The organism is Hanstruepera neustonica, assembly GCF_002895005.1.
Lineage (GTDB): Bacteria > Bacteroidota > Bacteroidia > Flavobacteriales > Flavobacteriaceae > Hanstruepera > Hanstruepera neustonica.
The window spans coordinates 1-57,671 of record NZ_POWF01000009.1; the positions used below are offsets into that span (position 1 = coordinate 1).

58 protein-coding genes and 1 other RNA gene (1 of these 59 running past the window's edge) are annotated in these 57,671 nt (G+C 35.7%); 30 read left to right on the forward strand and 29 right to left on the reverse strand.

The genetic code is table 11. The features are described 5' to 3' along the window. Positions 1-137 precede the first annotated feature (137 nt). From C1T31_RS12060 to rlmD, 9 genes are all read right to left on the reverse strand, one after another. Positions 138-1,820 (reverse strand): phospholipase D family protein, encoded by a 1,683-nt coding sequence (locus C1T31_RS12060; RefSeq protein ID WP_103052768.1) that lies wholly within the window; start codon positions 1,818-1,820, stop codon positions 138-140. 462 nt (positions 1,821-2,282) lie between these two features. Next, a complete protein-coding gene (locus C1T31_RS12065; RefSeq protein WP_103052769.1) occupies positions 2,283-3,542 on the reverse strand; it encodes a serine hydrolase domain-containing protein in 1,260 nt (419 codons plus the stop codon). Positions 3,543-3,981: 439 nt separating this feature from the next. Continuing rightward, on the reverse strand, positions 3,982-5,103 hold the full coding sequence (locus C1T31_RS12070) for a serine hydrolase domain-containing protein (RefSeq protein ID WP_103052770.1): 1,122 nt from the start codon (positions 5,101-5,103) through the stop codon (positions 3,982-3,984). A 53-nt stretch (positions 5,104-5,156) separates the two neighbouring features. After that, positions 5,157-5,735, reverse strand: a complete 579-nt coding sequence (locus C1T31_RS12075) for a Crp/Fnr family transcriptional regulator (protein ID WP_103052771.1) — start codon at positions 5,733-5,735, stop codon at positions 5,157-5,159. A 452-nt stretch (positions 5,736-6,187) separates the two neighbouring features. Then, a complete protein-coding gene (locus C1T31_RS12080; RefSeq protein ID WP_123912676.1) occupies positions 6,188-7,807 on the reverse strand; it encodes a T9SS type A sorting domain-containing protein in 1,620 nt (539 codons plus the stop codon). Between the two features lie 125 nt (positions 7,808-7,932). Then, a complete protein-coding gene (locus tag C1T31_RS12085; protein WP_243398942.1) occupies positions 7,933-8,664 on the reverse strand; it encodes a DUF6048 family protein in 732 nt (243 codons plus the stop codon). After that, positions 8,636-9,190 (reverse strand): DUF6452 family protein, encoded by a 555-nt coding sequence (locus C1T31_RS12090; RefSeq protein WP_103052774.1) that lies wholly within the window; start codon positions 9,188-9,190, stop codon positions 8,636-8,638. Before C1T31_RS12090 ends, C1T31_RS12085 begins: the two co-directional genes overlap by 29 nt. Before the next feature lie 19 nt (positions 9,191-9,209). Further along, entirely contained in the window at positions 9,210-9,572 is a 363-nt protein-coding gene (locus C1T31_RS12095) for a four helix bundle protein (RefSeq protein ID WP_103052775.1), read from the reverse strand. Positions 9,573-9,607: 35 nt separating this feature from the next. Beyond that, the gene (gene rlmD, locus C1T31_RS12100) at positions 9,608-11,017 is read right to left on the reverse strand and encodes a 23S rRNA (uracil(1939)-C(5))-methyltransferase RlmD (protein WP_103052776.1); all 1,410 of its coding nucleotides are present in this window, start codon (positions 11,015-11,017) and stop codon (positions 9,608-9,610) included. Positions 11,018-11,199: 182 nt separating this feature from the next. On the opposite strand from rlmD, the gene rocD reads away from it, so the two are divergent. Beyond that, positions 11,200-12,480 carry an ornithine--oxo-acid transaminase gene (gene rocD / locus C1T31_RS12105; protein WP_103052777.1) on the forward strand — a complete coding sequence of 427 codons (1,281 nt, stop codon included), beginning with the start codon at positions 11,200-11,202 and terminating at the stop codon, positions 12,478-12,480. A 64-nt stretch (positions 12,481-12,544) separates the two neighbouring features. On the opposite strand, the gene C1T31_RS12110 is transcribed toward rocD, so the two are convergent. Genes C1T31_RS12110 through C1T31_RS12120 form a run of 3 tightly spaced genes read right to left on the reverse strand, consistent with a single transcriptional unit; the run spans position 12,545 to position 15,026 of the window. Then, a complete protein-coding gene (locus tag C1T31_RS12110) occupies positions 12,545-12,880 on the reverse strand; it encodes a CCC motif membrane protein (RefSeq protein WP_103052778.1) in 336 nt (111 codons plus the stop codon). Between the two features lie 6 nt (positions 12,881-12,886). Continuing rightward, entirely contained in the window at positions 12,887-13,171 is a 285-nt protein-coding gene (locus C1T31_RS12115; RefSeq protein WP_103052779.1) for a DUF2752 domain-containing protein, read from the reverse strand. A 52-nt stretch (positions 13,172-13,223) separates the two neighbouring features. Continuing rightward, positions 13,224-15,026, reverse strand: coding sequence for a T9SS type A sorting domain-containing protein (locus tag C1T31_RS12120; protein WP_103052780.1), 1,803 nt, complete (start codon positions 15,024-15,026; stop codon positions 13,224-13,226). Positions 15,027-15,237: 211 nt separating this feature from the next. Between C1T31_RS12120 and C1T31_RS12125 the strand changes: the two genes are divergently transcribed. Then, on the forward strand, positions 15,238-15,432 hold the full coding sequence (locus tag C1T31_RS12125; RefSeq protein ID WP_103052781.1) for a hypothetical protein: 195 nt from the start codon (positions 15,238-15,240) through the stop codon (positions 15,430-15,432). Then, complete coding sequence (locus C1T31_RS12130) at positions 15,432-15,974, forward strand: Smr/MutS family protein (RefSeq protein ID WP_103052782.1); 543 nt, start codon at positions 15,432-15,434, stop codon at positions 15,972-15,974. Before C1T31_RS12125 ends, C1T31_RS12130 begins: the two co-directional genes overlap by 1 nt. A 2-nt stretch (positions 15,975-15,976) precedes the next feature. On the opposite strand, the gene C1T31_RS12135 is transcribed toward C1T31_RS12130, so the two are convergent. Further along, positions 15,977-16,894, reverse strand: coding sequence for a hypothetical protein (locus C1T31_RS12135; RefSeq protein ID WP_103052783.1), 918 nt, complete (start codon positions 16,892-16,894; stop codon positions 15,977-15,979). Between the two features lie 156 nt (positions 16,895-17,050). Between C1T31_RS12135 and C1T31_RS12140 the strand changes: the two genes are divergently transcribed. Next, positions 17,051-18,196: a cysteine desulfurase family protein gene (locus C1T31_RS12140; protein ID WP_103052784.1), complete on the forward strand. Its 1,146-nt coding sequence runs from the start codon at positions 17,051-17,053 to the stop codon at positions 18,194-18,196. Here the strand turns inward: C1T31_RS12140 and C1T31_RS12145 are convergent. Both C1T31_RS12145 and C1T31_RS12150 read right to left on the reverse strand, forming a co-directional pair. Then, positions 18,193-20,619, reverse strand: coding sequence for a TonB-dependent receptor (locus C1T31_RS12145; protein WP_243398948.1), 2,427 nt, complete (start codon positions 20,617-20,619; stop codon positions 18,193-18,195). The genes C1T31_RS12140 and C1T31_RS12145 overlap by 4 nt on opposite strands. A 43-nt stretch (positions 20,620-20,662) precedes the next feature. Then, entirely contained in the window at positions 20,663-22,354 is a 1,692-nt protein-coding gene (locus tag C1T31_RS12150) for a M23 family metallopeptidase (protein WP_103052786.1), read from the reverse strand. A 176-nt stretch (positions 22,355-22,530) separates the two neighbouring features. On the opposite strand from C1T31_RS12150, the gene C1T31_RS12155 reads away from it, so the two are divergent. The 5 genes from C1T31_RS12155 to C1T31_RS12175 all read left to right on the forward strand — a co-directional run bounded on the left by C1T31_RS12155 (position 22,531) and on the right by C1T31_RS12175 (position 26,553). Further along, positions 22,531-22,821, forward strand: coding sequence for a hypothetical protein (locus tag C1T31_RS12155; protein WP_103052787.1), 291 nt, complete (start codon positions 22,531-22,533; stop codon positions 22,819-22,821). A gap of 15 nt (positions 22,822-22,836) precedes the next feature. Beyond that, positions 22,837-23,130, forward strand: coding sequence for a cell division protein ZapA (locus C1T31_RS12160; protein ID WP_103052788.1), 294 nt, complete (start codon positions 22,837-22,839; stop codon positions 23,128-23,130). Positions 23,131-23,184: 54 nt separating this feature from the next. Continuing rightward, positions 23,185-23,291: non-coding RNA, 6S RNA (gene ssrS / locus C1T31_RS12165), on the forward strand. 52 nt (positions 23,292-23,343) lie between these two features. Beyond that, positions 23,344-24,918, forward strand: a complete 1,575-nt coding sequence (rny, locus tag C1T31_RS12170) for a ribonuclease Y (RefSeq protein ID WP_103052789.1) — start codon at positions 23,344-23,346, stop codon at positions 24,916-24,918. A 93-nt stretch (positions 24,919-25,011) separates the two neighbouring features. Then, positions 25,012-26,553 carry a hypothetical protein gene (locus C1T31_RS12175; RefSeq protein ID WP_103052790.1) on the forward strand — a complete coding sequence of 514 codons (1,542 nt, stop codon included), beginning with the start codon at positions 25,012-25,014 and terminating at the stop codon, positions 26,551-26,553. A gap of 6 nt (positions 26,554-26,559) precedes the next feature. Here C1T31_RS12175 and xerD read toward each other — a convergent pair whose 3' ends face one another. Beyond that, complete coding sequence (xerD, locus tag C1T31_RS12180) at positions 26,560-27,456, reverse strand: site-specific tyrosine recombinase XerD (protein ID WP_103052791.1); 897 nt, start codon at positions 27,454-27,456, stop codon at positions 26,560-26,562. A 210-nt stretch (positions 27,457-27,666) separates the two neighbouring features. Between xerD and C1T31_RS12185 the strand changes: the two genes are divergently transcribed. The 7 genes from C1T31_RS12185 (at position 27,667) to C1T31_RS12215 (ending at position 31,232) form a co-directional block, all read left to right on the forward strand. After that, positions 27,667-28,212, forward strand: a complete 546-nt coding sequence (locus C1T31_RS12185; protein ID WP_123912677.1) for a hypothetical protein — start codon at positions 27,667-27,669, stop codon at positions 28,210-28,212. A 79-nt stretch (positions 28,213-28,291) separates the two neighbouring features. Continuing rightward, the gene (aroQ, locus tag C1T31_RS12190) at positions 28,292-28,711 is read left to right on the forward strand and encodes a type II 3-dehydroquinate dehydratase (RefSeq protein ID WP_103052860.1); all 420 of its coding nucleotides are present in this window, start codon (positions 28,292-28,294) and stop codon (positions 28,709-28,711) included. Between the two features lie 165 nt (positions 28,712-28,876). Beyond that, on the forward strand, positions 28,877-29,380 hold the full coding sequence (locus C1T31_RS12195) for an RNA polymerase sigma factor (RefSeq protein ID WP_243398943.1): 504 nt from the start codon (positions 28,877-28,879) through the stop codon (positions 29,378-29,380). 2 nt (positions 29,381-29,382) lie between these two features. Then, on the forward strand, positions 29,383-29,571 hold the full coding sequence (locus C1T31_RS12200) for a hypothetical protein (RefSeq protein WP_103052793.1): 189 nt from the start codon (positions 29,383-29,385) through the stop codon (positions 29,569-29,571). An 11-nt stretch (positions 29,572-29,582) separates the two neighbouring features. Then, positions 29,583-30,392 (forward strand): mechanosensitive ion channel family protein, encoded by an 810-nt coding sequence (locus tag C1T31_RS12205; RefSeq protein WP_103052794.1) that lies wholly within the window; start codon positions 29,583-29,585, stop codon positions 30,390-30,392. 64 nt (positions 30,393-30,456) lie between these two features. Continuing rightward, on the forward strand, positions 30,457-30,636 hold the full coding sequence (locus C1T31_RS12210) for a hypothetical protein (protein ID WP_103052795.1): 180 nt from the start codon (positions 30,457-30,459) through the stop codon (positions 30,634-30,636). 113 nt (positions 30,637-30,749) lie between these two features. Further along, the gene (locus C1T31_RS12215) at positions 30,750-31,232 is read left to right on the forward strand and encodes an outer membrane beta-barrel protein (RefSeq protein WP_103052796.1); all 483 of its coding nucleotides are present in this window, start codon (positions 30,750-30,752) and stop codon (positions 31,230-31,232) included. Positions 31,233-31,235: 3 nt separating this feature from the next. Here the strand turns inward: C1T31_RS12215 and C1T31_RS12220 are convergent, their stop codons facing one another. Both C1T31_RS12220 and lpdA read right to left on the reverse strand, forming a co-directional pair. Next, a complete protein-coding gene (locus tag C1T31_RS12220; RefSeq protein WP_103052797.1) occupies positions 31,236-31,850 on the reverse strand; it encodes a hypothetical protein in 615 nt (204 codons plus the stop codon). Between the two features lie 64 nt (positions 31,851-31,914). Further along, positions 31,915-33,291 (reverse strand): dihydrolipoyl dehydrogenase, encoded by a 1,377-nt coding sequence (lpdA, locus tag C1T31_RS12225; protein ID WP_103052798.1) that lies wholly within the window; start codon positions 33,289-33,291, stop codon positions 31,915-31,917. Positions 33,292-33,424: 133 nt separating this feature from the next. On the opposite strand from lpdA, the gene C1T31_RS12230 reads away from it, so the two are divergent. After that, positions 33,425-34,720: a peroxiredoxin family protein gene (locus C1T31_RS12230; RefSeq protein ID WP_103052799.1), complete on the forward strand. Its 1,296-nt coding sequence runs from the start codon at positions 33,425-33,427 to the stop codon at positions 34,718-34,720. On the opposite strand, the gene C1T31_RS12235 is transcribed toward C1T31_RS12230, so the two are convergent. Further along, complete coding sequence (locus C1T31_RS12235) at positions 34,715-35,269, reverse strand: DUF1572 family protein (protein WP_103052800.1); 555 nt, start codon at positions 35,267-35,269, stop codon at positions 34,715-34,717. The genes C1T31_RS12230 and C1T31_RS12235 overlap by 6 nt on opposite strands. Positions 35,270-35,353: 84 nt before the next feature. Beyond that, entirely contained in the window at positions 35,354-35,836 is a 483-nt protein-coding gene (msrB, locus tag C1T31_RS12240; protein ID WP_103052801.1) for a peptide-methionine (R)-S-oxide reductase MsrB, read from the reverse strand. A gap of 174 nt (positions 35,837-36,010) precedes the next feature. On the opposite strand from msrB, the gene C1T31_RS12245 reads away from it, so the two are divergent. The 3 genes from C1T31_RS12245 to C1T31_RS12255 are packed head-to-tail and all read left to right on the forward strand — an operon-like array spanning position 36,011 to position 38,715. Continuing rightward, entirely contained in the window at positions 36,011-36,841 is an 831-nt protein-coding gene (locus C1T31_RS12245) for a M48 family metallopeptidase (protein ID WP_103052861.1), read from the forward strand. A 54-nt stretch (positions 36,842-36,895) separates the two neighbouring features. Next, positions 36,896-38,239 (forward strand): MFS transporter, encoded by a 1,344-nt coding sequence (locus tag C1T31_RS12250; RefSeq protein WP_103052802.1) that lies wholly within the window; start codon positions 36,896-36,898, stop codon positions 38,237-38,239. 41 nt (positions 38,240-38,280) lie between these two features. Next, a complete protein-coding gene (locus C1T31_RS12255) occupies positions 38,281-38,715 on the forward strand; it encodes a hypothetical protein (protein WP_103052803.1) in 435 nt (144 codons plus the stop codon). Positions 38,716-38,763: 48 nt separating this feature from the next. Here the strand turns inward: C1T31_RS12255 and C1T31_RS12260 are convergent, their stop codons facing one another. The 4 genes from C1T31_RS12260 to C1T31_RS12275 are packed head-to-tail and all read right to left on the reverse strand — an operon-like array spanning position 38,764 to position 41,716. Continuing rightward, complete coding sequence (locus C1T31_RS12260) at positions 38,764-39,489, reverse strand: head GIN domain-containing protein (protein WP_103052804.1); 726 nt, start codon at positions 39,487-39,489, stop codon at positions 38,764-38,766. 22 nt (positions 39,490-39,511) lie between these two features. Next, positions 39,512-40,606, reverse strand: a complete 1,095-nt coding sequence (locus C1T31_RS12265) for a hypothetical protein (protein WP_103052805.1) — start codon at positions 40,604-40,606, stop codon at positions 39,512-39,514. Beyond that, entirely contained in the window at positions 40,603-41,142 is a 540-nt protein-coding gene (locus C1T31_RS12270) for a hypothetical protein (RefSeq protein ID WP_243398944.1), read from the reverse strand. The genes C1T31_RS12265 and C1T31_RS12270 overlap by 4 nt, the downstream gene beginning before the upstream one ends. 10 nt (positions 41,143-41,152) lie before the next feature. Continuing rightward, the gene (locus C1T31_RS12275) at positions 41,153-41,716 is read right to left on the reverse strand and encodes an RNA polymerase sigma factor (protein ID WP_103052806.1); all 564 of its coding nucleotides are present in this window, start codon (positions 41,714-41,716) and stop codon (positions 41,153-41,155) included. Positions 41,717-41,956: 240 nt separating this feature from the next. On the opposite strand from C1T31_RS12275, the gene lon reads away from it, so the two are divergent. The 8 genes from lon (at position 41,957) to C1T31_RS12315 (ending at position 51,079) form a co-directional block, all read left to right on the forward strand. Continuing rightward, entirely contained in the window at positions 41,957-44,407 is a 2,451-nt protein-coding gene (gene lon, locus C1T31_RS12280) for an endopeptidase La (RefSeq protein ID WP_103052807.1), read from the forward strand. A gap of 108 nt (positions 44,408-44,515) precedes the next feature. Next, positions 44,516-45,535, forward strand: coding sequence for a type IX secretion system protein PorQ (gene porQ, locus C1T31_RS12285; RefSeq protein WP_103052808.1), 1,020 nt, complete (start codon positions 44,516-44,518; stop codon positions 45,533-45,535). Then, positions 45,536-46,231: a (d)CMP kinase gene (cmk, locus tag C1T31_RS12290; RefSeq protein WP_103052809.1), complete on the forward strand. Its 696-nt coding sequence runs from the start codon at positions 45,536-45,538 to the stop codon at positions 46,229-46,231. Positions 46,232-46,407: 176 nt separating this feature from the next. Continuing rightward, the gene (gene rpsA, locus C1T31_RS12295; protein ID WP_103052810.1) at positions 46,408-48,261 is read left to right on the forward strand and encodes a 30S ribosomal protein S1; all 1,854 of its coding nucleotides are present in this window, start codon (positions 46,408-46,410) and stop codon (positions 48,259-48,261) included. 100 nt (positions 48,262-48,361) lie between these two features. After that, positions 48,362-48,901, forward strand: coding sequence for a bifunctional pyr operon transcriptional regulator/uracil phosphoribosyltransferase PyrR (gene pyrR, locus C1T31_RS12300; RefSeq protein WP_103052811.1), 540 nt, complete (start codon positions 48,362-48,364; stop codon positions 48,899-48,901). A 4-nt stretch (positions 48,902-48,905) separates the two neighbouring features. Then, the gene (locus C1T31_RS12305; protein ID WP_103052812.1) at positions 48,906-49,835 is read left to right on the forward strand and encodes an aspartate carbamoyltransferase catalytic subunit; all 930 of its coding nucleotides are present in this window, start codon (positions 48,906-48,908) and stop codon (positions 49,833-49,835) included. 4 nt (positions 49,836-49,839) lie between these two features. Continuing rightward, on the forward strand, positions 49,840-50,172 hold the full coding sequence (locus C1T31_RS12310) for a ribonuclease Z (protein WP_103052813.1): 333 nt from the start codon (positions 49,840-49,842) through the stop codon (positions 50,170-50,172). Position 50,173: 1 nt separating this feature from the next. Then, positions 50,174-51,079, forward strand: a complete 906-nt coding sequence (locus C1T31_RS12315) for a ribonuclease Z (RefSeq protein ID WP_103052814.1) — start codon at positions 50,174-50,176, stop codon at positions 51,077-51,079. Here the strand turns inward: C1T31_RS12315 and C1T31_RS12320 are convergent. Further along, positions 51,069-51,485 (reverse strand): hypothetical protein, encoded by a 417-nt coding sequence (locus C1T31_RS12320; RefSeq protein WP_103052815.1) that lies wholly within the window; start codon positions 51,483-51,485, stop codon positions 51,069-51,071. The genes C1T31_RS12315 and C1T31_RS12320 overlap by 11 nt on opposite strands. Positions 51,486-51,577: 92 nt before the next feature. Between C1T31_RS12320 and pdxH the strand changes: the two genes are divergently transcribed. Next, positions 51,578-52,225, forward strand: a complete 648-nt coding sequence (pdxH, locus tag C1T31_RS12325; RefSeq protein ID WP_103052816.1) for a pyridoxamine 5'-phosphate oxidase — start codon at positions 51,578-51,580, stop codon at positions 52,223-52,225. 165 nt (positions 52,226-52,390) lie between these two features. Further along, positions 52,391-52,885 (forward strand): CAP domain-containing protein, encoded by a 495-nt coding sequence (locus C1T31_RS12330; protein ID WP_243398945.1) that lies wholly within the window; start codon positions 52,391-52,393, stop codon positions 52,883-52,885. 177 nt (positions 52,886-53,062) lie between these two features. On the opposite strand, the gene C1T31_RS12335 is transcribed toward C1T31_RS12330, so the two are convergent. From C1T31_RS12335 to C1T31_RS12350, 4 genes are all read right to left on the reverse strand, one after another. After that, entirely contained in the window at positions 53,063-53,683 is a 621-nt protein-coding gene (locus C1T31_RS12335) for a hypothetical protein (protein ID WP_103052817.1), read from the reverse strand. A 220-nt stretch (positions 53,684-53,903) separates the two neighbouring features. After that, complete coding sequence (locus tag C1T31_RS12340) at positions 53,904-55,817, reverse strand: OmpA family protein (protein ID WP_103052818.1); 1,914 nt, start codon at positions 55,815-55,817, stop codon at positions 53,904-53,906. A gap of 12 nt (positions 55,818-55,829) precedes the next feature. Then, positions 55,830-56,759: a PorP/SprF family type IX secretion system membrane protein gene (locus C1T31_RS12345; RefSeq protein WP_103052819.1), complete on the reverse strand. Its 930-nt coding sequence runs from the start codon at positions 56,757-56,759 to the stop codon at positions 55,830-55,832. Between the two features lie 11 nt (positions 56,760-56,770). Continuing rightward, on the reverse strand, positions 56,771-57,671 hold the 3' end of the coding sequence (locus C1T31_RS12350; protein WP_103052820.1) for an HYR-like domain-containing protein. The gene runs 6,623 nt beyond the window's last position; 901 of the gene's 7,524 nt are visible here — the last part of the coding sequence; its start codon lies off the right edge, out of view — the gene reads right to left on this strand; its stop codon occupies positions 56,771-56,773.

Below are 57,671 nucleotides of genomic sequence, written 5' to 3' on the forward strand. Positions count from 1 at the left end.
TGATAGCTGTAGCAAACAAGCTGTTGAAACAGGCATTTGCCATTGCAAAAAGCGAGTTGCCATACGACGAAAACTTTGTGTCAAGATTAGCTTAAAAAGATTTGTTTTTTAACTCAGTTCTTTGTTGTGTGCTGACTTTATTGTTTTTCATAAGGAAATCCAGCTTCATCAAGAAGTTCATATTTCCACCTGTTTTTGTCGTTATTCCATTTTTTACTTTGACTCCTTAACTGTGCGATATTATCTCTATGCTTTTTTAAAATCTTTGGCTTTTTATCTCTGAACTCCTTTGTTTGGTTCTTGCTTTTTAGTTCCTCAACAAATCTCCAACTTGCTATTTTATTTTCAATTCCCTCTCTATGTTTTTGTTTTTCCCACTCCCATTCAACTCCATTCTTTGCCAAAAGATTTCCTAACATTTCTTCTCTAATCTCACTCATTAAATCAGACCTGTTTTCTCTATCTTGTCTTAACTTAATCGTCATTTGGTCGTTAAGCCAGTGACCTATGTAAGTTTTTTGAGAAGGAACAGTTTTATAGTTTTTCTTTTTGCTATAATAATTCTCGAGTTCAACCAAACTGTCAGTCCATTCATCGTCTTTTGGTCTCTTGTACATTGTACTATCAAATTCCCAAATGAAATTTATAGATTGCATTTTCCTTTCCTCGTATTCGGTCAATTCTGGGCCGTAGTTTTTATTACCTTTCCTTCTTTGTTTTTGCCAAGCGCACCATCTGCCTACTTCGTAGTAAGGATTCGATTTATTTTTAAATTGTGGTACATAGGTGTATTCGCTATTTGGGTCAACTTTGTTTTTGTATTCAATAACTTTGTTAAAATCTTTATTCCACTTTATAAGCCTTTTCCTTTCTCTTCCAATTCCGCCAAATGGAAATTCAGCATCCAATAATCTTTCAAATATTTCGAATGGTAGTGAATCTCCTCCTTGATTGTATAGTTTATGCATTTTTTGATACCAATGAAAAAGTTCTCGGTCTTCCGTGTGCTTACTTACAATTCCAGATGGTCTTTTAGTTTTCTTATAAATTACATACCTCTCAATCAGAGTATCAAATTTCTCGTAGTCACTCTCACCGAAACTTTTTTTATTACTTCTGTTTTTTGTAGTATCCTTTTGTTCAAAACCTGATTTTAAATCAAAATCCTTTATTTCAATATTGTCTTGTTCCTTCTCGGTATTTTCGCCATCGTTATTTTTTGGTTCTTCAACTTTACCATTTTCCCTAAATTGATTGAATAGCAGGTTTTGTTTAATTAATTCATCTAATAATTGACTTGTTAATAATTGAAGTTTCGGTGAAGATAAATCCATTAAATCGGAATAGTAAGATTTAATTTCATTTAGTAATTTTTGTCCTTGTTTGTCTGTTTTAGTCAAAAAATCCAATTGGATAGAAGCTTCTAAATTAGTTTTGATTCCTTGACTTGTTAGATTAGAAGAACCAATTATTATTCTTGTGAATTTTTTCCCTTCAAAAAGGAATAGCTTTGGATGATAAGTCACAAATTTTCGTTTATCCCTATATATGTAAGTTTCAACTCCTTGTTCTAATAGTGATTCCAGAGCTTCTTTTGAAGTTCCTCTGTTGTCAACTCCAATATAGAATCTAATTTTATCAAATTTGGAATTAGCTTTTTTTATAAATGGTTCAAGCATTTTAGTTCCAGATATGGAAGCAAATGCAACAAAGCCTTGAAAAGAATAATAATCTTTGCTTTCAAATGATGCAACAAGTTGTTTTCCGACATTATTCTGGTCGCCTGTATCTAATCCGTGTCCCAGAAAGGTTGCTTTCATTTATTGGTTTTTTCAGCTTGCACACAACTATTGATAAGCGAAGTTACTTTTTTAAAATCATAAAGTCAACACGTATGGGTACGTAGTTTTTGGTTCATAGCTGGGTAAGGTCTGCGTTAGGTCTTTTTAAGGTTTCCTTAAGGTCTCCTTCGGGTCAACTATTGAAAACTCCTACAAAACACTACACCAAACCCATTGTCATTACGAGGAGCCTGCGACGAAGTAATCTGTTTATTCAACCTATCCCAATGAGATTGCTTCCCACTTCGTGCCTCATGGTCGCAATGACGTATAGTAACCTTTGTCATATCTAACCTGCCATTTTGCAAACAAGTATCGAGAACCCAAAACCCAATGCCTGTCTTTAGACAAACGCTCAAGATAAACTCCAACAGGAAACAAACGACCTACTAAATCTGGTCGTTAAGAATAGTCCATAAGAATCCGTTAAAAAATTACTGCTTACTCTGGTTGGAGCTTATCAAAATAATCATTCATCATATCCCAAATAGCATAATACTCCAATTCTTTCGCGCGTTCATCATTGCCCATATCCGTATTAATAACAATATAACGCCCCGTTTTATTCACCTTGTCAAAATACATCCAGGTGCCAACACCCGCATCACCACCAGAATGCCCAATATAACCCTTGGCACTATGCCCAATAAATAGGGCAGGACTATAGTCCCCGTTATAGGGATTGCTGGCATTACGCGATTCAAAGTGAGAGGCGTCCAATTGTTCCGTAAAGAGTTCCTGGTAACTGGCTTTTGAAAGTAAGGTGCCGTTCCCAGAATAGCCTTTAACCAATTCAGCCAGATATTTAGCCATATCGCTACTCGATGAAATCAACATACCATCCGGATAGGTTATGGCCGTATAAAAAGGTAATAGCGTATGGTCATTTCTGTACAATCGGGAATGCTTGGTAATATCCACAGCTTCCAAAGACCAACCCGTGGCATCCATACCCAAGGGTTTTAAGATATGGGCTTCAGTAAAGGCATCAAATGCCTGACCGGTTGCTTTTTCAATGACTAATGCACATAGGGTAGCACCGATGTTTGAATAGTTATAGCGTGCTCCTGGTTGGTAATTGATATAATTATCATCTTGATAATAGGCACCATGGACTTCTAAATAACCTTTTAAATAGGCTTCCATGGGAATATCATGTTCAGCAGGGTTTAATTGTTGCGCTGGATAATCGGTGCTCACGTTGGTTAAGTCTTGGTTCTCTGCAAGGATCCAAGCGCGATTCATATACTGCTCCGTATCATTAATTCCAGACGTATGGGTAGCTAAATGTCTAATGGTAATGGTGTCATTAGGATAATTGGGGTTGATGACCTGAAAAGGCAAATAATCCTGAACGGGATCATCTAAATGGAGTTTCCCTAATTCTTTGGCTTTCATTAAAGCAATACCGATTAAGGTTTTAGAAACCGAAGCAATATGTTGTATGGTGTGTTCGGTATAAGGCTCTTTCGTCTCCCGATTGGCCAATCCAAAACCTTTGGAATAGAGTACACCATGTTCATTGACCATCGCAACGCCAAAGCCATTGATTTGCCCATTTCTCTGAATGGAATCTAATGCCGCTGTTAAGGAATCCAGTACCACTTGGTTATGATTGATTGAACGGTCTGGTTGCTTTTTGTTTTCATGACACGACGAAAACGCCAATACGATCAATACGATAAAAGGGAATCTGCTCATTTAGTCTTTTGGTTTACAGTAATGACAAGAAAATAACAGGATTGTTACAGTTTTGTTTAACAGTTTGCTTATCATCTTTGGAATTGAATTCGCTACATGATGAAATCGCAGCTCCCACGAAGTTAAGCCATTTTAGATCCTGAATCAAGTTCAGGATGACAAGTCAGTTTAAACCCAATTCCTGCCTTTCGACAAACGCTCAAGATAAACTCCAGCAGGAAAAAAGCGACCTACTAAATCTTGTCGTTAAGAATAGTCCATAAGAATCCGTTAAAAAGCTTCTGCTTGTTCGCATTCAGCGCAAGCTGAAAAGGTCAGAAGGTTTAGGATACGTTGGACTATTTAGACAAGATTTAGTAAGTCTAGCGTTTTTTGTTTCTTTTTTGGGCGATGTAAAAAAGAATAGAGATTACACAAAAAAAGAATAGAGATAACACCACTATTTAACAAGCTGATACATCCCATTGACAAACTCATAATGCTTATACGGCAAATGACTTTGATTCACAGAAACCACCATCGTGATACCCGCTTCAGGATTATAAAACACATCACTGCCCCAAAACCCCGAATGTCCATAAAACCGCACCCCATCAAAATCATACAGAAACATACCAAAACCATAGCGATCTCTAGAATCCGTAATCATGGCCTGAAACAATTGGTCCTGCTTGATAAGCTGCTTTCCAAAAAGCGCTTTCATAAACAAATTAAGGTCATAGGTGGTAGACACCAGGCCACCACCAGCCCAATCAAAGGAGGTATTGATGTCGGCATTAACTTCTATATCACCCAAATACAAACTCGGGAAAGCCAACGTGTTGGTAGCGGCTTCATGATACTCCAAATACGTATGGCTCATACCCACAGGCTCTAGAATATAGGTTCTAAAAGCTTCAGCCAGTGGCATAGCGCGATACTTTTCAATAATAAGCCCGAGCAGAAAGTAATTCATATCGGAATAGTAAAAGCCTTCTCCCGGTTTAAAATGCGCACGGTTATGCAAATCAAACTGATAATAAGTTTCAAAAAGGTCTTGAACTGTCCACAATTTTTGAGGGTTTTCAAAGAAGAGTCCCATAAATTCCTCCTGCGTATCGGTAAAAATATCGGCTAATCCAGACGTGTGATTGAGCAATTGACGCACCGCAATATCTTTGCCAAAGTTTTTACCATCGAGCATCATCAATTTATTAAATCCCACAAATGTTTGGTCACCAATCAGTTCGACAACAAGGTCATCAAGCTTGAGTTTCCCCTCTTCAACCAACTGTAGAATAAGTGTTGCCGTAAATAGTTTGGTAATGCTAGCTGTTTTAAAAGGACTATTGGGACTTACAGTCGTATCATCTGAAACGGACAATTGTCCAAAGCCTTTATGGTAAACAAAATCCTGCTTTTCATTTTCCAGATAGACCAGAATGTTGGCCACAGGCTGATCGGGATTGTCAGATAGATGGGTCTTAAAATAGGTGTCCAGCTTTTGGCTTAAGTTTTGCGCAGGCACCATGGCAACGATGGTAAGGGTAAAAAGGACTAATAATAGAGTTGTTTTTTTCATCAGATTATTTATTTCTGGCAAAACTAAACAGACCGATTCTAATGTGAGTTGACCTAGGTCAATTCGTGCTTTTTTCGTATCCTGCTTAAGCGTTCTTTTGAAATCCCTAAAAAGGAGGCGATATCTTTTAGAGGGATTTTATTCACCAGCTTGGGCTGTTTGAGCAACAGATTGATATAGTTCTCTTCGGCGGTATGGGCTTTAGATTCCATATGCCGCTGAATCAACACATCTATATATTCTAAGAGAATAGATTGCATGATATGCTCTGAAAACTTTTGATTCTCGATTTGCTTATAAAAGGCCTCACGTGATATTTTTAGGCAAGTAGTATGGCAAATAGCATCAATGGTTTCTTTACTCGGTACAGCCGTAATAAAAGAAATGGGTGACGCTTCCAAGTCACCAGGAAAGGTAAAACCAAGCACCACTTCCTTATCATTAACCAGGCGCCAGGTTCTTAAGATACCATCTTCCACCAGGAGTATAAAATCGGCTTTACCACCTTCCGTAAAGACCACCTCATCTTTCTTGTAAAAAACGGGGGTACCAATAGCACGCAAAGCATCCAGAAATTTTTGATAACTATCAGGATCACTAATGGTATTGGCCGTATTGTGGTTGAGATTCATTGGTTTTAAATAAGCGGATGATTTTTAAATCATGAGTAGCTATAAAACGCATCATAACTTTTGAATGAACGAAGTTACCTTTTTTAACCCACAAATTCAATACCAATGGAATCCTAGTTTCTTCCACACAGTTCCCTAAGTTCTCCTTATGGTCAACCAGTTACATTCCTGCGCAGGCAGGAATCTCTTTTAGGTCCTGAAACGAGTTCAGAATGACAAGTTCTTTTAAATAGGTTTCCCAAAGAGCTACTTCGGGTTCCCTCGGGTGCTCCTTCGGGTCTCCTTCGGATTTCCTTCGGGTATGCTTCGGGTCGGCTATCGAAAATTCCTACAAAATTTTACCATCATGGCTTTTTGGGAGATAAGACATAGATGAGCCCTGTCAAAGTTATGTCAGCCCTATATTAAAAAAAACCCAAGGATTCCTTGGGTTTTAAAATGTTATTAATACACTATTTCTTCAATATCAACTTTTGGGTGACCTTTTCGGTATCGGTTTCCAGAATAATCAGGTACACCTGGTTATTCCCCAAATGGCTTAAATCCTTGGTATAGGTATGCGCACCTGTAGCCAGATCTTTTAGCACTACTTGTTCAATCAGCGCGCCTTTAATATCATAAATGGAGATACTCATATCGCCAGTCTCACGCATGGTAAAGGTCATATGCACACTGCCATCGCTCGGGTTTGGGTAGATACTTAAGTTTAAGGCATTGGCGCTGTTGGTATTAAATTCATCCACAGATAAGGCATTGGTTTTCTTTATTAGCACCTTATAAATGGTATTACTGGCGTCACTTTGGGTGCCATCGTTTATAAAGAATATATTGGGTTGGGTACTGTTAATACCACCAAATATGTGGCCAATGAGCGTGTAATCTTCTGTGAGATCATCATATTTGAAAACCCCATTGTTAAACTGTGGGAAACTGGTATTGGGAATAAACTCGGCTCCTGAGCCTAATAAACCGGGCATCTCCACAGGGAGTTTGTATTCGCCCATTACACCATCGGCATTGCGGGTTACGCGGGCAATGGTATTCACAAAAGGCACATTATCATCCTGTACCATGGTGCCATTATCATCATAAAACTGGGCCATGCCACCAAAAAACACCGTGTGCATATCGTTTTCGGTTTCAGAGTAAAGTGGTAACACCGCACAGTGGTAGTGGTTGTAATGCTGTTCAAACACATTATTAACCGTATAACCAGTGGCATCCACCGTCACAGAGTTTAAGAAGGGTAAATCCACCGCTTCCTGAAACACACCCGAGAACATGGTAATGCCCTCTTCGCCATTGGGTAGAATTTGCACTTCGGCATTGTAGTCGCGTCTATGCAGATTCGCAGCATCCTCATGCGGTGTTAAGTGGGTAACAGTTATGGTGGTGCCATCATCAGCCAGTTGGAATTTTCTAATAGCATTGGTGTACTCCTGTATAAAACCAGGACCATGATCGGGACCCATGGGGTTATAACGACCAATAAACTTTTGACCGCCTAATAAATAGAAGGTGTCGCCAATCTTCTGGATACGACCACCTGTTACTTGAAATTCGGTATCGGATATTTGTCTGAAGTGTGATGTTAAATCGGTGTTGTTAATCACGGCGTTAATCACATCAGGCACATGAATAGCGGTGAGATTCGGGTAGGTGGTATGGTCGGCTTCGGTATTGCTGTAACCGTAACCACCAAAACAATAGAGATATTCACCTTGCTGATAAAACTCCATATTGGTCGCGCTTAATTGCTCTTGAATACCTGTGGGTAAACTCGTTAGTGGTGCAGACCATCTTTGCTCCGCAACCGGATCGACCACAATAAGCTGGTTATTATGACCAGCAATATCGAAAGCGGCCCATGGCTGTCTGCGGTGCAGACCGTCTAATCTTCCGCCAACAATCAGCCATTTGCCGTCATGCTGACCGTAAGCAAAGGATTGAATACCGCCCAAATTGGTAATGGAAACGGGTTCTAAAGTAATCTCAAAAGGATGTTCCTGCGCGTATCCCAATTGGGTAACGAGCAAGAGTAAGGCTAAACCTAAATATCTGAATAGATGCATGGTAGTTGTTTTAATTAATAGGGTAAAACTACTACCTAAATCCATTTTTTTTGGTAACAAATATTACATAGCCAACATTTTATTTTGAAAAAATGGAACTTTTAATGAAAAGGGAGTTAAGGCAATTATTTAGCCTTTTTGTATAGCGGAATTAAATAAGAAATATTGTAGCCATAACCAAAGCCAAAGTTGCCGCTATCATAGGTTTTGTTGTAACCAGGCACGTAGAGGTTTTCAAAGTTATCAGGTTGGTCTTGGGTCACCATATACTTAAACTGGATATTGGCGCCCAAATATAAATTGTTCACTACCTCAACCTTAATACCGGTTATGACTTCAGCCCAGATGGCACTCAAGCCTTTGTATTCAATCGATTCGTTTGTAGCGAATTGTGGTGACCAGTATTGATTATCGGAATACACACTGTAACTATTCAGTGTTTGACTAAAGGAACTTACACCCACGCGCAAACCACCGTAAATCATGTTTTCCATGCCATACCAGTTTTCGTAGGCGTTATAATCGGCACCAGCTTTAAAATAGGTACCCTTGGCTGTAGCATTCAGAAAATCGGTATCGGTAGTACGTTCTTCAGCACCAATTTCACCGGCTATATACCATCTTTTGGTGAGTCTGTAATCGCAATTAATCTCAAAACCCGTGTAGTCATCATCAATAAATGAGCGTACCAGCTTGCTAATATCACCACCAATACGCAGGCCATACTTTTGTTTGAACTTCACCGAGTCAGTTAGTTTGGTATTATCAGGAATACTGTCTGTTTGGGCAAAAGACACCGAAACAACCATACAGCTAAAAACCAGTATTTTAATGAAACAAGATAAAGTGTGGCGCATTTTCGTTTTCTACTATTTGGTTATCATTTACGGAAAGGTAGTTCTGTATCCACCGGTCGCCATCATCGGCAACGGTGATTCTCACGTTCTTGAATACGGTTTTAAAACCACAAGCGCGAGACACATAAACTTCTTCAGTAGTATATTCTATGGTTACAATGTCTTCATTACCACCAATAACATCATCAGTTGGATCATCAGGCGTTCCACTATCGCTATAACTATAGTTTTTATGTAATTTATATTCAGTAATACCTTCGGTGGTTTTTAAAGGCAGTAATATTTCTTGTTTGTTACTGGTACCGTCCAATTCTGGCAATGTTTCGTCATTACCAACCCCTTGTACACGAAACCGTGTCACATTTTTTGGGTTCAGATCTTCAGGACTTTCAATGTTGTAAAACGCTAAATAGAGTCTTGGTGTCGTGCTGGGGCTATCGCAAATATCATCGCGTTCGCAACCCCATGTTAAAATGGCTAAAACAACAGTTATAGAAAAATTTAGTATGGCGTGATATTTTCTCATGTAAACATTGGGTATACGTTTATTTGTTTAATTGGTAATTTCTTAACGCATTTAGCATATTTGTTATTTTCTCAATCTTTGTTCGTGCTAATATATAATCATTCTCATTGATAAATTTTAATTCTTTGGAAATTATCAGTTGATTTAATATTTCCATGGAAGAACTAAAAGCAACAGTTGTAAAATGAGCTTTATCCTTGTTTGTTTTCCTTGAAGTACCTTCAGCTAAATTAGAAGGAATCGATACAGAGGCTCTTCTTAATTGACTTATCAAACCAAACTTTTCATCATTGGGAAAAGCGTCAGTAATGTTATAAATCAGTTTTACCAATTCAACAGATTCATTCCATACATCTAATTTTTCAAAGGAGTAAACTTTCATTTTAAACGAATAAACAAATAACACAAAAAAACGAATCAACGCCGCTCCAAAAGTACAACATTTTCAACATGATGCGTTTGTGGAAACATATCCACAGGTTGCACCTTTGTAACTTGATATAAATGATCCATAAGCGCCAAATCGCGTGCTTGTGTGGCACTATTGCAACTTACGTAAACTATTTTTTCTGGGGCAATGTTTAATATTTGATTAACAACATCCTTATGCATCCCATCACGCGGTGGGTCAGTAATAATCACATCAGGCTTACCATGGGTATTGATGAATGCTTCATTGAACACATTCTTCATGTCACCTACATAAAACTCACAGTTTGTAATGTTGTTGCGTTGGGCATTTTCTTTGGCGGCTGTAATGGCGTCAGGAACAGCTTCAACACCTACCACTTTTTTAGCTTGCTTTGACACAAACTGGGCGATGGTTCCGGTACCTGTGTATAAATCGTAAACCAGTTCATGGCCAGTCAACCCAGCAAATGCTCTTGTGATTTTATACAATTCATAGGCTTGCTCCGAATTGGTTTGATAAAAAGACTTGGCATTTATTTTAAAACGTAGGCCTTCCATTTCTTCAAAAATATGATCGTCTCCTTTATAGCAAATGACTTCCTGGTCGTAAATGGTGTCATTGGCCTTTTCATTAACCACATACTGTAAGGAGGTGATTTCCGGAAAAGTTTCTGCTAGATAGTCGAGTAGGAGTTCACGTTTTTCCTTGTCTTCTTTAAAGAATTGAATCAATACCATAATATCGCCCGTACTGGCCGTACGAATCATCATGGTACGCAGCAACCCTGTTTGGTTTCGGGTATTGAAGAATTCCAAGTCATTATCAATGGCAAATTGTTTCACCGCATTCCGAATGGCGTTGGATGGGTCAGCTTGTAAATGACAGGTTTTAACATCCAATATTTTGTCCCACATGCCGGGAATATGAAATCCCAGGGCATTTTTATCACCCAAATCATCACCCGATTGAATTTCCTCTGGCGTTAGCCAGCGACTGTCACTAAAGGAAAACTCCATTTTGTTACGGTAGAAATACTGTTTTTCCGAACCTAAAATAGGCGTGGTTTCCGGTAAATCTATATGTCCTAATCTCGTCAGGTTGTTAATGACTTCCTTTTCCTTAAATAACAATTGGTATTGATAGTCCATATCCTGCCATTTGCAACCGCCACAGGTTCCAAAATGCTCACAGACTGGTGTAGTCCGTTTGTCTGATAGCTTGTGAAAATGTATAGCTTTTCCTTCGTAATAGGCTTTACGTTTTTTAAAGGTCTGTACATCAACCACATCACCTGGTACGGCATTGGGTAAAAAAATTACCTTACCATCTGGTGCCTTGGCAATGGTTTTGCCTTTGGCTCCGGCATCAATCACTTCGACGTTTGTGAAAACTTGTTTTTTGTTTCTTCTGGACATGCTGCAAAAGTAGTTTCTTTTTTGATAGCAAAAAACAGGTGATAAATATTTTAAGAAACTGCCAATATTTAGTATTTTGCAAGCCCTAGGGATGATTTCTTTCCCACGCTGAATTTTCGAATCTTTTCGAAAGGATAAAGGTAGATAAGGAATGGTTATTTATTAATTTAAAACAAATTAAAATGGCTGTTTTAGACCAATTAAATTCGCAACAGGCGATTGATTTAGAAAACAAGTATGGCGCACACAATTACCATCCACTACCGGTCGTATTGAGTAGAGGAGAAGGTGTACACGTTTGGGATGTTGAAGGAAAACAATATTACGATTTTCTTTCGGCCTATTCCGCAGTTAATCAAGGGCATTGTCATCCTAAAATTGTAGGTGCTATGACCAGTCAGGCACAAACCTTGACATTGACATCACGAGCATTTTACAATGATATGCTTGGGAAATACGAAAAATTTGCTTGCGAGTTTTTTGGATTTGATAAGTTGCTACCTATGAATACCGGAGCTGAAGCAGTTGAAACGGCTTTAAAGCTCTGTAGAAAATGGGCTTATGAAGTTAAGGGTATCGACGAAAATGAGGCTGATATTATAGTTTGCGAAAACAATTTTCACGGACGTACCACAACCATTATCTCCTTTTCAAATGATCCTGTAGCCAGAGAGCACTTTGGGCCTTACACCAAGGGATTTATTAAAATACCGTATGATGATGTGAGCGCATTGGAAGAAGTGCTTAAAAGCAATCCGAATGTTGCTGGATTTATGGTAGAGCCGATTCAGGGTGAAGCAGGTGTTTATGTACCCGGTGAAAATTATTTAGCTGAAGCAAAAGCCATATGTGAAAAATATAATGTTCTGTTTATTGCCGATGAGGTTCAAACTGGAATCGCCAGAACAGGTAGATTACTGGCAACTTGCGGTAATTGCAACTGTGCTGACAAGAATTGTTCTGAATCACCAGAGGTGAAACCCGATATTTTAATTCTTGGTAAGGCACTTTCAGGTGGTGCTTATCCTGTTTCGGCTGTGTTGGCAAACAATCATATCATGAATGTCATCAAGCCAGGTAACCATGGCAGTACCTTTGGAGGTAATCCAGTGGCAGCAGCAGTCGCCATTGCTGCACTTGAAGTGATTAGGGATGAAAACCTAGCAGAAAATGCCTATAAACTGGGTCAATTGTTTCGAAGTGAAATGAATAAGTATATAGAATCAAGTTCCATTGTCAATTTAGTGAGAGGTAAAGGCTTATTGAATGCCATTGTTATCAATGATGATGAAGATAGTGATACCGCCTGGAATATTTGTTTGGCTTTACGAGATAATGGTTTGTTAGCCAAGCCAACACACGGTAACATCATTCGTTTTGCACCGCCATTGGTTATGACTGAAGAGCAATTACTGGATTGTGTCGGTATTATTACTAAAACCCTAAAACAATTTGAAGATTAAATTGTAGCAGTATATAAAAATAAAAGGCGACCATTTGGTCGCCTTTTATTTTTCAAACAGTAATTTACTGTTGATTTTTTTGCATTTCTTCAAGCATTTTCATGTATTCTTGTTGCATTTCGTCATATTGACCTGTTGCTTGCAAATAAATATATACTCCAACGATTATAATACTCAAAACAAGTCCGATGATTGCAATAATCCTTGCTGTGTTTAACTGACCGTAATTATCATAAAGTTCAGGGTTTTCAATGTATTTTTTCTTGTCTTTGTTAACTAAAAATAGCGCAATTCCTGAAAGCAATACACCTCCAAAACCACTGGTGCAGCAGCACCCAATAAAAGATAGTATTGCAAGAATAAGGCTGACCGTAGCGTTGGGTAGTTTTTGTTTTTCCATGTGAGTTTAGTTTAAAAATTTTAGTATGAAGTTAAAAAGGATAATAGAAACTGAAAGAATAGCCAGACTATTGATAATCTTATTTAATCGTTTAGAACTATAAAATAGATTGATGCCTATTAATAAAAACAACGGAATTAATGTGTAAATAGCTGGGTACATAAAAAATGCGGAAACAAATTCCCCGTGCCATAATAACACAAGAGAACGTTGTAATCCACAACCCAAACATTCAAAACCAAAGAGTTTTTTATTTAGACACGGTAGCATGTAATCTTCAACTGAAGACATTCCATCAATGTTTACTATTCAACAATCTAAAATAAAAAAAGTAACAAGAAGATTACTGCTTATTGGCAACAATTATTTTTTTACTTAAATCCTGACCAGACTCAAAGGTTATTTTTACAATATAAACCCCTTCACTTAAATGCTTTGTCGAGTATTCATATTTAGGTGCTATCGGCAGGTCGACTTTTGTAAATAGTTGTTTACCGTTGACATCAAACAGATTAATACTCTTGACTTCGCGTTGATTCGGATTAAGAACATGTAGTTCAGACAGGTTGTTGTTTTGATACACTGTAAAATCATCAATTGATATATCCTCTGTACTCAAGGCATTGGAAGTGAACGTTATTTCAAAACGATTAGCATAATTGCCTGCATCTAAGTTTAGTTCATAGTTTTGAGTCCGCAAATCCACGTACAAATCATTGTCCATGTCATGAAGATAAATTGGCTGGGATTCATCAAAATTTTGGATGTCAAATAGTCTAAAACGAACCAACTGTGAGCGATTGATGTTTAAAACTAGAGGAATATGTAAGGCCACGTCAAAACTGAAAGCTTGTGCATTATAGGCCTTGTCATTATTTGGCCAATAAACATCAGAGCTTAATCTCGCAGGGCTAATGGTTTCTAATCCATAGTCTTCACCCGCTGTTGCCGTATGATGGAAATTTTGAGTTAATTGTCTCGTGTATGTATCGTCAAAATCAATATTCAATCTAAAACGTTTGTAACCATCAGGCATCATAAACATGCCTTCCTCGTTATATTGATTTTCAGTGCGGCCATTATCTCCAACTCGGAAGAATTCACTTAAAGTAGGTGCCTCTTTCTGAAAAACACGCATCGCATTGGTGGTTCGCAGTGTGCCACCAGTACCATTACCTTTTACCATAAAACCTTGTCCAATTGGAATATATCGGTAAACATTTTTACCGCTAGTACTGCCGCCACCAGTTGTATTAAGGGTTCCATCGACATTATAGGTATCAAAAGTAGCCGGTGTAAACGTTTCAACAGTCCCTGTTACATCTATAGTATAAGTTGCATAACCACCAACATAATTTATTAATACATGTGATGTGGATTGTGTAGGATCTTGTTCCCAAAATGATAAGGTTCCGCTATCGATTATTGCGGCATTGTTGGTATCGTGAATAAAATCTCGTGCATCTATAGCTGAAGGATATGGATTACCAACCAACGTTTCTCTATTGGCATTAAGCGTTGTGGTTATAGTACCATTGTTTGGTCGTCCTCTAAAATCATATTTTTGAGCTCCACTAGGGTTCCCTTTCATAGTAAAGCCATAACCTGAAGCAAGTGTACCATTAGCTAATCCGCCAGTGGCCAAGCTACCTGGTCCAGCCCCCAGACCCTCCCAATCTTGATAATCATTAGGTGGTGCTGTGGTTCCAGTAAACGTGTACAACCAGTAATTAGCTATTTGCGTTGTGGTTCCATTATAACCTGTTATAAATCCAAAAGGGCTACTCGAAATGGGTGCTGCTGTTTCATAAAAGAAATTCACATTGGGCGTAAAAACCGTATTGCCGGCACTGCCACTATTAATACCGACTGGGGAGCACCAATAATTATACATATAGGTGTTAGAAGTTCCCGTTTGAAAAACGCTTAATCGTCCTTGTCCTGAATTTCCAGTAGTTCCTGAACCTTGCAATAATTGTGAGCCATTACGCAAATAGATATAAGCGGTATTCTCTTCAATATTGACATCATCTTCAACATACAAAGCCATATTATTCACGTATACATAAGCGTTGTTGCGAACAGATAACTGCGCAAACGTTAATTGCATGGTCATGATAAAAAGGAAACAGGCTACTTTATTCATTTCTAAATATTTGATAATGAGTGCTAAATATACAAAAACTACTTTTTGTTTTTAAATTAAAATCGATTAAATGATAATTTTGAAACTTAAGTTGACAAAATACGAACCATGCGTATTTACATGACAATAAGGTACAGAAATATTTCGCTTATTTACCTTACTACATCACTAAAAAATTGCAACTTGCAGAACATTATTAAACTAGATTTTAATGAAAGGTAACATCATTAACTATTTTTTAATTTTAGTTGGAGCCATAGTGGCCATATATGCGCAAGCTAACGAAAAACAAAGTACTGCCATTCTGATTTTAGGCATAGCCATGTTGATGTTTGGTGTTTACAGGATTGCGAGAACCATACCTAGTAAAAACGATAAAGATAACGACCATATTGACCGCGAATGATGAAATTTGAAATTGGACAAACAGTTTCAGTGTTAGACGAGAATATCTCGGGCATGGTGGTGGCCATTCAAGGTAATCAGGTTACCATAAAAACCAATGATGGATTTGAATTGGATTTTTTAGCATCCGAATTGATTGTTATGGGGAAAAGTTTAAAGACATCTTCTAAAATCACAAAGGATATCATCCAAGAAAAAGAGGAACCCAAAAAAAGGCATACCATGAAAATTAAAGCAAAAGAACGCTATGAGCCAACCATGGAAGTTGATTTGCACATCCATCAGTTAACGGATAAGAAGCATTTAAGCAACCACGATATGCTAAACTTACAAATTGATACGGCTAGAAGGCAATTAGAATTTGCTATCAATAGGCGTATACAAAAAGTGGTTTTTATCCATGGAGTGGGTGAAGGCGTCTTAAGAGCCGAGCTGGAATATCTTTTTGGTCGCTATAACAATGTAAGGTATTACGATGCCAACTACCAAAAATATGGTTTGGGCGCCACCGAGGTCTACATTTATCAAAATACCAATCCCTGAATTTAAAATTCAGGAGTTACTAATCTCGTAGCAGTTAATCGAGAATCTTCAAGTGTTCCAAAATTTAGAGAATCGTAATTTAGGGTTGGGAAAGAAGCATCAACAGTTATTTCAATCGTGAACTCTTGTCTAATGGTGTGTGCTCTATAAGCGGTAGCTGCAACAAAACTTGAAACATCAGGATTTAAATAATCCGCAATAGCAGGATCTGTAAAATCATTTGCTGGATTATTGTCTTGAGTAACGTTTTCTTCATCAATGGTATTGACGCCATCATCATCATCATCAGTATCCAAATGATTAGGGGTTCCATCGCCATCCGTGTCTAAAGGATTGGTAAGAGGATTATCGTCACCATCTATATTATCACTGTCAATTTCAGCACTAGTCAAGACATTGTCGCCATCATCATCCACATCAATATAATTTGGTAAACCATCACCATCGGTGTCATCATCAGTTAAATCACCATTACCATTGATATCTTCCAATTCAGCAGGAATTCCATCATTGTCATCTTCGATAAGTGAGATGTCAATTATAGCAGTGCCAGAGGTGCTATTCATGTCCTGTGTTATTAGAACATTTGAAGGTGGGACGTCATTACAAAACAAATTGCTGGGGTCTCCACTATATGATCTATAATTGAACTGATTGGTAGAACCATTGATTTCAAATACTTCCTGTGTGCTTATTAGTTCGCCATTATCGTCAACTTCAATCAGACTTTCTAGGGTTGTTTCAGGGCTTGTTATTTTTAGAGAAAGTGATTCATAAGGTTCTTCCTTTATATTGTAAAAAACAAGTTCACCACATGTTAAAAGCGTATCATCAAAGTCCAATTCTACAGTAATGATATCGCCATCATCACAAGATACAACTGAAAGTACTAAAAGAAAAAGGGCTATTAATTGACGCATATGGCTTTAATTTCGATATATCTACAAAAGTAAACGATTTGCTAAATATACCATGAGAGTCACTGCAAATAATTTTATTTCAAGTATTTTTGTAGAACAATACAGGAGATTATTTTCACAAAAGCGATTCCTAATTTTGAACCCTTAACATTATAAATGAAACCAGTATATTTTGATAGTGCAGCCACAACGAAAGTAAGAGATGAGGTTATTGATGCGATGACTTTATGTATAAAAAATGAATACGGAAACGCTTCATCTACACATAGTTTTGGAAGATCATCTAAAGTGTTAATTGAGCAAACTAGAAAAACGATTGCCAATGAGTTGCAGGTATCTGCTGGTGAAATTATTTTCACTTCTGGTGGAACCGAAGCTGATAATTTAGCTATTCAATGTGCCGTGAGAGATTTGGGTATTAGCCATATTATTACTTCAAAGATTGAGCACCATGCTGTTTTACACACGATTGAACAATTAAACAGAACAATCAATGTTAAAGTTAGTTATGTAAAACTCGATAAGGATGGAGCGGTTGATTTCGGCGATTTAGAGCGCTTGCTTCAATCTCCTGGCAAAACCTTGGTCAGCTTGATGCATGTCAACAATGAAATTGGTAATATTTTAGATGTGAAACGCGTTGGTGAATTATGTCATTCCTACGAAGCTTTGTTTCACTGTGATGCGGTTCAGTCTATAGGTCATTATAAGTGGGATCTTCAGGATGTAAAAGTTGATTTTTTAGCTGCCAGTGCCCATAAGTTTCACGGACCTAAAGGAATTGGTTTCTTGTTCATTAGAAAGCATTCTGGATTAAAACCTTTGATTTTTGGTGGTGAACAAGAACGTGGCATCAGAGCTGGAACGGAATCAGTACATAATATTGTAGGTCTGGAAACGGCATTTAAATTGTCTTATGGCAATTTAAAATCAGAGCGTGATTACATTCTGGAGCTGAAACAGTATTTTAAAAATGAATTAATTAAGACTTTTCCGGGTGTTGCTTTCAATGGGCTATCAGGTGATTTAGAAAAAAGCACCTACACCTTGTTAAACGTATGTTTGCCTTTATCAAAAGAAAAAGGGTTAACTCTCATGTTTCAATTGGATTTGAAAGGCATTGCTTGTTCTAAAGGTAGCGCTTGTCAAAGTGGAAGCACAAAAGGCTCGCATGTGTTGGAAGAAATTTTAGATGACGAATATTTGAATAGACCTTCCATTCGTTTTTCATTTAGTAAATACAACACAAAAAGTGAAGTTGATTATCTTGTTTCGGTTTTAAAGGAATTTGTAGGTTCTTAAAACTTCATCGTTGTTCTGATATTAAATACCCTTGGTGTTAGGTAATTAGGAATGGCATATTGGCGTTTGCTGTAAACATCCCGTACCCAAGTATTGGTAATAGAGTTCTGTACATCGAAAATGTTAAATATTTCAATTCCCAATGACAGGTATTTAAACGGTTTTCTCCAGCCACTTTCATAATTATCATTATCATCAACAATCACATATTGAAACCCAACATCAGCTCGTTTATAATCAGGAAGCCTGTTTTGGTAAACATAAGGGTCGGCATAACTGGGCGAACCACCTGGTAGCCCTGTATTGTAAACCAAGTTTAAATACATTTTGAGTTTTGGAAGGTTAGGGACATAATCCTGAAACAAGGCCGCAAATTTCAGACGCTGGTCGGTTGGTCTAGAAATGTATCCACGATTATCGATATTCTCTTCTGTTTTTAGATATCCAAAGCTAAACCACGATTCAGTTCCTGGAACAAACTCACCATTCAAGCGCATATCCAATCCATAGGCATAAGCTGTAGCATTATTCTTGGCGCGATAGCGTATACGGACATTCTCAATAGTGTATGGATTGACGTCATCCAATTTTTTATAATAGGCTTCAGTGGTTAACTTGAAAGGGCGTTCCCACATTTTAAAGCTGTACTCATTGCCCAAAACAATATGAGTAGATTTTTGCGCTTTCACATTGGGTTGCACCACACCTGAAGAATCACGTAACTCTCTATAAAAAGGAGGTTGATAATAGAAACCAGCCCCAATTCTAAATAACATGTCTCTTTTCCAATTAGGTTTTATGGCAAATTGGGCTCTTGGACTAATAACAGTTTGGTTAACACTCTGAATGCCTTGGCCACTAACCGTCCAATTATGAACACGTCCACCAACATTAAACCAAGCTTCATGCTCACCTAAATCGGCACGCTTACTCCATTGAATATAGGCCTGAACTCTATCTATTTGTGTTTGGTTTTTGGCTCTGACATTCTGATAGGGCTCAAGTGGTCCTTCGTATGGCGCGTAAGGTTGCTCATTAAAGGCATCACTGCTTGGTGGGTTAATTGAAAAACCTGCCGAATCAATAACTTCCCACTCAACCAATCGATCTCGGATATCTTCATTGGTGTATTTTATGGACCAAGCAAAATCATGGTCATCCATAGTGTAATTTCCTTGGTGTTCAATTGTGGTAATTAAGGCGTCTAAATCATTTCTACCATGATTCAACTGACCTCCAATGCCTTCACTAAACTCCACTTCACCCAAATCCTCATCACCAATGTTTGTGTTGACCTCACCTAATCGATATTCGGCTAATATGTCAAAATATTCTTCCTCAATAGTGTGATATGTTGAGGCGACCAGATTCAAGGTTATATCGTCATTGACAAAATAAGTTCCTTTTAAAGCCCCAAAATAGGTTTGATAAGAGTCTTTCTCCTGGCCTTCATAAAAAACCAGTAATGCCAATGGGTTTTGCAAGGTTCCAAAGTTTGTCTGTCTGGTTTCAGGCTCGTAATTATATTTGTTGATTGAGGCATTACCTAAAAAACTCAATTGAAATTTATCTGAAAACTTATAAGTCAAATAGGTTTGGACGTCAGCGAATTTCGGATCGTAATTGGTTTGGGTTTCTTTGGCGTTAACCAATAAACTATTGTCGCGATATCTGACACCAACAATGCCAGTAAAACGAGTGTCTTTACTAGCTGTTTCAACGGATAGACTCCCTCCCAATAAACTTAAATCGGCATTGACACCAAAGCGGTAGGGCTTTCTGTAGGTAATATCTAAAACGGAGGATAGTTTATCACCATATTTAGCTTGAAAACCACCTGCCGAGAAATCGACATTTTGAACCATATCAGTATTTACAAAACTTAACCCTTCTTGCTGACCAGAACGGATAAGAAATGGACGATAAACTTCAATACCATTTACGTAAACCAGGTTTTCATCATAATTACCACCACGAACAGAATATTGCGTACTCAATTCATTGTTGCTACTGACCCCTGGAAGTGTTTTTAGTAGATTCTCAACACCTGCATTGGCACCAGGGATTTTCCGGATGGTCTCTGGTTCCAATGTGGTAATACCTTCAACATCTTTTCGCTTTTTACTGGTAATAACTACGGTTGCAATTTGTTCAATAGTAGCATCCATGATGGGATGAAATTCAACTTCTTCACCATTCTTTAGGTTGAAAGTGGCTACAATGCGTTCATGAGATAAATGCGTAAAAATGACAGTTACCTCTTGATTTGCAGGGATTTTTAAAGTGTAATAGCCGTTTTGATTTGTAGTGGTACCAATCTCATTTGAGGATATATTGACATCGGAAATGGGAACATTGGATTTATCCAAAACAACCCCTTTAAGTGTGCCTGTTTGAGCTACTACAAAAATAGGAAGCAGCATCAATATTAAAACAATTGTGTTTAGTTTCGTTCTCAATGATTTATTATTTTCGGTAGAACAGCGTTTCAAAAGTAGAACTATTTCCAACATTATCCGTTACAATAACCTTTAAATTATTTTCAGTTTCAGTAGATACAGCGTCATTAAAATCATAAGTCAACTCATTTTTCTTGTAATCATACTCCATCAAAATCCATTTACCGTTAAGTGTAGCTCTGTAGTTTGAAATCCCTGACTCATTATCTTCAATTTTAATTTTCAGGAAACGGTATTTACTTAACCATTTTCCTTTTGAGAAGTTTACAGGTTTTATTTTAGGATTTATAGTATCCAATACCAACGCGTATGTTCCGAGAGTTTGGGTGTAGGTTGTTAGTTTGTTTTCTTTTTTTTTGGTGCTAGAGTAAAGGGCATATTGGTTTTTGTAACCAACCAATCTGGCTATATATAATTTTTCAGATTCTGGATATTCGTAGTTTGTAATATCAAAAGAGATTGAAAAATTATCACGCACTGGCACAATATCTTCATGAAGCGTTAAGGTATCATTCCTGACATTAAAATCAACATAGAAATCATCATAAAACGTATTTTCAGGAAAATTCACCGAAACATTTTTATTCAAAAGCTCGTTGTTTTTTTTAGCATAAATAAAGAATGGCGTAACCGAATCAGGTTTCGATTTGATATCATCAGTTTTCTTGCCTTCAATATTGATGGTGAGCCAAGTTGGATTGTTGTGAAAATCATTAACCTTGATTTTGTATACCGAATTTGTGCTGTCTTCAACCCTCAAATAGCCATTGTTGTCCAAATTTTTGTACATGCTTAAAGGATTTTCAGGTTCAACAAACAGCTTTTGGATACGTGTTTTATCCTCTTTATAATGTTTATAGTCTATCAATCTGTTAATGTGACGCGTTTCATCAAAGGAGAATCGTTTAAAGTCTATTTCAAACATCAAATTGCCATTGAAGATGCCTTGAATATTGCTCACGCCATTTTGGTTTGTTGCCAAATCCTGTCGGTCTATGGTTTCTATTCCAAACCCAATCTTACCGTAGGCTTCAATATTTTCAACACTATAATCCCCGTTTTGAAGCGGTATTAAACGCAGTTTTTGTTTTTCTTTAGAACTATTGATGTGCGCATCATTGGAAAGTGGGTAGGCATAAACCTCTTTAATTGTCGGTCTGGTATTATCCTGAATTTCCAAGCCAAACAGCAATGGATTAATTGGACGTTCTTGATTATCGCGTATTTCAAAATGCAAATGAGGTCCACCAGATCCACCTGTGTTGCCCGTGTAAGCCACAATATCACTTTTGTGAACTGGTATTTCAATAGGGTTTGGGAAAACCTCTATTTCGAAGGTTTCTTGTTCATACTGTAAATTTTTTATGTATGATTCAATTTCAGGTGCGTATTTTTGAAGGTGTCCATAAACGGATACGTAACCATTGGGATGCGTAATATAAAGGGCTTTCCCATAGCCATAATGGGAAACTTTAATGCGACTCACGTAACCATCTGCAATAGCATAGACACTTAAACCTTCGCGTTGCTGTGTTTTAATATCCAGACCTGAATGAAAGTGGTTGGAGCGCAATTCGCCAAATGTACCGGAAGGAATGAGTGAGATGTCCAATGGAGCCCTAAAATAATCCTGCGGATATGGGTTTTGGGAATAGCCAAGTGTATAAAAAAGCAGTAGTAGAAATAGGAGTTTTCGCATATAAATGTTGTTGTTGCTAAAGTAATTATTTGAATTAAATTTCCAAAAGCAAATACTCGTGCAGTGCCATAATGTTGATTATGAGAATTAACGCTTCACAATTAATTTTTATTGGAAAACTATTGTTATTTATATCTAGGTATGTTAACTTTGTGAGGTAAGTATTGATATTGTAAATGAGTAACATTGAAGAAATTGTAGATGCTTTAGAAAACAAAATCAGCAAGGTTTTACATAAACAAGAAGTTTTAAAACAGGCGAATCTAAAGTTAGAACAAGAATTGCAATCCACTCAAAAATTGCTTCAAGACCAGAAACAAGATTTGGTTTCCTGGCAAGAAAAGTACGAAGCATTGAAATTTGCTAATACCATGCTTGGCAGTGACAACAATAAAAGAGAAACAAAGCTTAAAATAAACGCATTAATTAGGGAAATTGACCATTGTATTGCGCAACTTTCAGAATAATGCAACATAGATTACATGTCAGACAAGCTTAAAATAAGGCTTTCTATAGCTAATAGAGTGTACCCCTTGACGATTTCGCCCAGTCAAGAAGAAGGTTTACGAAAAGCAGCTAAAAACATCGAATCTATGATTAAACAATTTGAGCAAAGTTATTCTGTTCAAGATAAACAAGATGTTTTGGCTATGTGTGCACTACAGTTTGCATCACAAGTTGAACAGAAAACAATAGATAAAATAAATGTGAATGATCAAGTCGAGCAGAAGTTATTGGCTCTTGACGACTTGTTAAAAGCGCATTTGAACTCTTAACGTTCTTTAAAATAGACTAAGGTTACTGCCTGCATTAGTTATTTTTTTTGATAAACTCAACACTAATTCTTTAAAAAGGGTGAGTTTAAGTTGTAAAAGCGAGCTGTCTTTGAGCAGATACTTGATCAGCTTGGTATCCCTAAACTTGTTTTAAGGAGTTTATACAAAACTTTAAACTGGTGCAGGCTTTTTTTTAAATAAATTAAAGTGAATATGGATAACACAATTTTTGTAATTGTAGGGGGAATATTATTAGGAATAATCATAGGTTTTATAGTAGCAAAGGTTCTTGAAAGAAGTAATGCTTCTAAAGTAGTTAAATCGGCCAAGAAAACAGCCGCTTCCATTATTAAGGAAGCTACTAGTGAAGGCGAATCTATTAAAAAGGATAAAATACTTCAGGCTAAAGAAAAATTTATTGAATTAAAATCAGAGCACGAAAAGGTTATTCTCTCCCGTGACAAGAAAATGGCTGAAGCCGAAAAACGCACAAGAGATAAGGAATCTCAAGTGTCTAGTGAATTGTCAAAAAATAAGAAACTCAATAGTAGTCTTGAGGAAAAAGTAAAAGATTATAACCACAGACTGGATATACTTGAGAAGAAGAAAGATGAATTAGAAAAACTACATAGAAGTCAGGTAGAACAATTGGAGGTTATTTCAAGTTTGTCTGCCGAAGATGCCAAGGCCCAATTGATAGAATCTTTAAAAGGAGAAGCTAAAAATGATGCGATGGCTTATGTTCAAAGCACGCTTGAGGAAGCCAAATTAACGGCTCAACAAGAGGCGAGAAAAGTGATTATTAATACCATTCAACGCATTGGAACCGAGGAAGCTGTTGACAATTGTGTTTCGGTATTCAATATAGAGTCTGATGACGTCAAAGGACGCATCATTGGTCGCGAAGGACGTAACATTCGTGCCATTGAAGCGGCTACTGGTGTTGAAATTATTGTAGATGATACGCCTGAAGCAATTATTCTGTCCTGTTTTGATTCTGTTAGACGGGAGATTGCACGTTTATCCTTGCATAAGTTGGTAACAGATGGTAGAATCCATCCTGCCCGAATTGAAGAAGTTGTTAAGAAAACAACCAAACAGATTGAGCAAGAAATTATTGAAGTTGGTAAAAGAACGGTTATAGATCTGGGTATTCATAATTTGCATCCTGAATTGGTTAAAGTTGTTGGCCGTATGAAATACCGTTCATCGTATGGACAAAACTTACTACAGCACTCTCGCGAAGTCGCCAAGTTATGTGGTGTTATGGCTGCAGAGTTGGGCTTAAACCCCAAATTGGCCAAACGCGCTGGGTTATTGCATGATATTGGTAAAGTGCCAGATGCTGAAGCCGATATGGAAACACCACATGCTATTTTGGGTATGCAATGGGCAGAAAAATATGGAGAGAAAGAAGACGTTTGTAATGCCATTGGAGCTCACCACGATGAGATTGAAATGAAATCTTTATTGGCTCCGATTGTTCAGGTATGTGATGCCATTTCTGGGGCTAGACCTGGTGCTAGACGCCAAGTTTTAGATAGCTATATACAGCGTTTAAAAGACCTAGAAGATATAGCCTTTGGTTTTGGAGGTGTTAAAAAAGCCTATGCTATTCAGGCTGGTAGAGAGTTGCGTGTTATTGTTGAAAGTGAAAAAGTAGATGATCAAAAAGCAGCAGACCTATCTTTTAGTATTTCCCAAAAAATACAAACCGATATGACCTATCCTGGTCAAGTAAAGGTGACGGTTATAAGGGAAACCCGAGCTGTTAATATTGCGAAGTAAATTTTTAATGTTTATAAAATCTAGCACCCTGATATGGGTGCTTTTTTTTAGTTTTAAAATGTTTGTTACTTTAGGCTTTTAAATTATTCATTAATGAAGTTTATCGCTAGTATATTATTACTATTTCCATTAGTTGTTTTATCCCAATCGTATCACTCCGAATATGAAGAAGCTGTATTTGAGAATTTGGATCAGGTTGTTTCAAATACCGATTTTTTTAAAAGCCTTTTGGCAATTGATTCCGTAATGACAACAGATACCTATCTGAAATACAAATCAAGAGTAGATGACATAATTATCGGCCTTCCAGAAAAGGAATCAAAGGAAAAGAAAGAGAAAAAACGCATTCATGAAATTTATGATCTAGTACATGAAACATTTTTTAAAAAATATGAAATTGACTCTTACTTCAATGATATTTTTGAGACAGGAGAATATAATTGTGTGACCGCTACGGCATTGTATGCCTATATTTTCAGTGAATTAAATGTGCCATATCATGTTAAAGAAGCCCCTTCACATGTTTTTCTGATTGTTTACCCAGATACTTTTGGAATTTATTTAGAGACGACCATACCTGGTACATTAGGTTTTCAATCGCCTAGTGATTCTGAAATAAAAAAGATGGTTGATGAGCTAGTTGCTTATAAGTTAGTTACTGATGATGAAGTTAGTAGACTAGGATATAAAGAAATATATAATACATATCTCTATGGGAAAGAGTTTGTTCCTAGTAGCTCCTTAATTGGAATGCAATATTATAATAAAGGTGTTTTAAAAAATGAGGTTAGTGATTATAAATCTTCAATAAATAATTTTAAGAAAGCTGGAAAGTTTTACGATTCACCAATTGTAAGTATTTTTTTGAAGACAGTTATGTTCTCACGCATCAATGAATTAGAGTTTAATTCCAAAGAAGATGTTGAATTTTTATGTGATTTAATAAATGTTTCTGAATTCAATAATGATTATAACAAGGATAATTTGTACGGTACATTTAGTAAAATTATTAATCATTATGATAACGATTCCGATTTTATTGATTTTGTTATAAATAAGTTTGATCAATTGGAGAACCAAGAAGTCAGACAAATTGCTCTAGAGTATTTTTTGGAATATTTGGCTAGAGAGAATGCCAATAAGGGAATTTTTGATAAGGCCTTGCAATACAGTGACTCCTTATTAGAAATAAGCCCTAAAAACAGAATTGCAATGGAAGTCATAGAGTTCATTTGCTTTAAAAAAGTGAGTCTATCAACTTTGGATATTAATTCATTTAGTGAGTTTCAAGGAATGGTTGAAAAATATCCTTTTATAAAAGACAATAACCGATATGAAATTAGTTTAAGTTATTTTTATTCAAGACTGTCTTACTTGAACTTTTCGGAAAAAAATCCTAAAGAAGGTCAAGAGTATATGAAAAAACTGGAAGATTTATTAGAGAATAAGATAGTTTTTGAAAACTTTGATAAAGGTTTATTAAGCACATTATATATTAAGGCAGGAAACTATTATTACTACAAAGAATATTATAATGATGCTTACAAAATTTACAAAAAAGGATTAGAGTATATTCCAGATCATTATGAGTTAAAAAAGAGACTCAATTGGTGTTTTGATGAAATAAAAAATTAAAGGTTCTTATTTTCTAGGATGATAGGTTTCAATAGCTTTTGTGAGCTGGCTTCTATCCACATGCATATATATTTCAGTCGTAGTAATACTTTCATGGCCCAGCATAAGTTGAATGGCTCTTAAATCAGCTCCGTTTTCCAAAAGGTGTGTGGCAAAGGAATGTCTAAATGTATGAGGTGAAACAATTTTTTTTAACCCAATTTTCTCAACCAATTGCCTAATAATAGTGAAAATCATGGCCCTTGTCAGTTGCTTTCCCCTTCGATTTAAAAATACGGTGTCTTCAAATTCTTTTGGTATGGAGAGGTGACAACGTACTTGATCAATATAAATTTGAATATATTTTTGAGTTGACTTGACTATGGGCACAAAGCGTTGTTTGTCGCCTTTTCCTGTGACTTTTATAAATCCTTCATCAAAAAATAGATCAGAAATTTTAAGATTGGTTAGTTCACTAACCCGCAAACCACAACTGTAAAGGGTTTCTAACATAGCGCGATTGCGCTCACCTTCAGGTTTACTTAGATCGATGGCTTCAATGATAGTGTTGATATCCTCTTCACTTAAGGTGTCAGGTAGTTTTCTTCCAATCTTTGGAGATTCAATAAGGTCTAGTGGGTTATCTTGTCTATAATCTTCAAAGACCAGATAATTAAAAAAACTACGCAATCCAGAAATAATGCGTGCTCTGGAACGTGCATTTAACTCCTTGGATATATGATAAATAAATTGTTGAACGGATTCAGAGGTCAGTTTAAGAGGACCGATAGCAATATTGTTTGAATCGAGATAGGATATTAGTTTTTCAATATCTAGACTATAACTTTCAATAGTATTTTTTGAAAGTCCTCTTTCAATCTTTAAATACATCTGGTAGTCTTTAAGGGCATGCTGCCAAGTCATACACGTATGATTTTATTATGTAAATGTATAAAATTGATTTAATTATTGAATGAGAACAATATTGTTAATAACTTTAAAATTTAACTATATGATAATCAAACAAATGATACCACCTGTTTATAAAACTGTTGATAATGTATGTTAAAATTGTTGATATCCGTAAAAAATTTATTTAGTTTGTATCATATCAATTTTAAAAACTTAACAATTATGAAAAAATTATTACTCTTTACAGCACTTTTAGTCTTTAGTTTCAGAGCCCAAGCACAGGATATTGAAGAAAAAATTAAAGGTGGCGGTTTTTATGTTGGTGCCAATATTGGTTTACCAATTAGCGGAGCAAGTGATGTGTCAACCTTTAACGGAGGATTTGATGTGGCTTATTTGTTTGAGCTTATTGATAATTTAGAGGTCGGTGGTTTAGTTGGATATACTCATTTCGTTGGTGATAATTATCTAAATGTAGATTATGATGATGCTTCATTTATACCAATCGCTGCTTCTGCTCGATACTATTTTGCTAATCATAGATTTTTTGGTGGTGTTGATTTGGGTGTCGGTATTAATGTTGTTGGTGATGCTAAATCGGGTTTTTATGCTAGGCCAAAATTTGGATTTGATTTGGGAACTGTGGCATTGATAGCATCTTTTCAAAGTATTTCAGGTGGTACAGATTATAGAAATAATGGAACGTATTACTATAGTTCCTATAGTAGTTTTACATCAGTTAACTTCGGCGTTGAATTCGGATTTTAAATATCTGAATAGTCAAATAATAAATAAAACCGGAGTTCTAACTTCGGTTTTTTTTGCCATAATTTTATACCTTTACATTATGAAAAAACTCATCATTATCAATGGTCCTAATCTCAATTTGTTAGGTAAACGAGAGCCTGAAATTTACGGCAGTCTGTCGTTTACCGAGTTTTTGGAAGCGATTAAAGTAAAATATGATGATATTTCAATTGAACACTTTCAATCTAATGTAGAAGGAGAACTCATTAATAAACTTCAAGAAGTCGGTTTTGAATATGACGGCATTATTTTAAACGCAGCCGCCTACACGCATACATCTGTTGGAATTGGTGATACCGTTGCTGCTATTCAAACTCCAGTAGTTGAGGTTCATATATCTAATACCTTCGATAGGGAAGACTTTCGCCATCAATCTTATGTGGCGCCGCATGCCAAGGGAATTATTGTTGGGTTTGGTTTGCAAAGCTATGAGTTGGCCATTCAAAGCTTTCTGAAATAACTCATCTAATTTTTTTATTTTTAAATTTACTTACCCTGTGACTTTATCAATAATTATGTGTCTAAATTGGCGAACATAATTTTTACTTTGGAAGAATTAAAAATAGACCCCTCAATTTCTGACGAAAAGTTAGTCACTTTGATAGTGTAGACAAAGAGTTCGGAATTGTTTTCAGTTATTTATGACCGATATGCACCTTTAGTGTACAATAAATGTTTAAGCTTTGTACAAAACAAGGAGGAAGCACAGGATTTAACCCACGATATTTTTGTTAAGCTCTTTGTTAAGATTAAGACTTTTGGTCATAAATCTAAATTTTCAACATGGTTATATTCTTTTACCTATAACCATTGTGTCAATTATGTACAACGTGATTTAAAGAAACGAAGAGATAAATTTCGTTATACCGAAAATGAAAGTGAGCAAGATTATTTAAATCATACGCAAAACACTTTAAATGATGAGATAATAAGTAGCATGGATGCTGAAAAATTGACCAAAGCTCTTGAGTTAATTGATCCAAACGATAAAACCATTCTATTTATGAAATACCAAGATGATATGACCATTGAAGAAATTCAAGATGTATTGGACTTGGGCAAAAGCGCTGTGAAAATGCGATTGAGTAGAGCTAAAAGTAGATTGGTTAAAGCCTATGAAACTATTTGATTATGGAAAATCCTTTTAAAAAAGTCATACATAGCGAAAAGCTTCCAGACATCATCAAAAACAGAGTGATGGACGATATCAATGTTATTAAGTTAGCGTTGGATGTTACTGATTTACTCACTATTAAGTATCCAGAAGCCATCAATGATATACTCAACTTCTCTAACAAGAATAAAAATAAATCTGACTAAATGATTCAACCATGAAAAAAGATATAAACTTCAACCTTTTAGAAGAATTAATGCAAAACGTTTACGATTTCCTACCAAGATTAGTTTTTGGAATTCTATTTGTTTTGGCTACTTGGCTTCTATTAAAATTGATTCTTTTTATTGTCAAAAAATCATTGAAGTTGACTAAAATCAATTATTTGTCTGAAAAATTGAACAATGTCCCTTTTTTGAATTCGGAGTTTAAAATCGACCCTGAAAAAATCATCTTGGTTTTTGTAAAATGGTTTTTCATTTTAATCTTCATCATAATTGGTGCTGAAATTCTAAATTTCGACTTAGTGTCCAATGAAGTTGGAAAGTTGATCCATTATTTGCCTAGATTTTTTGGAGCCTTACTTATTTTCGTATTGGGTATTTATGGTGCCAATTATTTAAAGAAAACTCTGCGAACCTTTTTAAAAGCGGTTGATATTAATGGTTCTAAAGCTATTAGCAATATTCTATTCATCGTGTTGGTTGTCATGGTTTCAATCATGGCATTAAATCAAGCAGGTTTTGATACTGATATCATTACTAACAATCTGTTTTTGATTTTGGGAGCTATTTTAGCATCGTTTACTATAGCGTTTGGTTTTGGATCTAGAGATATTGTTTATAGGTTACTATTGGGGTTTTATTCAAGACGCAATTTTGCTGTAGGGCAGAAGATACTTATTGATGAAAAGGAAGGGATTATTAAAGGTATTGATAATATCAGTATGATAGTGGTTTTCGATGGTCGAAAAGTTGTTTACCCCATAAAGTATATAACCAATAAAAAAATTGAAATTATTGATTGATTATTGTGACTTATCAAGCAAAGCGGTGTCTAAAAAATAAAACCAAAAAAAATTAAAACTGCTTATGGGTGCCAACTTTGATGTTAAGATACTTATCATTTTTTTATTGGTTGCCATTTTAGTTTTGTTAGTAGGTTTGACAGTAAATGTTTTAAAGGACCATAAGTCATCCTTTAAATTTTACAAAACCATTATGAATGAAAAAGATAAAAAAGAACCTCCAAAAAAGGATTCAAAAGAATAGACTATAAGCATTATAGTCACATGTTGTGGTTGGCATATTCAAAGAAGTATGTTATTTAAAAGAAAGGGCTTGATTTATTTGAGCTCTTTTTGTTTTTAATGCTATATTACAGTATGAAAAGTTGCTGGCTCTATTTTTTTGTCTTGATTTTTATTTCCAACTTGTGTATATCCCAATCTCAATTGGAATTTGGACCCAAAGGTGGTTTGAATTTGACTTTTATCAAAGTTCCTGAAGCTAGTTTTGGAGATAATATTGAAGTAAAAGTCGGTTATTATGCTGGCTTGTTTGTAGATGTTCCTATTGAAGGCTCGTTGTCCATTCAACCTGAAGTACTTTATGTTGGCATTAATGACTTTAAATTTATTAACGCTCCAATCTATTTAAAAGTGAAAGCTTCTGACCGATTCAATATTTTAATTGGTCCCAGTATGAATTATTTTTTTGATTTCTTTTCCAATAAGTTCAAAGTTCGCGCAGATTTGAGTATTTCTCATCAAATTCTGAAAGCTTTAAATGTGCACTTAAAGTTTGCTTTAGGATTTGAAGAAGTAACCCCTAATGGTTTGTTTTTAGGAATGGATTTAAGGATATGAAACTTAATACTTTTCTTTAATTTTTAACAAGCCGTAGGTTAATACTTTTTCTAAAGCTTTTAAATCTCTAATGTCACAGTTGTAATGCATTCTATCGAAATAGACAATTTTACCTTTTTTTAAATCGAAAACAAAAAAGCTAATTGAATTCATGTTTTTACCTATTCCAACTGAAAAAAGGGATTCGATAAATAATTGGTAATCACTATTGTCTTCTATAATTAAATTTTTCGCGGTTCGGTATCTTTTGTACTGTTTAATAGGCACTGTATTAAACATAATCTCATTATAGGTTTTCCTTAAAAAAATACTGTCATTTAACAACTTAACTTGTGGCAAAACTTTTGTCACTATTTGCTGACTTATTTTGGCAATTTCAAATCTTAAGTTATCTCTTTGAAGGCTATCGTACCCTGAAAATGTGTAAGAGTATAAAGTTGAATAAGATAATCTAATAATTTTACCATTAATTCTATTAAATTCCCTTTCGTTAGGATCATTTAAACTAATAGGTTCTTCACATGTTTTAATATCTGGGAGAGCTATAGTTTTATTTATTTTTTGAGCATACCCAAAATTTAGAAATAAAAATAAAAGATAAATAATATTAGTTTTCATGTATACAAAATAAAAAACGATTCAGTTCTGAATCGTTTTTTGAAAATTAAGTTGATTTTTTTTTTTACAAATGAATCACTTCATCATAAGCATCAGCTACTGCTTCCATGACGGCTTCACTCATCGTTGGGTGAGGGTGTACTGCTTTTAAAACTTCATGACCAGTGGTTTCTAGTTTCCTGCCCAACACCGCTTCGGCAATCATATCGGTTACACCAGCACCAATCATATGACAGCCTAGCCATTCACCATATTTGGCATCAAAAATAACTTTTACAAAGCCATCTTTGTTACCTCCAGCACTGGCTTTACCAGATGCCGAGAATGGGAATTTACCAACTTTAATTTCCAATCCTTGATCTTTTGCTTGTTTTTCAGTAAGTCCAACTGACGCAATTTCAGGAGAACAATAGGTGCATCCAGGGATATTTCCGTAGTCTAACGCCTCAACATGTTGTCCGGCAATTTTTTCAACACACAAAATCCCTTCAGCTGAAGCCACGTGAGCCAAAGCTTGGCCTGGAGTAACATCACCAATGGCATAATAGCCAGGGATGTTGGTTTGATAGAAATCATTAACGATTATTTTATCACGATCGACTACAATACCAACGTCTTCCAAGCCAATATTTTCAATATTTGATTTGATACCTACAGCCGATAATACTAAATCAGCTTCCAATACTTCTTCACCCTTTTTAGTCTTAACAGTAGCCTTAACACCTTTACCAGATGTGTCAACTTTGGTCACTTCAGAAGAGGTCATGATTTTAATACCATTTTTCTTAAACGAGCGTTCCAATTGTTTAGAAACTTCTTCGTCTTCAACAGGAACTACATTCGGCATAAATTCAACAATAGTAACGTCTGTTCCCATGGAATTATAGAAATAGGCAAACTCAACACCAATAGCTCCAGAACCAACAACAATCATTTTTTCAGGTTGTTTAGGTAGTGTCATGGCCTCTCTATAGCCAATGACTTTTTTGCCATCTTGAGGCAGGCTCGGTAATTCGCGTGAGCGTGCTCCAGTAGCAATAATGATATGGTCTGCACTGTATTCTGTTCCATTAACGTCAATCTTCTTTCCAGGTTTCAATTTTCCAAATCCTTCAATAACGTCAATTTTGTTCTTTTTCATTAGGAATTTCACACCGTTGCTCATACCATCGGCAACTCCCCGGCTACGCTTAACAACAGCATCAAAGTCTTTGTCAGCATCTTTAACCGATAGGCCATAATCTTCAGCGTGTTTCAAATATTCAAAAACTTGGGCAGACTTTAATAATGCTTTTGTAGGGATACATCCCCAATTCAAGCAAACGCCACCTAAACTTTCTTTTTCTACAACAGCAGTTTTAAATCCTAGTTGTGAAGCTCGAATAGCAGTAACATAGCCACCTGGGCCACTTCCAAGAACAATAATATCGTATTTACTCATCGTGAATTTTTTAATCGTTTTTTGAAGCTACGAATTTACGAAATGTGAATTGAATAATGAATATTTATCATTTTTAAAATTATGTTATACGAAAACACTTACTTTTAAGTTATGTTTAAATAAAATTTAGACTATGAGGCACCTTATTTTTTTCTTTTCAATACTGACCTTAATTCTTTTTTCATGTAATAAAGCAGATAAAGAGCAAACTCATAAGTTGGATAAAACAATTTTGAAAGGTTGCGTCATAGGTAGAGATAGTGATACCTTACTATTAGTCAAATCTACAGGAGATGCTAGAAGTGAAGCTTTAGCCAGTATCCCCGTAGTTGATTGGGAGTTTAATTTTGAGTTTAAAACAGATACTGTTCAGGCTTACGACCTGATTTTCAAAGATGAATTTGATGATGGTAGCTGGAGACCAATAAGGTTTTTTTCTGAAAAAGATACCATTGAAATGACGTTGTATGATATGGATTTGTATCAGAATAATGAAATTATAGGAGGGGAAATAAATGCTACTTACGGTGATTATCAAAAAGAGATTTCGATACCTTATATGGTTGAACTGAATGATTTTTATAAAATATTTGATAGTATCCCATACAGCACGATGAATTCCAAAGTGTATGATGAAATTTTGAATAAATTAAAAGAGGCAGAAACACAGGAAGAAAAAGTTGTACTATACAAAAGAATGGATGATTTAAAGGCTGATAAACTTCATAGAAGTGAATTTGGAAAACAAATAGACTCCCAAGTCAATGTGATTCAAAATAAATATTGGGACAAAAAATATGCTTTCATTAGTAAAAACCCTTCAGTAGTATCCTATTCTTTGTTAATTGATGATATAATGAGCTTGGAATATAACCCTGCGCCAAAAGAAAAAATTATAAAGGCTTTTAATGATTTAAAAGAAGCTTACCCAGATCATGTATATACAGCGTTAGCTGAAAACCTTTGGATTGGGTATACGGAACTGCAACCTGGAGGGCAATATATAAATTTTACTGCCCCAGACATTACTGGTATTAGTTATGATTTAAAATCTTTTGTAGACAAAAATGATATAGTACTGTTAGATTTATGGGCTACCTGGTGTGGGCCTTGTATTGCGCGATCAAGATTAATGCGACCAGTTTACGATGAATATAAAGATAAGGGATTTGAAATTGTTGGTGTGGCTGGAGAAAACAAAAACCTGAATGCTTACAAGAAATTCATGACTAAAGAACAGTGGCCTTGGAAAAATTTAATTGAATTGGACAAAAGAAATAAAATTTGGGAAAAGTACAATGTTATGAATGGTGGCGGCGGAATGTTCTTGATTGATGGATCAGGAAAAATTTTGGCAGTTGACCCAAGTGCTGATGAGGTAAAGTCCATTTTAGACAATAGGCTTAAAGATCAATCAATAAAGTTATAAATCCTCCGTAAAATGACGTTTGCCTTTGGGTTTACTAAATTTTTCTTGATTATAGTTCGCTGATTTTCCTTTGGGGATTGAGAGTGATTGCCATTCGGAACCCTTGTTCAATTTAGCTAAAAACACTATTTGCCCCACATGATACGAATAGTGCGCCAATTGTCTATTGATGGCTTCGGTAACCGTATGACCTTGATTTCTGATATAGATTATTTTTTCTAAATCCGACTCTTTAAGTGGCTTTATAGCTTCAAAAAGACAATTCCAACCGGCATTCCAGGATTCCATAAGCTCATCCTTTGAACCATAGGTATCGATGAATTCCTGATCGCGATTGCGCCAAGGTTTTTCACCATCTTCATCTAAAAAATGGGTCCATCTACTCAACATATTACCAGCCAGATGCTTCGCGATAATTGCAATAGAATTCGAGTCTGTTACAAACTCTTTTTGCAGCTCTTCAAGTGTTAATTGTTCTAGAGTTTTATCACCCAACAATTTATAATATTCAAACTGTTTGATGACACTATTTAAATAAGACGTTTCCATAGCTTAAATGTAGTGAAATAAATAACTGCTATTGTGAATAGCCAATAACAAGAAATTATGGCAATATATGGATACGCTATTTTTTTATTTTGAAGGAACAAATTTTAGCGCAACCCCATTAATGCAATGACGCATACCTGTTGTATTTCTGGGGCCATCATTAAAAACATGTCCTAGATGACCACCACAAGTAGCACAATGTTCTTCATCTCGAACGTAACCTAAATCGGTATCTGTACCAAAGGCAACGTTTCCTTCAATTTCTCTGTCAAAACTGGGCCATCCTGTACCTGAATCAAACTTATGTTCACTTTTAAATAGCGGTGTGTTACAAGCAGCACATACGTAAACGCCTTTCTTGTCATTTTTGTTTAGTGGACTTGAAAATGGTCGTTCAGTACCTGACTGTCTCAAAACATAGTATTGCTCTTGGGTCAGTTCTTGTTTCCATTCGGCATCAGACTTAGAAATGGGAAATTCTTCTTGTTGTTTTGTGTCAGTTTTTTGAGCACAACTTTGGAAATTAAATAGGAATACAAAAATTAAAAAAGCGACAATTTTGTTCATGTTTTGCAAGTTTTTAATTAGGTCGTGTTAAGAGAAAATAAATTACAAATGAACTATTAAGTTTATTTCTTACGTATATAAAATAGTCCCTAAATTTGGTGACCAAAAAAAGCAATGTGTGTCCAAATTTAAGAGATGATTATTGTAAATTTGAAAAATAAAACCATTAACTACATGAAAACTAAAAATGTAATAATAGCTACCGCAGTAACATTGTTATTTCTTTCTTGTGCCACTAATCCATTTACAGGAAAACAGACCATGGCATTTGTATCAAATGATCAGTTATTTCCAGCCGCTTTCCAACAGTACAATCAAGTATTATCTGAAAGTAAAGTAATAAAGGGAACAGCACAATCTGAAATGATTACACGAGTTGGGCAACGTATTGCAATTGCAGCAGAACGTTACTTAAACGCCAACGGTCATCACGGTTATTTGAATGATTATAAGTGGGAATATAACTTAATTGAATCTGAAACTGTTAATGCTTGGTGCATGCCAGGTGGTAAAATTGCATTTTACACAGGTATATTACCCATTGCGGAAAACGAAACCGGTATAGCTGCTATTATGGGACATGAAGTTGCACATGCACTTGCTAACCATGGACAACAACGAATGAGTGCGGCCTACATTCAACAAGGTATTGCCGTAGCTGGAAATATTGTATTGGCAGATGACAAAAATTTAGATATATACAACCAAGCTTACGGTATTGCGTCCAATGTAGGAGGGATGCTTCCTTTTAGCAGGGCCCATGAAACGGAAGCCGATAGAATAGGTGTTTATTTGATGGCTATTGCTGGATACAATCCTGATGAAGCCGCTGAATTGTGGAAACGTATGGATGCTATGAGTAATGGACAAGCACCACCGGAAATGTTGAGTACACATCCAGCAAATGAGAGTAGAATTCAAAATTTAACAGCATTGGCTCCTCATGCTAAAGCAGAGGCTAAAAAATTTGGTGTTAACTCTTTTCGACCTTTAGGGGCGTACTAGTTTTTAAAAATATTTGTTACCTTAGAAGCTGCTCACAAATGGGCAGCTTTTTTTATGGAACACTTACCAAAAGGGAGTAAAAAATTACTGAATGCTTGGGCGTTTTATGATTGGGCCAATTCCGTGTACACCCTAACTATTGCATCATCAATATTTCCTATTTTTTATTCATCGTTATTTTTAAGTGAATTAAAGACTGTACAGGCATTTGGCTTCGAATTTAAAAATACAGCTTTAATCACATTTGTAACGGCGTTTACGTTTATCGTGATTGCAATCATGTCACCATTATTATCTGGTATTGCTGATTATGTGGGTAATAAAAAGAACTTTTTGAAATTCTTTTGTTATGTGGGCTCTTTGGGATGTGTCGGGTTGTATTGGTTTAGCGTTGAACCAGATAAAATTTATTTAAGCCTATTATTTTATTTTATGGGTTTGTTAGGATATTGGGGGAGTTTGGTCTTTTACAATTCCTATCTTCCGGACATTGCCTTCAAAGAGCAGCAGGATCGAATTAGTGCCAAGGGGTTTTCCATGGGTTATATAGGTAGTGTTATCTTGTTGATTATTAACTTGTCTATGGTGATGTTTCCTCAATATTTTGGTTTTGATATTGGAGATACAAAAGCAGAAAAAGACGCCGCTTCAGTTGAAGCGATGCGAGTAGCCTTTATTACAGTTGGTATTTGGTGGGCGCTTTTCAGTCAGTATACATTTTGGGTGTTGCCAAAGGGAGCATCTAGTGAAGAAAAAGTAACCAAAGATGTGATTTTTAATGGCTTTAAAGAATTACAACAAGTATGGAGACAATTGAAAGAGAACTTGAGGTTGAAACGCTACTTGTATGCTTTTTTTGTGTTTAGTATGGCTGTACAGACCATTATGTTGGTGGCTGTTTATTTTGGAGAAGAGGAAGTTAATTGGGCCGATTCAGATGAAAAGACGCTTGGTTTGATTATTAGTATTTTGGTCATTCAAATTGTAGCTATTCTCGGGGCTATTCTGACATCTAGGGCTTCCGAAAAATTTGGAAATATAAAAACTTTAATAGCTGTAAATGCTATATGGATGTCATTATGCATTGGAGCCTATTTTGTTACTGAACCGATTCATTTTTATGTAACAGCAGGTTTTGTTGGGTTGGTAATGGGAGGGATTCAATCTTTGGCAAGATCAACGTATTCTAAATTTTTGCCTAAAACGGAAGACACCACATCTTATTTTAGTTTTTATGATGTAGCCGAAAAAGTGGGTATCGTGATAGGAATGATTATATATGGAACTATAGACCAAGTAACGGGCAGTATGCGCAATGCTATATTCTTCTTATTTGTGTTTTTTCTTGTTGGGATATTTTTGTTGTATCGAGTTCCTAAACATGAAACTAACGAGTAGCTCAAAATTTAGTATGTTTGTTCAAATTAATTAATCCCAGTATGAAAAAAATGAAATTAGTTTCTGTTTTTGTTATGGCTTTAGCCATATTCTCTATAACTTCTTGTGATAATGAACCATTGGAAGGTGAGTTTAGTAATGGATCAGGGAGTAGCAATGCAAATATTTCGTCAATTTATGATAAATGGTGGTTTGATTCAGAAGATTTTGCTGCTGATATTTATTTTCATTCAAATGGTGTATATGAGCAGAAAATAATTCTTTTGGGTGTTGAATTTGAAGGGACTGGTGATTGGTATTGGGAAGATGAAAATGCGAGAATAATGAAAATTGAAAATTTAACAGGACAAGGTCAAACAGCTTCTGAAGCATGGTTTAAAATAAATAATATTCAAAATAGTTCATTTGATTTAAAACAATCAACCAACGGCGTAAATTACTCATCAGTAGTGACTTACCTTGATACAGATAATTAGAAATAAAAAAGCCACTCATTGAGTGGCTTTTTTATTTCTATTAAAATATTATTTAGAACTAATACTTCCCGAACCCGATACTTTCGTGTCTTCTTTATCAGGATTACCTTTATACGAAATATCGCCAGAGCCTGCCACACGTGCTTTTAAACTTAAATTACTAACGACTTCAGCATCACCAGATCCAGAAATGGATACTTCGGTATTATCAGCATTTAAACCAAAACCACTATAATCACCCGATCCAGCTATATTAACTTCTAAATTGGTAGTACTTCCTTTTAATTCAATATCACCCGATCCAGCCAGGCTACTTTCAACAGAAGTCGCTTTGATATCTAATTTCATATCACCCGATCCAGCCAATGATACGTCTAAATTAGTCGCGGTTATAACATCTTTGGTCCATAAATCTCCTGAACCAGCCAGAGAAACTTCGTTAATATCTTTAAATGGAATGGTAACAAGAATAGTTTTACCCATGCTGGTTTTAAGATTAATGCCTTTTTCGGTTTTTACGATTAGTTTACCATTTTTCACCTCCGTAATTACATATTCCAAAAGGTTTTCTTCGCCCTCAATCTTCAATTGGCCTTCTGTGCCAGAGACTAAAACGTAATCAAAAGAACCAGCACAACTAATGGCATCATAATCACCAACAGTTCGGTTTATGGTTGTTACATTACCGTTTCCAGATATTTTTTTCCAAGATTGGGCATAATTGACAGTTACTGATAATAATAAAGCTGCAAGTAATAAAAAGTGTTTTTTCATGATTTCTGTTTTTTGATTGTTGTTAGTTTTTATTAAAAGTGACGCTACCGTAATCGGAATTGATTTTCACCAAATTACCTGATGAGGCAGAGCCGTAATATCCAGAATAGTATTTGCTGCCTGATTCGGTACGCTTTTTATTAAATTCAAATCCATCTGAATCACGTAGCGATGCATAATCAAGATCAATATCAAAATTAAAATGATAACCGCTATCGTAGCCAATATTGATGCCAACATAATCTGAATTAATAGTAATGTTGCCAGCATTAGCGGTCATTCGTTTTATCTTAATAGAACCATAATCGGCATCAATGGACACATTTTTATAAATGTCGCCTAAAACAACCGTCAGATAGTCACCGTTACCAGTTACGTTGTTTGCTTTATCTGCTGTAAAGGAGCCATAATCACAGTCATAAGTAATATCTTCAGCAACTTCAAAAACGGATTTTGTATAATCAGCTGACAGGTTGATGTTTTTGGCTTTTGCTATGGTGAACCCACTATAATCGGCATCGATACTACCGCCATTAACATATTCAAAATAACAATTTTGTGTGTAGTCAAAACTTAATGTATTATTACTCGCCATAAGCTCCTTAGTAGTGATTCTACCATAGTCGCAGCTTATTTGAGCACGTCCTTCCAACTTATCTAAAGTAATGCTACCATAATCATTATCCAGATCTACCGAATTCGACATGGGCATTTTGATTACATAATTTATACTCATACTCGAGTTGTTTCCGCTGTTCCAATTCCACCATGATTTAGACTTATTTTTATTAAAGACTGTTTTGGCAGAAACCATATTGGAACTTGATTCAAATTCAACGGTAATTTCATCTAATTTTTTTAAAACTTTTTCTTCGTTGCCACCTTCAACGGTAATGGTAACCTCGATTTCAATGCGATTTTCATTCCAGGTTACTATGTCAAGATTACCGTAACTATTATCAACCTTTAATTCCGCATTAGCATTTACATTAAATGATTTTTTAATAGTTTTTGATTTTTCATGCTTGGCAACTCCAACTGGATTGTTGGAAGCCAACATAAATGCAGGAAGTAATAAGAACAGAAATAGGGTTTTAGATAGTATTGTTGTTTTCATTGTTGCTGTTTTTTTAATTGTTCTACAATTTCAATTTGCTTAAGGGTATTTTGTAATATTTCAATACGATTTTGAAAATTTGAGATCATGGCATAAATCACACGTTGGTCATTACCACTTTGCTTTAAATCACTAATCAACGAATCATATTCCAACTCCAAACGCTTCATTTGATTGAGTGCGTCTTGAATCAATAATTTGGTTTCAGGATTTTTAGCATTTTCCAATTTTTTTAATTCTACTGCAATGGTTGATGTAAAGAAATCTTGTGTTTGTGCCATTTCAGGAGACACGCTGGCTAGTCCTGTTGCATTTGCTTCTTGATTGTTTCCTATTACAAGGGCTACAATCAAAATGACAGAGGCGGCAATGCCAATAAGTGGTTTCCAATTAAAACGCTGTTTCGTAGTTTTTTGAGCAATACTATTTTGCTCGTTTAACTTGGTTAAAAAGCGTCTTTCATGGTTTTTATTAGGTTCTTCAGAATCAAAATGACCTTCCAAATCCTTAAATAGGTTTTCTAAATCATCACTCATAATATTCAATTTAATGATTAACCAATGGTTGTAATTTTTGTCTCAAACTTTCTTTTGCTCTAGAAATGGTTGTTCGGCAGTTTGCGTAAGACATACCCATAATGCCACCAATTTCTTCATAATCATATCCTTCTATTAAATGTAAGGTCAAGGCTACTCTATAATTGTCTTTTAGTGTATCCAGCGTTTTTAAAATCAGTTTTGCCTTGTCGTTTGAATTTGAAAAATCACTATCTATGCCATGATTGACATCTTCAATTTTATACATCACATTATCAAAAGGAACGTTTTGGTACTTATTATTTTTATTAAAATGATAAATACTGTTGTTTATAACAATTCGTTTTAGCCATGAACCAAAAGTCACTGTATCGTTAATGCTGTCAAGTTTTGTAAAGGCAGACAAAAATGAATCTTGCATAATGTCTTCAGCCTCAAAACTGTCCTTTACAATCCTAAAAGCTACATTATACATGGCTTTATAATAGCGATTGTAAATTTCCAACTGCGCAAATTGATTGCCAGTTTTGCAAAGCTCTACAAGCTCTTCGATATTTTTGGTGGTTAGTGTCAAAAAATCAAATTGTTATTATAAAGATGGCTCATGTTCTCGATTGTTACACTTTTATGAAAAAAAAGTTTTATTGATCATTAAATAGATGGCATGTTAATTGAAACTATGTATGTGCTTATGCTTATTTGGTACGTCTTAAATAGCTGAAATTAAATAAGATATAGCATTTGATTATTAATAAAAATACAATAGAAATTTTGTTATTAGAAATTTTAATGACAGAATGACTTAAATATAACTATGAAGAAATCTAATTTTTTAACACTTGACAGTTTGTCATTACAGGATTTTGATGAAAATTCAGAATTAATTCCCTTAATGACTCCTGAAGATGAAGAAGAAATACGTAAAGAGGATTTACCGAATTCCTTACCCATTTTGTCCTTAAGAAATACGGTCTTATTTCCAGGTGTGGTGATTCCCATTACTGCTGGAAGGGATAAATCCATCAAACTTATTAAAGATGCCAATAACGGTAGTAAGGTTATTGGCGTGGTTTCTCAAAAGGATGAATCGGTAGAAGATCCTTCAGGGAAGGATATCTATAAAACAGGAACAGTCGCTAGAATATTACGCGTTTTAAAAATGCCTGATGGTAATACAACGGTTATTATTCAAGGAAAGAAACGTTTTCAAATTGATGAGGTGGTATCTGAAAAACCTTATTTAACGGCCACTGTAAAAGAAGTGCCTGAAGCACGGCCTGCGGAACAGAATGAAGAATTTAATGCCATCATTGACTCCATAAAGGAATTATCACTGCAAATAATCAAGGATAGTCCTAATATTCCAAGTGAGGCTTCTTTTGCTATTAAAAACATTCAAAGTGATTCGTTCTTGATAAACTTTGTTTCCTCTAACATGAATCTTTCTGTAACAGAAAAGCAGCAGTTATTGGAAATTAATGATTTAAAGGAACGCGCACTTGAAACGTTGAAATACATGAATATTGAGTTCCAGAAATTGGAACTTAAAAACGATATTCAATTAAAGGTTCAAAGTGACATGAACCAGCAACAGCGTGAGTATTTCTTGCACCAGCAAATGAAGACTATTCAAGAGGAATTAGGTGGTGTAAGTCATGATGAAGAGTTAGAAGACATGAAGCAACGGGCCAAAAGTAAAAAATGGCCAGAAAAGGTTGCGAAACATTTTGATAAGGAGTTAGCTAAAATGCAACGCATGAATCCACAGGTAGCTGAATACTCCATTCAGCGTAACTATTTGGACTTGTTTTTAGATCTTCCATGGAATAAATACAGCAAAGATAAATTCGATTTAAAACGTGCGAAACGTATTTTGGATCGTGATCACTACGGATTAGATGATGTTAAACGGCGTATCATTGAGCATTTGGCGGTTATCAAATTGCGTAATGATATGAAGTCACCTATTTTATGTCTTTATGGACCTCCCGGTGTTGGTAAAACATCTTTAGGAAAATCTATTGCCGAGGCTTTGGGCAGAGAATATGTACGTATGTCATTAGGTGGCTTGCGAGACGAAGCCGAAATTCGTGGACACAGAAAAACCTATATCGGTGCCATGCCTGGACGTATTTTGCAAAGTTTGAAGAAAGCCGGAACTTCCAATCCAGTTTTTGTGTTGGATGAAATCGATAAATTATCTAATTCACATCAAGGGGATCCGTCTTCAGCAATGTTGGAAGTATTGGACCCAGAACAAAACAGTGAATTCTATGACAACTTTTTAGAAATGGGTTATGACCTTTCCAAAGTGATGTTTATTGCTACTTCCAATAGCTTGTCAACCATTCAGCCTGCTTTACTGGATAGAATGGAAATTATAAATGTTACGGGCTATACTATTGAAGAAAAGGTTGAGATTGCCAAACGCCATTTATTACCTAAACAGCTTAAAGAGCATGGCTTGAATGAAACTCACTTGAAAATAGGTAAGCCGCAATTAGAAAAAATCGTTGAAGGCTACACCCGAGAATCGGGCGTACGCGGCTTGGAAAAGCAATTGGCTAAAATGGTGCGTTACGCAGCCAAAAATATTGCTATGGAAGAGGACTATAATATTAAAGTTACTAACGATGATATTATTGAAGTACTTGGCGGACCAAAATTAGAGCGTGATAAATACGAAAATAATAACGTAGCAGGTGTAGTCACAGGATTAGCTTGGACACGTGTTGGTGGCGATATTTTATTTATAGAATCTATATTATCTAAAGGAAAAGGAAATTTAACGGTTACGGGTAATTTGGGTAAGGTGATGAAGGAGTCTGCAACTATTGCGATGGAATTTATAAAAGCCAATGCTGATGATTTAGGGATTAATTCAGAAGTTTTCGATAAATACAATGTGCACATTCACGTACCTGAAGGCGCCACGCCTAAAGATGGGCCAAGTGCAGGTGTCACTATGTTGACATCTTTAGTATCGTTGTTTACACAACGTAAAGTAAAGAAAAGTTTGGCCATGACGGGTGAAATTACCCTACGTGGAAAAGTATTACCAGTTGGTGGTATTAAAGAAAAAATATTGGCTGCTAAACGTGCAAGAATTAAGGAGATATTATTGTGCGAAGAAAATAGACGTGATATAGAGGAAATTAAACCCGAATATTTAAAAGGCTTAACCTTCCACTATGTAACCGAGATGAGCGATGTTATTAAATTGGCATTGACAAATCAAAAAGTTAAAAACGCCAAAAAACTATAATAAGTATTAAATCTAAAACCTCGAATTTGATTCGAGGTTTTTTCTATGCCCAAAAATAAATTATTCTTGCATTCGTTTTAATATAGATTTAGTTACTTTGCAGCGTTTATGTTGAAAAGAATTACCACGTTATTTTGCTTGCTTTTAAGCACTTATACTTTTGCCCAATTAGGTGGTCAATCAACGTATCAATTTCTCAATTTAATTTCCTCACCACGTCAGGCAGCATTGGGAGGCAAAGTGTTTACTAATATTGATTATGATGTTACCCAGGCACTAACCAATCCGTCCAGTATTAATGTGGAAATGGACAATCAATTTGCATTAAATTATTCCAGTTATCTCGGTGGTATTAGCTATGGAACAGCAGCTTATGGTTATACTTGGGACAGACGGGTTTTAACGTTTTTTGCTGGTATATCTTATATAAATTATGGCAGTTTTGATGGTTATGACGAATTAGGAAATTCAACAGGGACTTTCTCTGGTAATGAAGCGTCATTGTCTTTTGGACACTCACGGCAAATAGGGTATTCCGATTTTTATTTAGGTGGAACCGTTAAATTAATTACATCAAAATTAGAGCAGTATTCATCATTTGGAGCAGCTGTTGATGCGGCGTTGATGTATATTGATGAAGATATTGAGTTTCAGGCTACATTGGTTGTTAGAAATTTAGGTGTACAGATTACTACCTATGCAGGTCAAAATGAGCCATTACCGCTGGAAATAGCCTTTGGTATGTCGCAAACCCTTGAAAATGTCCCCTTACGATGGCATTTGACATTTGAGAATCTGCAGCAATGGCCTATAGGTGTGGGAAATCCAGCACGAGCTGAAACCGATTTGGAAGGTAATCAAACACAGGATGATGTGGGGTTTTTTGGGAATGTGTTGCGACATACCATTTTGGGTGCTGAAATATTTCCAGCAGGTGTATTCAATATCAGATTGGGTTATAATTTTAGGAGAGGCGAGGAGTTGCGAATCGTTGATCAAAGAAATTTTTCTGGAATTTCGGCGGGAATTGGACTAAAACTCAATAAATTTAGGTTCAGCTTTACGCATGCACGATACACCAGTGCGTCTAATGCCAATTTTTTTGGGATGCAAATTGATTTAAGATAAATGCATAAAATAACAATAGCCATTGATGGATTTTCCTCTACTGGAAAAAGTACGGTAGCCAGGCAATTAGCCAAACATCTAGGATATATTTATGTTGATTCTGGAGCCATGTATCGTGCTGTGACCTTATATGCCATGAATCAGCAATTTATTGATGATAATCAATTTGATGTCAATGCGTTAGTTACAAATCTTCATCATGTGACTATTCATTTTGAATTTAATCGTGAAACAGGCAATGCGGATGTCTATCTGAACGGAAAGAATGTTGAAAAGCAAATACGTACCTTGGAAGTTTCAAACTGTGTTAGCCGTGTGGCAGCTGTACCTGAAGTGCGTTACCAATTAGTGAAACAGCAGCAACAAATGGGCAAAGAAAAAGGCGTTGTTATGGATGGACGTGATATTGGCACTGTGGTATTTCCTCATGCCGAATTAAAGATATTTATGACCGCTTCAGCAGAAACCAGAGCGCAAAGACGTTATGATGAGTTAATCAATCGTGGCGATAAGGTAAACTTTAACGAAGTCCTTCACAATATTCAAGAGCGAGACTACATCGATTCCCATAGAGCAGATTCTCCTTTGGTAAAGGCTGAAGACGCTATAGAAATTGATAATTCCAACTTAACATTAGACCAGCAATTTCAAAAAGTTTTGAACCTGGTTACCATGACTTTAGAGAATTTGGAATAATTATTTAATTTTCAACGAATAAGCTATTGTTTTATTAAGTAAAAAGTAGTATTTTTGCACTCCTTTTTAGCAATGCGTTGGAAATTAAAGAGGGATACAAACTAAAACATAACACTTCTGTGTGTTAATTGCTTAAACTTTCCAAGACATAACAGAATACAAATTAGTATCAGCATATGGCTGAAAAAGCAAAACAAGCGGAAGTTGAAGCAACTGAAGCACAAGCAGTTGAAACAACTGAAACTGAAACAAAAACGGCTAAGGCTCCAGTAGTATCTGAAGCTCAAGCAAACCCTGAAAAATTCTTAAAAGATTTTAACTGGCACAATTACCAAGAAGGTATTGATGAGGTTGAAGATTCTCAATTAAAAGAATTTGAAAAATTAGTAGCTGAAAATTTCGTTGACACTTTAGATGATGAAGTTGTTGAAGGTGAAGTTATCCACATTACAGATCGTGATGCTATTATTGACATCAACGCAAAATCTGAAGGTGTTATCTCATTAAACGAGTTTCGTTACAATCCGAATTTAAAAGTAGGAGACAAAGTAGAAGTTTTAATCGATGTTCGTGAAGACGCTACTGGTCAGTTAGTATTATCACACAGAAAAGCACGTGTTATCAAGGCATGGGATCGTGTGAATGCTGCTCACGAAAGTGGTGAAATCGTTAATGGTTTCGTTAAGTGTAGAACTAAAGGTGGTATGATTGTAGATGTTTTCGGAATTGAAGCATTCTTACCAGGTTCTCAAATTGACGTGAAGCCAATTCGCGATTACGATCAATATGTAAATAAAACAATGGAATTCAAAGTTGTTAAAATCAACCACGAATTCAAAAACGTTGTTGTTTCTCACAAAGCGCTTATTGAAGCAGATATTGAGGAACAAAAGAAAGAAATCATTGGTCAGTTAGAAAAAGGACAAGTATTAGAAGGTGTTGTTAAAAACATCACGTCTTATGGTGTGTTCATTGACCTTGGTGGTGTAGATGGTTTAATCCACATTACCGATCTTTCTTGGTCACGTATCAACCATCCAAATGAGATTGTTGAGTTAGACCAAAAACTTAACGTGGTAATCCTTGATTTTGATGAAGATAAGTCAAGAATCCAATTAGGTCTTAAACAATTATCTAAACACCCTTGGGATGCTTTAGGTGAAGATGTTAAAGTTGGTGACAAAGTAAAAGGTAAAGTAGTTGTTATTGCAGATTACGGTGCGTTTATTGAAGTTGCTGATGGTGTAGAAGGTCTTATCCACGTTTCTGAAATGTCTTGGTCAACACATTTACGTTCAGCTCAAGATTTCGTTTCTGTTGGAGACGAAGTTGAGGCTCAAATCTTAACATTAGATAGAGAAGATCGTAAAATGTCTTTAGGTATTAAGCAATTAACACCAGATCCATGGACAGATATTACATCTAAATATCCTGTAGGTTCTAAACACACAGGTACTGTTCGTAACTTTACAAACTTTGGTGTATTTGTTGAATTGGAAGAAGGTATTGATGGTTTAATCTATATTTCAGATTTATCTTGGACCAAGAAAATCAAACACCCAAGTGAGTTCTGTAACGTTGGTGATAAATTAGACGTTGTGGTTCTTGAGTTGGATGTTGAAGGACGTAAATTAAGTTTAGGTCACAAACAAACAACCGAAAACCCTTGGGATAAATATGAAGAAGAATTCGCTGTTGGAACCGTTCACAAAGCTGAATTAACTGAAATAGTTGACAAAGGTGCAACTATTGAGTTCAATGAGGATATTGTAGCTTTCGTTCCTGCTCGTCACATGGAAAAAGAAGACGGTAAGAAACTTAAGAAAGGTGAAGAAGTAGAATTCAAAATCATTGAATTTAATAAAGAGTTTAAACGTGTTGTTGCTTCGCATACAGCTATCTTCAGAGAAGAGGAAGCTGCTAATGTAAAAGCTGCTGCCGCTAAAAATGCAGCTGCAGAAGTTAAACCTACTTTAGGTGATGCTAATGATACATTGCAAGCTCTTAAAGATAAAATGGAAGGCAAGTAATTAAAACCTTCATAATTAAAAGTAAAAGCCTTCCAGTTTTTTGGAAGGCTTTTTATTTTTTTGCATTATCTTTGTACTCCAAACAACGTTTGGATAGTTTATGAGTCAAAAAGTTTTACTTAACGCAAAAGAGGTAAACATCATTCTTCACCGATTGGCTTGTCAACTTATTGAAAACCACAACGATTTTTCGAATACCGTATTAATAGGCATACAGCCCAGAGGAAAATATTTGGCCAATAGGCTGGCTCAAATGTTACGAGAAGATTACAAAGTCAAGAATGTACAATTGGGACATTTAGATATTACCTTCTTTCGGGATGATTTTAGACGCAGTGACAAACCTCTGGAAGCCAATACAACGGAGATCAACTTTTTAGTAGAAAACAAAAAAATAGTCTTTATTGACGACGTCTTGTATACGGGTCGCAGTATTCGTGCGGCTCTGACTGCCATTCAATCGTTTGGCCGACCAAATGAAATTGAATTGTTAACCTTAATCGATAGACGTTTTAGTCGACATTTACCTATTCAACCTAACTATAAGGGTAGACAGGTAGACGCCATTAATAAAGAAAAAGTTATTGTGCATTGGGAAGAAGAACAAGGCGAGGATGCCGTATACTTAATAAACAATTGATAGTATGAGTGAGTTAAGTGTCAATCACTTATTGGGAATCAAATATCTGAATAACGACGATATTAAACTTATTTTTGAAACTGCTGACCACTTTAAAGAAGTCATCAACCGACCGATCAAGAAAGTACCATCACTTCGTGATATTACCATTGCCAATTTATTTTTTGAAAATTCCACCAGAACTAAACTGTCTTTTGAATTAGCTGAAAAACGATTGTCAGCTGATGTGATCAACTTCTCGGCATCGCAATCATCCGTTAAAAAAGGCGAAACCTTAATCGATACGGTCAACAACATTCTTTCCATGAAAGTGGATATGGTGGTTATGCGTCACCCAAATCCTGGTGCCAGTGTATTTTTATCCAATCATGTGAATGCTAGTATTATAAATGCGGGAGATGGTGCTCATGAACATCCCACACAGGCTTTATTGGATTCCTATTCTATTCGGGAGCGATTGGGAAGCGTCAGGGGTAAGAAAGTCGTCATAGTTGGTGATATTTTGCACAGTCGTGTAGCATTATCAAATATATTCGCCTTAAAAACCCAAGGCGCGCAGGTTATGGTTTGTGGACCTAAAACCCTTATTCCAAAATATATTGATAAATTGGGTGTTACGGTTGAAACTAATTTAAAAAAAGCCCTAAATTGGTGTGACGTTGCCAATATGCTCCGCGTTCAAAATGAGCGCATGTCAGTGAGTTATTTTCCATCAGCAAGGGAGTATACGCAACAATATGGTGTCAATATGAAATTACTGAAGTCTCTTGATAAGGAAATTACCATCATGCACCCAGGACCAATCAATCGTGGTGTGGAAATAACCAGCGAGGTAGCAGATTCAGATCAGGCCATTATATTGGACCAAGTACAAAACGGTGTGGCAATTAGAATGGCTGTTATTTATTTACTAGCATCAAAAATTAAACAATAGTATTATGATTTTTGACAAGAAAGACAACATTACCATTATAACCCAGGAGAAAGCGTCCATTGTGGAATTGGTTAAAAAGTTGGATGTATTATACGAGCGATTTAAACATGATAATGTCATTATCGCCTTAACCAGTTTAAAACCCATTAGTTTATCTGAAATCGTGGAGTTTCTGGAATTGTCCAACACACATCGAAAAGCAAAAAATTCGTTTGTAATCGTTACCGATAAAGTGAATTTAGATGAAATGCCCGATGAATTGGTGGTCGTGCCAACCATGCAGGAAGCTTATGACATTGTTGAAATGGAAGAAATGGAGCGTGATTTAGGTTTTTAAAATGAAACTAACCATTTTAGGCTGTCATAGTGCAACTCCAAGGATTAATACCAACCCGACTTCACAGGTTTTAGAGATTAATAACCATATATTTTTAATTGATTGTGGCGAAGGGACTCAAGTTGAATTACGGCGTAATAAGGTCAAATTTTCCAGAATTAAACATATTTTCATTTCCCATCTTCATGGTGATCATTTTTTTGGATTAATTGGATTAATATCTACTTTCAGATTACTTACCCGAGAAACCGACTTACATATCTATGGACCAAAGGGCCTCAAAGAAGTTATAACCCTTCAGTTAAAGCTGGGGAATTCATGGACTAATTTCAAATTGATATTTCATGAATTAACCTCCAATGAATCTGAAGTCATTTTTGAGGATGTTAAAGTTTCTGTGACGACGATTCCTTTAAAGCATCGGGTTTATACTAATGGATTCTTGTTTAAAGAAAAAGAAGGGGAGCGTAAACTGGATATCAATGCCGTTTTAAATGCCGATATTGATAGGGCCTATTATCGAAAATTAAAGAAAGGTTTTGATGTTACTAATGAAAAGGGTGAATTAATTAAAAACGAAACAGTGACCAAAGAGCCCAATACACCAAAAAGTTATGCCTTCTGCAGCGATACTGCCTACACCGAAAGTATTGTGCCTATCATTAAAGATGTGACGGTGCTGTATCACGAATCAACCTTTTTGGAAAAACATGCACACTTATCAGCACCTACAAAACACAGTAGTGCCATTGAAGCCGCTACCATTGCCAAAAAAGCAGACGTAGGCACGCTAATTTTAGGTCATTACTCGACGCGGTACGATGAAACTGAAGAATTTAGAACCGAAGCGCGAACAGTTTTTGATAACGTAGTATTAGCCGAAAGTGGTAAGGTATTTAACTTTTGAACTCTTCCAGGTTTTCCATCCAGTGAATAGCTTCTTCCAGACTGGAGCAACGCTTGAGACTATTTTCGGTAAATTGTTTTTCTAAAGTGGCATTCATGTAACTAATATCATCATAGACCACTATAGCTGTAGCGACAATAAAACCAAATTCCTGATCAAATTGAGTCCATAGATGCGGATCGGACGAGTAGGAGTTAGCCCTGTTGATAATAAACCCTATTTTTAATTCGTAACCATAATGGCGAATCAATTCGGCTGCCAATTTTTGAATTTTGGTCCAGTCAAAGTGGATGCCTTCATGTAGTTCGGCAATTATGAAATTATCCAACAAATAAAAATCACCAAAGGATAAGGTGATTTTGTGATGCTTTAATAGTTTGAAATAATTACTTTTTTCAAAAAACATTTTATCAATTATTGCTTAAATTTATAAGAAATTTCAGTGGTTTAAAAATATTGGCTGCAATTAATTAGCAATTTTAATAAAACAATGTCTTAATGGAATCAGACTTAAGCAATTATAGAAAATCTTATGAAAAGGGCGAATTGACTCTTGAGCAATCCCCTGAAAACCCGATGGAATTGTTTAGATCCTGGTTTCATGAAGTTGATGACCATTTTCCACAAGACGAAACCAATGCCATGACGATTTCAACCATAGGATTAGATGGTTTCCCAAAAAGTCGCGTCGTTCTATTAAAGCGTTTTACCTATGAAGGCTTTATTTTCTACACGAACTATCATAGTGAAAAAGGAAAAGCCATTGCCAATAATCCCAATGTGTGTTTATCATTCTTCTGGCATGGTGCCGAGCGGCAAATTATTATCAAAGGTGTTGCTGAAAAAATAAGTGACAATTTAAGCGACGGTTATTTTGAATCGCGCCCGCGAGGTAGTCAGTTAGGAGCTGCAGTTTCCGACCAAAGTGCGGTGATACCCAATAGAGCCTATTTGGAAGATAAATTGAAGGCATTAGAAAAGCAGTATGAAGGGCAGGAGATACCTAGACCAGAATTTTGGGGTGGCTTTATAGTCAAGCCGGTTGAGATAGAATTTTGGCAAGGTCGCCCAAATAGATTACATGATAGAATCCGTTATCATTTAGAAACGGATTACGCGTGGACTAAAAATCGATTATCGCCCTGATAAAACCGATTAAAGGCACAATTTTTACTTCAAAATGTGCATTTCATCGATTAAAAACATAATGAATCGACAAAATGCATGTCTTTAATCGATTTTAACATTTCTTTAACACTTTCTTTCAGGTAGGCGGTTAATTTTACTATCCCAAATCTAAATAACCTAACAATGAAAAGACCTACTTTATTACCAGTTATGGTATTGTTAATCATGTTTGCAACCTCATGTTCGTCTGAATCTTTAGATGACAATGCAAACAATGCACAAGCTCATTTAGTGGTTCCAGAAACCAAATCTATTGAAGTGGAAATTATGGAACTGATAAATGATCATAGATTAAGTATGGGTTTAAACCCATTAAACAATATGAATGTTATTAAAGCACAAGCTTATAGCCATACGGGTTATATGATTGCTCAAAATAACGTGTCTCATGATAATTTTTTCCAACGTAAAAGTTATTTGGTCAATAATGTAGGTGCCAATAGGGTGTCTGAAAATGTGGCCTATGGTTACACATCAGCACAGTCCGTGGTCAATGCCTGGTTAAACAGTGATGGTCACCGTGAAAACATTGAAGGTAATTATACCGATTTTGATATCTCAGCCGAACAGAATGAAGAAGGTAGATGGTATTACACCAATATATTTGTTAAGAAATAAAAACCGACTCATAATTGTTAGTATATAGATAGATTAATAGCAACCCAAATCAATTTACTTAAGACAAAAAAGACTACCGTTCTGGTAGTCTTTTTTATTAAATAATAAATACCTTCAATTAATGATTCATTTGTATAAATTTTAAGTAACTGATTTGCAGAAATAATATAGAATTTTTTATTCAAATAGATGGTTTATAAAAAAGCTTTCAATTTCTTCGGTAGAATAATTTTCTAAAATTTTATCATATAATCTTAATCCGCAGCTTTCAAATTTCTTTTCAACATGAATTAAAACGTAATTTACAGTTTCAATCAATTCATCAATTCTTTTAACGGACCAACTTCCAATTCTCATTTGTTGAAATTTCATTGTAGCTTTTTCTGGGTTAGATTTGCTTACTGCAATGAATGCAGCTCCAAGTTCAAATTCGGTTTTTCTGCGATGAGCAATGAATCTATCTCTTAAATTTCTCAAGTACTCATGATTTTTTAAATGAATAGAATTATTTCCAAAAACTTGTTTTACATTCAATTGTGTATAGTCTTTTGAAGATGTAAAACACCTTCCATATATTGAAATGGCAGAATACATGAAGGATGATTCAAAAATTGTATTTTCAGTTTTTTTTAGTTCATTCAAATAGTCTAAAACAGAAATTAAATCTACTTTCATTGAACCATAAGAAATAACCTGCTTAGAATACTTTTCTGGAATTAAGGCTAGTTGAAAATCATCACCATAATTGTTATAAGTAACTTCTAATAATTTTTTTATAAAATCTTCTTTGGCTTCCATGTGCTCTAACAATATCTTGCTTTTATGTAAACAAAGCTAACTTTTTTAAAATTCAAAAGCCACTCACTGGGAGTGGCTTTTTAGTTAATAAGATCATTGTTAGGAAGGTTTTAATATTGTAAGCATATTAAATCAATTTACTTAAATCTTATAACTAGTATTGTTATGAAATCACTGGTTAAGCTGCTTAAACAGCCTAACCAGCATTTCAGATCTGTTTTTATTGATTATCGCTTAAGATGATGAATTTAGATCGTCTGTTAGCTTGATGCTGTTCTTTAGTACATGGTACACCATTAGAACATTCGTTAACCAACTGCGACTCACCATAACCAATAGCACTTTCTATACGCTCTTGGGCAATGCCTCTTGAGTATAAGTACTCTTGGGTTGATTTAGCACGTCTGTCAGATAACTTCATGTTATAACGATCACTACCACGACTATCAGTATGCGATTCGATTTTAATGACCATATTAGGGTGCGCACGCATGACAGAAACGATGTTTTCTAACTCGTAAGCTGCATCCGGTCTGATATTCCATTTATCGAAATCAAAGAATATTGGGTTAATCACTATTTCGCCACCAATAATTAATGGTACTAAATTAAGGTCAACAATATTTTCGTCACCATTGATATCGGACGTTGTAATGTCTTTCTTATCATCTTTGTAATCGTCCATACTACCTAATACGGTATATTTTTGGTCACAATCCGCTTCAATTTCGTATTCACCTTCTTCATTGGTATTGGTTTCAGCCACAATCTTACCAGCTTCATCAATAAGCTGTACTTTAGCACCAGCTAATGGTGTTAATTTTAAACTGTCTCTTACCACACCTTTAATAAGTTGTTTACATGGCATTTCCTTAAGGCTGTAAATATCGTCACCACCTTTACCACCTGGTCTGTTAGATGAGAAGTAACCTTCTTTTGTATCGCTATTGATATAGAAAGCAAAGTCATCATAACCACTATTGTAAGGCGCTCCCAAGTTCACGGCTTCAGCAGAATCATCCTTAAGGACATTGGATTTAAAAATATCCAATAGACCAAGGTTTAAGAATCCATCGGAAGAGAAGTACAAGGTACTGTCTTTAGCCACAAATGGGAACATTTCACGTCCTTCGGTGTTTACTGATTCTCCTAAATTTTCAGGCGTACCATAGCTGTCACCGTCAATAGACACTTTATAAATATCTGTTTGACCATAACCACCTTCACGATCTGAAACAAAATAAAGGGTTTTGTTGTCTGGACTCAATGCTGGATGACCAGTAGAGTAGACGTCATCATTAAATGGTAACTCGACACTTTCGCCCCAACCTTCATCGGTTTTTTGAGCTTTATATATTTTTAAATGAGATGTTCCTTTTTTGTCATAGCGTGGCTTATTACGCTTGTCCACATTATCGCGGGTAAAGTACATGGTATTACCATCTTTGGTAATGCAAACACTCGCTTCGTGAATATCATCACGTTTTACTTCGTCAAATTCTACACCAGTAACATCGCCAAGTTCATACTTGTTTTCTTCATCATTACTGATTTCACCAGAATAGATATCCAAGTAAGGTTCTCCGTTCCATTTGTAAATATCGTTTTCAGTATTTCTAGCCGAGGCAAAGTATAAGGTGTTTTCGAAAACAAAACCACCAAAGTCGGAATAGCTAGAGTTGGCATCTAGGTTTTTGGTTTCAACCACAATACCTTTTTGTGATTCTAACTTTTCATACAGACCAATATTACTTTCGCTAAATTCTTTGGCACGTCTATCATCATTCTGAAGCTCCTTAAATGTTTCCATCCAAGTGTTAGCTTCCTCGTAATTACCCAAACTACGCTGTGTTTGAATGTATTTATAGATATATTCAGGATTCACCTTATCATACTTACGAATAGCTAGGTTATACCATTTTGAAGCTTGCTGGGTTAACGAGTTGTTATAGTAGCAATCTCCTAATCTGGTTAAAACATGTTCTGAACTATCACCTTTTGTAACAGCTTCTTCGTACAACTCGGCCGCTTTTAGGTAAGCGTAGTTGTCAAAAAACTTGTCAGCTACTTTTTTTTGCGAAAATAGAAAAGTACTACTTAATGCAATTATTGTGAATATTACTTTAGTTTTCATACGATTTTATTTTTAGAAATATCTAGGTGATTTAATTCGTTTCGTTTTAAATAATTCAAACATTATTAAAACTTCATGTGTTCCGCCAGTGTATGAATTTAAATCCGATAGCGGATATTCATAAGAGTATCCAACACGTAGTTGTTTTGATACCTGGAAATCGGCTATACCAGCCAGAGCTGATGTATTTTGGTCTAATCTATACCCACCACCAAACCAGAACTTTTCATAGAATAAAAAGTTGGCAGTAATGTCATACGATAATGGCGCACCATTGGTAGCCTTAATCAAAAAGGCAGGTTTTAATTTGGTGTTTTCTCCTAGGTCAAATACCACACCACCCGTGAAATAATAACTCACACGTTCTAATGCTTGATATTCTTGACCGTCAGGCGATTCAGTACTGTAATCGTTGTTTAGTATTCTAGGAGTTGAAAGTCCTAAATACCAGCGTTGACTGTGCCAGTAAAGACCTGCACCAATGTTAAAATTCATTCTGTCTTCTACACCAAAAACCGTTGGATCTTGACCAGTAGGGTCAACATTGGCTCTATCTAGACTGTAACTAGTTAGACCAGCTTTAACACCAAAGGCCAATTCCGTTTTTTGACCGGTTTTAATGGTATATGAGAAATCACCATAGAAATAGTTGAATCGCTCATCACCAAGTTTATCATTAATGAATGATGCTCCAATACCAATCTTGTCATTTCTCAATGGAGAATGTACTGATAAGGTTTGGGTTATTGGACCACCATCAAAGCCAACCCATTGACTTCTATGTAGACCAACTACACTTAAGGTCTCTCTACTACCCGCATAAGCTGGGTTAATCGAGATGGTATTATACATGTATTGAGTGAATTGCGGTAATTGTTGCGCAACTCCAACCGTACAACTTAATAATGCCAATGCAATTATATAATGTTTAATAAGTTTCATAGGTCTAAGTTTTATTTGGTTCCTACGTAGAAGTAACCTGTAATAGGTTTCCGTCCACTATTTTTTAGATTAATGATATAGTAGTAAGTTCCTGTTGGCACTTTATCAGAGTTTCCAAACGAAGAACTATGGGCAGTTCCATTCCAATCATTATTGTAGCTACTTGCTTCAAAGATCATAGCTCCCCAACGGTTGAAAATTTTAAGGTCGATGGTAAATCCACAATCTTCAATACCAGATACTTCAAAGTATTCATTCCATTGATCTCCATTTGGTGTTACAGCGGTTGACACGGTAATGTCATCACATGGTAATACCACACAATCATCATTAACAGTAATCACTACTTCGGTTGTACTTAAACATCCACCGTCTTCGACCGAATAGCTGAATATGTAATCACCAAGCTCCACTTCTAAAGGATCAAAAATACTTCCGTCCAATGTGGTGTCACCAGAAATCACTTCCCAGGTGCCAGATGTGTCATCTCCAGAGTAATATTCGAATAGGTCAATAGCTCCATCATCCGTACATCTATCATCGGTTCTAGTAGTTACAAAATCCTGAAATTCTACAAATACATTTTGTGTAAAGACGGCTTTAAGGTTACAGTGATCAATAACATTCCATGTCCAAACAATTTGATAATCACCAGGATTGTTGATATCGAATGTACTGGTCACTTGCGGATTATCACCAATGATTTCAACATTGGTTGAACATTCGTCAAATTGCAGTACCGGAGGATCTGGTATCGCATCACACGTCACCGTAATATCAGACAAGTCATTTGTAACTGATGGTGGTGTTGTGTCTATCACGTTAATGGTTTGTGATACACTTGTCATGTTTCCACAAGCATCTTCAAAATCCCATGTACGAGTAATAACCACATTACATAAATCGGAATTA

Bases quoted from the DNA above. Each gene is read 5' to 3' on its own strand.
- C1T31_RS12250 (WP_103052802.1), top strand. From the start codon at position 36,896: ATGGAACACTTACCAAAAGGGAGTAAAAAATTACTGAATGCTTGGGCG.
- pyrR (WP_103052811.1), top strand. From the start codon at position 48,362: ATGAGTCAAAAAGTTTTACTTAACGCAAAAGAGGTAAACATCATTCTT.
- C1T31_RS12330 (WP_243398945.1), top strand. From the start codon at position 52,391: ATGAAAAGACCTACTTTATTACCAGTTATGGTATTGTTAATCATGTTT.
- C1T31_RS12205 (WP_103052794.1), top strand. From the start codon at position 29,583: ATGAAAAAAGATATAAACTTCAACCTTTTAGAAGAATTAATGCAAAAC.
- rpsA (WP_103052810.1), top strand. From the start codon at position 46,408: ATGGCTGAAAAAGCAAAACAAGCGGAAGTTGAAGCAACTGAAGCACAA.
- C1T31_RS12315 (WP_103052814.1), top strand. From the start codon at position 50,174: ATGAAACTAACCATTTTAGGCTGTCATAGTGCAACTCCAAGGATTAAT.
- C1T31_RS12260 (WP_103052804.1), bottom strand. From the start codon at position 39,489: ATGAAAAAACACTTTTTATTACTTGCAGCTTTATTATTATCAGTAACT.
- cmk (WP_103052809.1), top strand. From the start codon at position 45,536: ATGCATAAAATAACAATAGCCATTGATGGATTTTCCTCTACTGGAAAA.
- C1T31_RS12230 (WP_103052799.1), top strand. From the start codon at position 33,425: ATGAGGCACCTTATTTTTTTCTTTTCAATACTGACCTTAATTCTTTTT.
- C1T31_RS12080 (WP_123912676.1), bottom strand. From the start codon at position 7,807: ATGCATCTATTCAGATATTTAGGTTTAGCCTTACTCTTGCTCGTTACC.
- C1T31_RS12110 (WP_103052778.1), bottom strand. From the start codon at position 12,880: ATGGAAAAACAAAAACTACCCAACGCTACGGTCAGCCTTATTCTTGCA.
- porQ (WP_103052808.1), top strand. From the start codon at position 44,516: ATGTTGAAAAGAATTACCACGTTATTTTGCTTGCTTTTAAGCACTTAT.
- C1T31_RS12310 (WP_103052813.1), top strand. From the start codon at position 49,840: ATGATTTTTGACAAGAAAGACAACATTACCATTATAACCCAGGAGAAA.
- C1T31_RS12265 (WP_103052805.1), bottom strand. From the start codon at position 40,606: ATGAAAACAACAATACTATCTAAAACCCTATTTCTGTTCTTATTACTT.
- C1T31_RS12140 (WP_103052784.1), top strand. From the start codon at position 17,051: ATGAAACCAGTATATTTTGATAGTGCAGCCACAACGAAAGTAAGAGAT.
- C1T31_RS12270 (WP_243398944.1), bottom strand. From the start codon at position 41,142: ATGAGTGATGATTTAGAAAACCTATTTAAGGATTTGGAAGGTCATTTT.
- C1T31_RS12160 (WP_103052788.1), top strand. From the start codon at position 22,837: ATGTCAGACAAGCTTAAAATAAGGCTTTCTATAGCTAATAGAGTGTAC.
- C1T31_RS12320 (WP_103052815.1), bottom strand. From the start codon at position 51,485: ATGTTTTTTGAAAAAAGTAATTATTTCAAACTATTAAAGCATCACAAA.
- C1T31_RS12175 (WP_103052790.1), top strand. From the start codon at position 25,012: ATGAAGTTTATCGCTAGTATATTATTACTATTTCCATTAGTTGTTTTA.
- rny (WP_103052789.1), top strand. From the start codon at position 23,344: ATGGATAACACAATTTTTGTAATTGTAGGGGGAATATTATTAGGAATA.
- C1T31_RS12120 (WP_103052780.1), bottom strand. From the start codon at position 15,026: ATGAATAAAGTAGCCTGTTTCCTTTTTATCATGACCATGCAATTAACG.
- C1T31_RS12245 (WP_103052861.1), top strand. From the start codon at position 36,011: ATGAAAACTAAAAATGTAATAATAGCTACCGCAGTAACATTGTTATTT.
- rocD (WP_103052777.1), top strand. From the start codon at position 11,200: ATGGCTGTTTTAGACCAATTAAATTCGCAACAGGCGATTGATTTAGAA.
- C1T31_RS12200 (WP_103052793.1), top strand. From the start codon at position 29,383: ATGGAAAATCCTTTTAAAAAAGTCATACATAGCGAAAAGCTTCCAGAC.
- xerD (WP_103052791.1), bottom strand. From the start codon at position 27,456: ATGACTTGGCAGCATGCCCTTAAAGACTACCAGATGTATTTAAAGATT.
- C1T31_RS12255 (WP_103052803.1), top strand. From the start codon at position 38,281: ATGAAAAAAATGAAATTAGTTTCTGTTTTTGTTATGGCTTTAGCCATA.
- C1T31_RS12235 (WP_103052800.1), bottom strand. From the start codon at position 35,269: ATGGAAACGTCTTATTTAAATAGTGTCATCAAACAGTTTGAATATTAT.
- C1T31_RS12085 (WP_243398942.1), bottom strand. From the start codon at position 8,664: ATGCGCCACACTTTATCTTGTTTCATTAAAATACTGGTTTTTAGCTGT.
- aroQ (WP_103052860.1), top strand. From the start codon at position 28,292: ATGAAAAAACTCATCATTATCAATGGTCCTAATCTCAATTTGTTAGGT.
- C1T31_RS12075 (WP_103052771.1), bottom strand. From the start codon at position 5,735: ATGAATCTCAACCACAATACGGCCAATACCATTAGTGATCCTGATAGT.
- lon (WP_103052807.1), top strand. From the start codon at position 41,957: ATGAAGAAATCTAATTTTTTAACACTTGACAGTTTGTCATTACAGGAT.
- C1T31_RS12150 (WP_103052786.1), bottom strand. From the start codon at position 22,354: ATGCGAAAACTCCTATTTCTACTACTGCTTTTTTATACACTTGGCTAT.
- C1T31_RS12145 (WP_243398948.1), bottom strand. From the start codon at position 20,619: ATGCTGCTTCCTATTTTTGTAGTAGCTCAAACAGGCACACTTAAAGGG.
- C1T31_RS12125 (WP_103052781.1), top strand. From the start codon at position 15,238: ATGAAAGGTAACATCATTAACTATTTTTTAATTTTAGTTGGAGCCATA.
- lpdA (WP_103052798.1), bottom strand. From the start codon at position 33,291: ATGAGTAAATACGATATTATTGTTCTTGGAAGTGGCCCAGGTGGCTAT.
- C1T31_RS12210 (WP_103052795.1), top strand. From the start codon at position 30,457: ATGGGTGCCAACTTTGATGTTAAGATACTTATCATTTTTTTATTGGTT.
- C1T31_RS12060 (WP_103052768.1), bottom strand. From the start codon at position 1,820: ATGAAAGCAACCTTTCTGGGACACGGATTAGATACAGGCGACCAGAAT.
- C1T31_RS12345 (WP_103052819.1), bottom strand. From the start codon at position 56,759: ATGAAACTTATTAAACATTATATAATTGCATTGGCATTATTAAGTTGT.
- C1T31_RS12070 (WP_103052770.1), bottom strand. From the start codon at position 5,103: ATGAAAAAAACAACTCTATTATTAGTCCTTTTTACCCTTACCATCGTT.
- C1T31_RS12130 (WP_103052782.1), top strand. From the start codon at position 15,432: ATGAAATTTGAAATTGGACAAACAGTTTCAGTGTTAGACGAGAATATC.
- pdxH (WP_103052816.1), top strand. From the start codon at position 51,578: ATGGAATCAGACTTAAGCAATTATAGAAAATCTTATGAAAAGGGCGAA.
- C1T31_RS12155 (WP_103052787.1), top strand. From the start codon at position 22,531: ATGAGTAACATTGAAGAAATTGTAGATGCTTTAGAAAACAAAATCAGC.
- C1T31_RS12095 (WP_103052775.1), bottom strand. From the start codon at position 9,572: ATGAAAGTTTACTCCTTTGAAAAATTAGATGTATGGAATGAATCTGTT.
- C1T31_RS12065 (WP_103052769.1), bottom strand. From the start codon at position 3,542: ATGAGCAGATTCCCTTTTATCGTATTGATCGTATTGGCGTTTTCGTCG.
- C1T31_RS12090 (WP_103052774.1), bottom strand. From the start codon at position 9,190: ATGAGAAAATATCACGCCATACTAAATTTTTCTATAACTGTTGTTTTA.
- C1T31_RS12335 (WP_103052817.1), bottom strand. From the start codon at position 53,683: ATGGAAGCCAAAGAAGATTTTATAAAAAAATTATTAGAAGTTACTTAT.
- C1T31_RS12220 (WP_103052797.1), bottom strand. From the start codon at position 31,850: ATGAAAACTAATATTATTTATCTTTTATTTTTATTTCTAAATTTTGGG.
- C1T31_RS12305 (WP_103052812.1), top strand. From the start codon at position 48,906: ATGAGTGAGTTAAGTGTCAATCACTTATTGGGAATCAAATATCTGAAT.
- C1T31_RS12185 (WP_123912677.1), top strand. From the start codon at position 27,667: ATGAAAAAATTATTACTCTTTACAGCACTTTTAGTCTTTAGTTTCAGA.
- C1T31_RS12215 (WP_103052796.1), top strand. From the start codon at position 30,750: ATGAAAAGTTGCTGGCTCTATTTTTTTGTCTTGATTTTTATTTCCAAC.
- C1T31_RS12340 (WP_103052818.1), bottom strand. From the start codon at position 55,817: ATGAAAACTAAAGTAATATTCACAATAATTGCATTAAGTAGTACTTTT.
- msrB (WP_103052801.1), bottom strand. From the start codon at position 35,836: ATGAACAAAATTGTCGCTTTTTTAATTTTTGTATTCCTATTTAATTTC.
- rlmD (WP_103052776.1), bottom strand. From the start codon at position 11,017: ATGTCCAGAAGAAACAAAAAACAAGTTTTCACAAACGTCGAAGTGATT.
- C1T31_RS12135 (WP_103052783.1), bottom strand. From the start codon at position 16,894: ATGCGTCAATTAATAGCCCTTTTTCTTTTAGTACTTTCAGTTGTATCT.
- C1T31_RS12115 (WP_103052779.1), bottom strand. From the start codon at position 13,171: ATGTCTTCAGTTGAAGATTACATGCTACCGTGTCTAAATAAAAAACTC.